This is a genomic window from Bifidobacterium margollesii (genome assembly GCF_002860355.1).
Classification (GTDB): domain Bacteria; phylum Actinomycetota; class Actinomycetes; order Actinomycetales; family Bifidobacteriaceae; genus Galliscardovia; species Galliscardovia margollesii.
Genome location: NZ_NMWU01000024.1, coordinates 57672 through 99088 on the forward strand (window position 1 = coordinate 57672; position 41417 = coordinate 99088).

General features: G+C 62.8%; 34 protein-coding genes and 2 rRNA genes (1 of these 36 only partly in view). 15 read left to right on the plus strand and 21 right to left on the minus strand.

The features are described 5' to 3' along the window. Positions 1–3048 carry the 5' portion of a UPF0182 family membrane protein gene (locus Uis1B_RS07095; RefSeq protein ID WP_101616894.1) on the minus strand. The gene continues 177 nt to the left of window position 1, outside the view, so the window shows 3048 of its 3225 coding nt (coding positions 1–3048); the start codon lies at positions 3046–3048; its stop codon lies off the left edge, out of view. Positions 3049–3269: 221 nt separating this feature from the next. Beyond that, a complete protein-coding gene (locus Uis1B_RS07100; protein WP_243390298.1) occupies positions 3270–4019 on the minus strand; it encodes a L,D-transpeptidase in 750 nt (249 codons plus the stop codon). Positions 4020–4168: 149 nt separating this feature from the next. Between Uis1B_RS07100 and Uis1B_RS07105 the strand changes: the two genes are divergently transcribed. From Uis1B_RS07105 to Uis1B_RS07125, 5 genes are all read left to right on the plus strand, one after another. After that, positions 4169–5467, plus strand: coding sequence for a glycoside hydrolase family 3 protein (locus Uis1B_RS07105; RefSeq protein WP_207763394.1), 1299 nt, complete (start codon positions 4169–4171; stop codon positions 5465–5467). 193 nt (positions 5468–5660) lie between these two features. Continuing rightward, the gene (locus tag Uis1B_RS07110) at positions 5661–5933 is read left to right on the plus strand and encodes a hypothetical protein (protein WP_101616896.1); all 273 of its coding nucleotides are present in this window, start codon (positions 5661–5663) and stop codon (positions 5931–5933) included. Positions 5934–6116: 183 nt separating this feature from the next. After that, complete coding sequence (locus Uis1B_RS07115; RefSeq protein WP_243390300.1) at positions 6117–6854, plus strand: Fic/DOC family protein; 738 nt, start codon at positions 6117–6119, stop codon at positions 6852–6854. Positions 6855–6996: 142 nt separating this feature from the next. Then, positions 6997–8268, plus strand: coding sequence for an alpha-amylase family protein (locus Uis1B_RS07120; RefSeq protein WP_243390306.1), 1272 nt, complete (start codon positions 6997–6999; stop codon positions 8266–8268). A 109-nt stretch (positions 8269–8377) separates the two neighbouring features. Continuing rightward, positions 8378–8899 (plus strand): NAD(P)H-dependent oxidoreductase, encoded by a 522-nt coding sequence (locus tag Uis1B_RS07125; RefSeq protein ID WP_101616900.1) that lies wholly within the window; start codon positions 8378–8380, stop codon positions 8897–8899. An 83-nt stretch (positions 8900–8982) separates the two neighbouring features. Here Uis1B_RS07125 and Uis1B_RS07130 read toward each other — a convergent pair whose 3' ends face one another. The 3 genes from Uis1B_RS07130 to Uis1B_RS07140 all read right to left on the minus strand — a co-directional run bounded on the left by Uis1B_RS07130 (position 8983) and on the right by Uis1B_RS07140 (position 12783). Then, positions 8983–10587 carry a DEAD/DEAH box helicase gene (locus Uis1B_RS07130; RefSeq protein ID WP_423734873.1) on the minus strand — a complete coding sequence of 535 codons (1605 nt, stop codon included), beginning with the start codon at positions 10585–10587 and terminating at the stop codon, positions 8983–8985. A 216-nt stretch (positions 10588–10803) separates the two neighbouring features. After that, positions 10804–11631, minus strand: a complete 828-nt coding sequence (locus Uis1B_RS07135; protein ID WP_101616904.1) for a histidine phosphatase family protein — start codon at positions 11629–11631, stop codon at positions 10804–10806. A 174-nt stretch (positions 11632–11805) separates the two neighbouring features. Next, positions 11806–12783: an AEC family transporter gene (locus Uis1B_RS07140; RefSeq protein ID WP_101616906.1), complete on the minus strand. Its 978-nt coding sequence runs from the start codon at positions 12781–12783 to the stop codon at positions 11806–11808. 132 nt (positions 12784–12915) lie between these two features. Between Uis1B_RS07140 and Uis1B_RS07145 the strand changes: the two genes are divergently transcribed. After that, the gene (locus tag Uis1B_RS07145; RefSeq protein WP_101616908.1) at positions 12916–13362 is read left to right on the plus strand and encodes a hypothetical protein; all 447 of its coding nucleotides are present in this window, start codon (positions 12916–12918) and stop codon (positions 13360–13362) included. On the opposite strand, the gene Uis1B_RS07150 is transcribed toward Uis1B_RS07145, so the two are convergent. Continuing rightward, positions 13340–14272 (minus strand): DMT family transporter, encoded by a 933-nt coding sequence (locus Uis1B_RS07150; RefSeq protein WP_243390301.1) that lies wholly within the window; start codon positions 14270–14272, stop codon positions 13340–13342. The two genes, Uis1B_RS07145 and Uis1B_RS07150, sit on opposite strands and share 23 nt — an antisense overlap. A gap of 99 nt (positions 14273–14371) precedes the next feature. Between Uis1B_RS07150 and Uis1B_RS07155 the strand changes: the two genes are divergently transcribed. Then, positions 14372–15163 (plus strand): SDR family NAD(P)-dependent oxidoreductase, encoded by a 792-nt coding sequence (locus tag Uis1B_RS07155; RefSeq protein ID WP_101616912.1) that lies wholly within the window; start codon positions 14372–14374, stop codon positions 15161–15163. On the opposite strand, the gene Uis1B_RS07160 is transcribed toward Uis1B_RS07155, so the two are convergent. The 4 genes from Uis1B_RS07160 to Uis1B_RS07175 form a co-directional block, all read right to left on the minus strand. Then, the gene (locus Uis1B_RS07160; protein ID WP_101616914.1) at positions 15160–18618 is read right to left on the minus strand and encodes an ATP-binding protein; all 3459 of its coding nucleotides are present in this window, start codon (positions 18616–18618) and stop codon (positions 15160–15162) included. The two genes, Uis1B_RS07155 and Uis1B_RS07160, sit on opposite strands and share 4 nt — an antisense overlap. Next, a complete protein-coding gene (locus Uis1B_RS07165; protein ID WP_243390302.1) occupies positions 18615–19265 on the minus strand; it encodes a DUF4194 domain-containing protein in 651 nt (216 codons plus the stop codon). The genes Uis1B_RS07160 and Uis1B_RS07165 overlap by 4 nt, the downstream gene beginning before the upstream one ends. A gap of 1 nt (position 19266) precedes the next feature. Further along, entirely contained in the window at positions 19267–20841 is a 1575-nt protein-coding gene (locus tag Uis1B_RS07170; RefSeq protein ID WP_207763393.1) for a DUF3375 domain-containing protein, read from the minus strand. 204 nt (positions 20842–21045) lie between these two features. Continuing rightward, positions 21046–21348 carry a DUF2316 family protein gene (locus Uis1B_RS07175; protein ID WP_101616968.1) on the minus strand — a complete coding sequence of 101 codons (303 nt, stop codon included), beginning with the start codon at positions 21346–21348 and terminating at the stop codon, positions 21046–21048. Between the two features lie 148 nt (positions 21349–21496). Between Uis1B_RS07175 and Uis1B_RS07180 the strand changes: the two genes are divergently transcribed. The 3 genes from Uis1B_RS07180 (at position 21497) to mmuM (ending at position 24021) form a co-directional block, all read left to right on the plus strand. Further along, entirely contained in the window at positions 21497–21862 is a 366-nt protein-coding gene (locus Uis1B_RS07180) for a phage holin family protein (RefSeq protein ID WP_101616920.1), read from the plus strand. Between the two features lie 36 nt (positions 21863–21898). Next, positions 21899–22606: an SOS response-associated peptidase gene (locus Uis1B_RS07185; RefSeq protein ID WP_101616922.1), complete on the plus strand. Its 708-nt coding sequence runs from the start codon at positions 21899–21901 to the stop codon at positions 22604–22606. Between the two features lie 308 nt (positions 22607–22914). Then, positions 22915–24021: a homocysteine S-methyltransferase gene (mmuM, locus tag Uis1B_RS07190; RefSeq protein ID WP_165782784.1), complete on the plus strand. Its 1107-nt coding sequence runs from the start codon at positions 22915–22917 to the stop codon at positions 24019–24021. Between the two features lie 16 nt (positions 24022–24037). On the opposite strand, the gene Uis1B_RS07195 is transcribed toward mmuM, so the two are convergent. The 3 genes from Uis1B_RS07195 to Uis1B_RS07205 all read right to left on the minus strand — a co-directional run bounded on the left by Uis1B_RS07195 (position 24038) and on the right by Uis1B_RS07205 (position 26462). Then, positions 24038–25054, minus strand: coding sequence for a glycosyltransferase family 2 protein (locus Uis1B_RS07195; RefSeq protein ID WP_165782785.1), 1017 nt, complete (start codon positions 25052–25054; stop codon positions 24038–24040). A 40-nt stretch (positions 25055–25094) separates the two neighbouring features. Next, positions 25095–25916 (minus strand): nucleoside triphosphate pyrophosphohydrolase, encoded by an 822-nt coding sequence (locus Uis1B_RS07200; RefSeq protein ID WP_101616972.1) that lies wholly within the window; start codon positions 25914–25916, stop codon positions 25095–25097. Positions 25917–26045: 129 nt separating this feature from the next. Continuing rightward, a complete protein-coding gene (locus Uis1B_RS07205) occupies positions 26046–26462 on the minus strand; it encodes a peptide deformylase (protein WP_101616974.1) in 417 nt (138 codons plus the stop codon). Positions 26463–26707: 245 nt separating this feature from the next. Here Uis1B_RS07205 and Uis1B_RS07210 point away from each other — a divergent pair, with 245 nt between their 5' ends. Together Uis1B_RS07210 and Uis1B_RS07215 are read left to right on the plus strand one after the other, a co-directional pair. After that, positions 26708–27253: a DUF3592 domain-containing protein gene (locus tag Uis1B_RS07210; RefSeq protein WP_165782786.1), complete on the plus strand. Its 546-nt coding sequence runs from the start codon at positions 26708–26710 to the stop codon at positions 27251–27253. A 105-nt stretch (positions 27254–27358) separates the two neighbouring features. Beyond that, positions 27359–27634: a hypothetical protein gene (locus tag Uis1B_RS07215; protein ID WP_101616928.1), complete on the plus strand. Its 276-nt coding sequence runs from the start codon at positions 27359–27361 to the stop codon at positions 27632–27634. 192 nt (positions 27635–27826) lie between these two features. Here Uis1B_RS07215 and Uis1B_RS07220 read toward each other — a convergent pair whose 3' ends face one another. The 3 genes from Uis1B_RS07220 to Uis1B_RS07230 form a co-directional block, all read right to left on the minus strand. Then, positions 27827–29086 carry a HipA family kinase gene (locus Uis1B_RS07220; protein WP_243390303.1) on the minus strand — a complete coding sequence of 420 codons (1260 nt, stop codon included), beginning with the start codon at positions 29084–29086 and terminating at the stop codon, positions 27827–27829. Between the two features lie 125 nt (positions 29087–29211). Further along, on the minus strand, positions 29212–30312 hold the full coding sequence (ychF, locus tag Uis1B_RS07225) for a redox-regulated ATPase YchF (RefSeq protein ID WP_101616932.1): 1101 nt from the start codon (positions 30310–30312) through the stop codon (positions 29212–29214). Positions 30313–30377: 65 nt separating this feature from the next. Continuing rightward, complete coding sequence (locus Uis1B_RS07230) at positions 30378–31808, minus strand: alpha/beta fold hydrolase (protein ID WP_101616934.1); 1431 nt, start codon at positions 31806–31808, stop codon at positions 30378–30380. 263 nt (positions 31809–32071) lie between these two features. On the opposite strand from Uis1B_RS07230, the gene Uis1B_RS07235 reads away from it, so the two are divergent. Both Uis1B_RS07235 and Uis1B_RS07240 read left to right on the plus strand, forming a co-directional pair. Next, entirely contained in the window at positions 32072–34624 is a 2553-nt protein-coding gene (locus Uis1B_RS07235; RefSeq protein WP_165782787.1) for a sensor histidine kinase, read from the plus strand. A gap of 88 nt (positions 34625–34712) precedes the next feature. Further along, complete coding sequence (locus Uis1B_RS07240) at positions 34713–35369, plus strand: response regulator (RefSeq protein ID WP_423734874.1); 657 nt, start codon at positions 34713–34715, stop codon at positions 35367–35369. A gap of 119 nt (positions 35370–35488) precedes the next feature. On the opposite strand, the gene Uis1B_RS07245 is transcribed toward Uis1B_RS07240, so the two are convergent. The 3 genes from Uis1B_RS07245 to Uis1B_RS07255 all read right to left on the minus strand — a co-directional run bounded on the left by Uis1B_RS07245 (position 35489) and on the right by Uis1B_RS07255 (position 40152). Continuing rightward, positions 35489–38122 carry an ABC transporter permease gene (locus Uis1B_RS07245; RefSeq protein WP_101616940.1) on the minus strand — a complete coding sequence of 878 codons (2634 nt, stop codon included), beginning with the start codon at positions 38120–38122 and terminating at the stop codon, positions 35489–35491. Positions 38123–38153: 31 nt separating this feature from the next. Further along, a complete protein-coding gene (locus Uis1B_RS07250) occupies positions 38154–38921 on the minus strand; it encodes an ABC transporter ATP-binding protein (protein WP_243390304.1) in 768 nt (255 codons plus the stop codon). Positions 38922–39255: 334 nt separating this feature from the next. Then, complete coding sequence (locus tag Uis1B_RS07255) at positions 39256–40152, minus strand: aldo/keto reductase (RefSeq protein ID WP_101616944.1); 897 nt, start codon at positions 40150–40152, stop codon at positions 39256–39258. A 147-nt stretch (positions 40153–40299) separates the two neighbouring features. Here Uis1B_RS07255 and Uis1B_RS07260 point away from each other — a divergent pair, with 147 nt between their 5' ends. Next, the gene (locus Uis1B_RS07260) at positions 40300–40602 is read left to right on the plus strand and encodes a YhbY family RNA-binding protein (RefSeq protein WP_101616946.1); all 303 of its coding nucleotides are present in this window, start codon (positions 40300–40302) and stop codon (positions 40600–40602) included. Positions 40603–40847: 245 nt separating this feature from the next. Here Uis1B_RS07260 and rrf read toward each other — a convergent pair. Beyond that, positions 40848–40964: ribosomal RNA gene (rrf, locus tag Uis1B_RS07265) — 5S ribosomal RNA — on the minus strand. 197 nt (positions 40965–41161) lie between these two features. Further along, positions 41162–41417 (minus strand): 23S ribosomal RNA (locus Uis1B_RS07270); the annotation flags it as partial.

Sequence of the window (41417 nt, forward strand, 5' to 3'; positions counted from 1 at the left end):
TGACTGCGTCTTGCCGTCGGCCTTCGACTCTCCTGAATCCTCGGCCGCCCCGGTGCCGCCGGCCTGCTGCGACGAACCGTCGGCAGCATCTCCGGCGGAGGCGCCGGAATCACCGCCGAACACCTGATCCAGCGCCTCGTCGAGCGTATCCGCGAATCCGACCTGATCGCCGAACGCCACGAGAACCTTCTTGAGCAGCGGATAGCTGGTGGCGCCGGAGGACTTCACGTACACCGGCTGCACGTACACCAGACCGCCGCCGATCGGCAGGGTGAGCAGGTTGCCGCGCTCGACGTTGGTGCTTCCGGATTCAAGAAGGTTGAGTTCCTTGGACACGTCGGCGTTGGCGTTGAAGTTGTTCTGTGCCTGACCGGGACCGGGCACGTTGGTGTTCTTGGGCAGTTCCAGAAGCCGTATCGTGCCGTAGTTGGGACCGATCTTGCCTTTTTCGCTGCCGGCGTCGGAATCAACCGACAGGAAGCCGGTGAGGATCTCTCGGGTCACCGAGCCTGCGGGGATGTACGAGGAGGTGAGCGAGAAGGTGGGCTCCTCGGTTCCCGGGGTCTGCATGGTCAGATAGTACGGGGGCTGCTTGATGCCCTGCTCCTTCTGGGAGCTGGACTCGGTGGGGTCGGTCGGGGTCTGCCAGAAGTCCTCGCCCGAGAAGAACTGGTTCGCCTTGGTCACATGGTACTGACCGAGCAGCGAACGCTGCACCTTGAACAGGCTTTCGGGGTAACGCATGTGGCTCATCAGATCACCGGAGATCTCGGAGATCGGCTTGTACTGGTTCGGGAAGATCTGCTGCCACGCCTTGAGCACCGGGTCGTTCGGATCCCAAGCGTAGAGATCCACGGAACCGTCGTAGGCGTCGACGGTGGCCTTCACCGAATTGCGGATGTAGTTGGCCTCCTGGCTGCCCAGCCCCTTGACCGTGTTGGAGCTGACGGTCAGGGAATCGGTGGTGGCCGATCCGAGGTCGGTCTTCTGCGAGTAGGGGTAGGCGTCGGACGTGGTGTAGCCGTCGACGATCCACTTCACCCTTCCGTCCACCACGGCGGGATACACGCGGCCGTCCAGGGTCAGATACGGGGCGACCTTGCTCACGCGGGTCTGCGGATCACGGTCGTAGAGGATCTGCGATTCGCCGTTGACTCGGTCGGAGAACAGGATCTGGTCTGATGCGAAGCGGATGGCGTAGAGGATGCGGGTGAACAGGTTGCCCAGTCGCGGGCCGCCATCGCCGTTGAACGTGTTGGTCGCGCCCTGGGAGCCGGTCGGATAGTCGAACTCCCATGCCGCAGTGCCCTCGGGCGCGCCGACGATGGAGTAGTCGGGCGAGTTCGGCGAGAAGTAGATGCGAGGCTCGTAGTGCTGGGAGTCGGTAAGAGCCCCGGAGGTGGGGATGTCCTTCTCGAAGAACTGCGGCTGGCCGTCCGCGGTCACCTTGTTGCCGTAGGCCGCGACCACACCGTAGCCATGGGTGTACACCGTATGGTCGTTCACCCAGTTGCGGTTGTCGTTGCCGGCGAGGTTGATGTCGCGCACGCCGATCACCGTATCCTGGCTGACGCCGTTGATCTCGTACTTGTCGACGGCGAGCGTGTCGGAGAAGGTGTAGTACTGCTTGGACTGCTGCAGCTGCTTGAACGTGGGAGAGACCACCTGCGGGTCGAGCAGACGGATCTGCGCGGTGGTTTCGGCATCGGATTCCAGCGCGCCGGACTTGGCCGCGGTGGTGGCGTCATACTCCTCAGTCTTGACCTTGTCCAGACCGTAGGCGGCCGTTGTGGCGTCGATGTTGCGCTGGATGTAGGTGGATTCCAGCTCCTGGGCGTTCGGATTGACCTTGAACCGCTGCAGCAGCGCCGGGTAGATGATGGTGAGCAGCATGGAGGCGACCACGACCACGGCGACGGCGACCACCGGGGTGCGCCATGCGCGCAGGGCCTCGGCCGCCGACGAGGCCGGCGTGCCGGAGTCGAGGGCCTTGCTGGTCATGATCCACACGCCAAGCACGAGACCCAGCACGGCGACGAGCACGGCCATCGCGAAGGTCACGGGAATGGTGGCGTGCACCGAAGAGTATGCGGCGCCGGTGATGCGGTCGCCGGTCTCGGTGAGCGTGGCGAACACGCCCAGTCCGATGCGTACCGCCCAGATAAGGAAGAACAGGATCAGCCATACGGCGATCTGCCTGCGGGCTGGCTTGGTCATGTCGAACAGAGACCGGCCTCGCACCGGCATGGTGAGTCGGATGCCTCCCATCAGGAAGTGGGTGATGACGGAGAACGCGAGTCCCATGGCCAGCAGGGTGAACAGCGCCGCGACGACGAGCCTGAGGCCGGGCAGAACGAACACGTAGAAACCGGTATCGATGCCGAACTGGGGATCCTTCGTGCCGAACGACTGGTTGTTGAACAGCAGCAGCACCTCGGACCAGTTGGCGTTGAACTGGAATCCGAACACGAGTCCGACCAGCAGGGAGATGATCAGCGCGGCACGACGTGCGATCTTGGAGCTCACACCGGAATCGATCTCCATCACCCCGTCCTTGATGCGGATCTTGGAGCCGTCGGCGAAATCGGGCCTCTTGCGAATGGCGAGAATCGCGGCCACATAGGCCACCAGCGCCACGACGATCGCATAGGCGGCCCACAGACCGATGCGCACGCCCACCGTGGTCCAGATCACCTTGGAGAAACCGAGCTGGGCGTACCACATGACTTCGGTGATGAAGTTGGACAGGCCGAAGATCACGGCAGCCACGATCACCAGCGCCACGACGAGGCCGATGAAGATCTTGTTGCCCCTTCCCATGGGGGCGCCGCCCTGTGCGGCCGCTCTCGGAATGCGGGGGAAGTTCGGAGGCACGCGGCCACTGCCGTTGGACGGCTTCGGCCCGCTGCCATGATCATCGCCGTCGGTGGTCACGTTGAGGATCACGGGATCGTCATCATTGCCGGTACCGTGGGCGCGAGCGCCCCTGTTGCGGGGGTCCCGCGGATCACCGTCGGGAAATATGCTGAATATATCGAAGAAAGACATGCCTCCAGCCTACAGTACGAGGTCTCGCTCCCGGCGGAGGCTCATACGCGGTGATTCTCCGAACACCCTGATGACCACCTTGCGATACGGTACGAAACCGCTGCGAATGCAATGCGGAACAGGGGCACAATCGAATCAGCCCGGAGCGAAACACCCGGTTCGCAACGCCTTTGCAGCGCTTGGACCGCTTGGACATCGATGTGGCTCGGATCGCGGTGCGGTCACGCGATGGTGACGTGGGTGCCGGACGGCAGCTGCTCGTACAGCCATCTGGCGTCGGCCACGGTGAGTCGCACGCAGCCGTGGGATGCGGGCCTGCCCAGTTTCTCGGCCTCCGGAACGATGTATCGGCCCGCGCGATCGGTGGGCACCGAATGGAACAGGTATTCGCCGTAGTTGGCCCACGACACCCAGTAGTTCGCGCCCATGTTCTCGGACTCGTTGAAGAAGTCCTCGCCGCGGTTCTGCACGGTGAACTCGCCGCGCGGGGTGGAATCGCTCATGCCGGTCGAGCAGATCATCGTATAGACGACATCGTTCGAACTCATCACGTAGACCTTCTGATCGGCGATCGACACGCGGATATGCAGATTACGCACCTTGGAAAGGTCGATGTGCGTTCCTCCGCTCGCCTGCCGCCATGATCGGAATGCGAACGCCGCGGGAGCCGGAACCGCGGACTTCGAGATCCGTCGGATCCGCTCGGCCCCGTCCGCCTTCGGATCGGATGTGGCTCCGGACGCGGCATAGGCGTTCGTCTCGGGCCCAGAAACGGACCACATCAGCTCGTCGGGACCCTTCGGCACAATCACGCACAGCGACACCGCGATCACCACCGCGCATGCAATGAACAGTATGCGGGTGGGCTTGTCGAACAGTCTGAGAAACGATCCGACCAGCGAAAGTCCCGTCCTCATCTTTTTGGAGGCGGTTTCGGAGTCATGATCCTTCCGATCCTGTGATGACGCCATAACCGATGCCCTGCGTCCTTTCCATACTCCCCTGAATCCTCAACAAGGGTATCACCCCGATTCCCTTCAGCCTGCGGGATACGCCTTTCGGCGCAATGCGGAAGACCTTGCGGAACCGTGCTATCACGGAAACCATGAACATGCACATGATGCACAGGCCTTCGTATGGCCACGGTCGCCATGCGAGAACTCGGGCGCGGTTCGCGATCGCATTCGTCATCGCGATGTCGATGATGCTGACGACCGCGGGATGCGCGGGGCGATCCGCATCGTCGTCTGACACCGGATCCTCACGGTCTCCCGTAGCCTCACAGAACGCGACGACCTCCCAATCCCCCTCAGGCACCGGAAGCGCGAAGGCCTCGGACGAGTCCGGCGGCGATTCCGGCGACCGTACCGATTCCGCCGAATATCTGGCCGGCAGACTCGTCTCCGGCATGAGCGTCGAGGAGAAGGCGGGACAGCTGATGATGGTGCCGTTGTTCTCGGGGAACGCCCCCTCCACCCTCCGCGAGACGATCGTCCGCGATCACGTCGGTTCCGTGCTGCTGATCGGCAACTGGTCGAACGGCGTTTCCGCCACCGCCGATGCGACCTCCACGCTGCGGGGATACGCACCGAAGGACCGCGGACTGCTGATCTGCACGGATCAGGAGGGAGGGCAGGTGCAGCATCTGTCCGGACAAGGATTCAGCGAGATCCCCAGTGCGGTGGAGCAGGGGCGGATGAGCGGACCCGCCCTGCGTCGATCGGCAAGATCCTGGGGCGAACAGCTCGCGCAGGCCGGCGTGAACGTCGATCTGGCGCCCGTGGCGGATACCGTGACCACGCCGTCGAGAGCCGGCAACGCGCCGATCGGAGCGTTGAACCGAGACTTCGGGCTGAATCCGGCCGGTAACGGAGACCATGCCGCCGCCTTCGTGGACGGTATGCGTGACGCGGGGATCATGACCGCCGTCAAGCATTTCCCCGGCCTCGGCGGTGTGACCGGCAACACCGACTTCACCGCGAAGGGCATCGTGGATTCCTCCACCACGCTGCGCGGAGGCTCCGACGATCCGATCGAGGGATTCCGACGTGCGATCGCCGCGAAACCGGACATGGTGATGATGTCGTTGGCCACCTATGCCGCCATCGACGGTTCCTCGCCCGCGGCGTTCTCGTCGAGGATCATGAACGGATACCTGCGGAAAACGCTGGGATACGAAGGCGTGGTGACCTCGGACTCCATGTCCGCCGAAGCCCTTGGGACCATACCGGTCAGGGAGCTGGGCGTACGGTTCGTCTCGGCCGGCGGCGACCTGATCTGCATCGGCGATGAGGGCGACGTCACGCCCATCCTGCAGGGGCTTCTCGAACGGGCCCGGTCGGATGCGGGATTCGCGCGGCAGGTCGATCGGGCCGCGACTCGGGTGATGACGCTGAAGATCCGCGCGGGACTCGCCTGACTCCCGGTCGAGGCCGCGCGGGCGGTTGCGATCGTCATGCCTTCCATCGTCATGTCTTCCTGAGCGCGGCAACGCCCCGTTGTTGCACTCACCCGGTAAAGTAAGAAGAGTTTGATCATATGCCGGGGTTCAGCTTCGGCATCCGTTCCGCCCGTGGCATCGGGCTAAGGAAAAAGAGGAAAGGAGAGCCGTCATGGCATCTCAGGAGGAACTGTTTCTGGTCGTCAAGGTCGTGGACAAGGCCAGCGGCGCCAAGTCGTTGGTCGGCGTCACCTCGAACGTCGGCGACGCGGCCCTGCTGATCGGCAAGGATCACCCGGAGTTCAAGGACGCCGACATCAACTTCATCGGCGAGCGCGAGGAGTTCGGCGCCAAGCGTCAGCTGTTCAACCTGCCGTTCGACGACACGTATCTGATCTACAAGGTGGAAGCCGGCGCCGTGCTGGATCCACTGCTGACCAAGTAACGGCCGCATAGCGGCCGGCATGCGGCCGGATCGGCGGTCGGCTGTCCATTCCGTCCGGACGGTCTGGCGATGCGCGCAAAGGCTCATGGTGTTCCCTCGCGACACCATGAGCCTTTTTCGTCGTCGGTTCACGGTTCTGCCCGCGAACCGTCTATGATCGAAACTATGTTGCCAGCGGAACGGATGAGCGCAGTCGCCTTCGCCGCCAAGAACTGCGCGCTTGAATCAATGATGATCGGCGATCATGCCATCGGGCTCGCCCGGGAATACGAATCGGGGCGGATCCGCATCGATGATGTCGTAGCGGCGTGCTCCGGCGAAGGAGAGGGTCTGATGGACACCTCCGCGGATATGGTGTTCGTGCGGAGCATTCTGCTCGCGGAGCGTCCCGCACGCCCCACCGGTGATCTGCAGGAGCTACGCGAGATCCATCGGATTCTGTTCGAGGGGGTGTTTCCCAGGGCCGGCCAGTTGCGCGAACGTGATACCGCCAGCGAGGTGCAGGGCACGTCGATCGACGATCTTGCGGGCAATTCCCAGGCGTTCTTCCCCTCCTCCCTGTTGGAGACGGGTGCCGCGAACATCGCCGCCGAACTTGCCGACGAGCGGAATCTCAAATGTCTTGACAGGCCGGATTTCGTCCGTCGTCTCGCTCATTTCTACGATGAGCTGGGGTATCTGCATCCGTTCGGCCGGGGCAACGCGATGACGCTGCGCATATTCGCGTCCCGGCTCGCCCATGATGCCGGATGGGATCTCGACTGGGGCCCGGTGCAGGCCGACGAGTATCGCAGCGCGAAACGGCTCGCCTACCGGGGAGACACGTCCGGATTCGAAAAGCTGTTCGATCGCATCGTCCGTCCGGCGAATCCCACGCGAATCTTCCTGATCGCCGGATGGGATCAGGGGCCGGCGCACTGAACTGCGACCAGTTGCCGGCGATCAGTTGCCGCAACGATCACGATGATCATGAACGGGAGGGGCTGTCATGGATGCATCATCCGTCTCACCGATCGAGGCCGGTCATCCGGCCACCGAAAGTTCGGGTCTTCCGGCCGAAGGCCTGCCGTCATGGGTGCGCCACGGCATCTGGTGGCATGTCTACCCGCTTGGTTTCGTCGGCGCGGACATCCGCCCCTCCGGCCCGCGCCGATTCGGTGGCCGCGGTCTCGATTCGCTGATCGACTGGTTGGACTATGCGCGTGATCTGGGGGTCTCCGGCCTGCTGCTCGGCCCGATCTTCGAATCCGCCACGCATGGCTACGACACGCTCGACCATATGCATGTGGACGTGCGGCTGGGCGGGGATGCGGCGTTCGACCGTCTGGCGGAGGCCTGCGACAGCAAGGGGATGCATCTGATTCTCGACGGGGTGTTCAACCATGTGGGCAGGGATCATCCCGCTGTGAGAGCCGCCATCCATGAGATCGAAGGCACGCTCCGTCCCGATGACGAACCCTGGCGAGGACTGGTCCATGCCGAACGGGACGATCAGGGTCGTCCGACGTTCGCCGTGTTCGAAGGGCATGACGGTCTGGTCGATCTCGATCACGGAAATCCGAAAACCATGCGGTATGTGGCGGACGTGATGACCCATTGGCTCGATCGCGGGGCCTCGGGATGGCGGCTCGACGCGGCGTACAGCATACCCGTGGGGTTCTGGGCCGAAACGCTGCCGAAGGTACGGGACAAGCATCCGTGCACTTGGATATTCGGCGAAGTAATCCACGGCGACTATCCGGGGATCGTGACCGGTTCCACCATGGACTCGGTCACCCAGTACGAGCTATGGAAATCGATCCGGCACAGCATGCAGACCGCCAACTTCTTCGAACTCGACTGGAATCTGAACCGGCACAACGGGTTTCTCGACCAGTTCATCCCGCAGACCTTCATCGGCAACCACGACGTGACCCGAATCGCCTCCGAAATCGGGCCGGATATGGCGGTGCTCGCTCTTGCCGTGCTGATGACCGTGGGAGGCGTTCCCAGCATCTACTACGGCGACGAGCAGGGATACACCGGAATCAAACGCGAGTGTCTGGGCGGAGACGACGACATCCGACCGGAATTCCCCGACTTCCCCGCACAACTATCGTCGCTCGGCTCCGCAATGTATCGGGCCCACCAGGATCTCATCGGAATGCGCCGACGCCACCCCTGGCTGATCGCCGCGCACACCGAACACACGGTATTGGAGAACACGCGTTACAGCTACCGGTCGATCTCGACGGACGGCCTCCACGCGATCACCGTCGATCTGACGCTGACACCCGCACCGTCGGTCACGATCACCGATCGAAACGGCCGACGACTCTACTCGTTCCCCGGATGAACCGCACAACCGAGCCGCACAACGACGACGGGGCAGACAGATGATAAGACGGACAACAGAGCGATAGACTGTGCATGTCGTCAAACCGTTACGAGAAGAAAGGCTTACCATGTCGACTCTGGTTCTGGTGTTCCATCCCCATCTCGATGACGCCTCACGCGTCAATAAGCGTCTGGTCGAGGAGGCACGCCGACACGCCGACGAGATCACCGTGGTGGACGAATACGCCGCCTACCCCGATTTCCAAGTGGATCGCACGCACGAACAGCGACTGGTGGAAACCGCGGACCGACTCGTACTCGAATTCCCGTTTTACTGGTACTCCGCCCCCGCACTGCTCAAGCAGTGGGAGGACGCCGTGCTCACCAGCGACTGGGCGTACGGCAACGCCCATGCGCTCGCCGGCAAGGAGATCCAGGTGGTGACCACCACCGGCTCCCCCGCCGACACCTACACGCCCGAAGGTCGTCACCATCACACCATGGCCGAACTGCTCAGCCCGTTCGAAACGATGGTCGACCACATTCAGGCCAAGTGGGTGAAGCCCTTCATCGTCTCCGGCGTGAACGGACTCACCGATGAGGAACTGGATCAGGTGGCAGCCGACTATGTGAAGGCCATCACCGCCTGACGGGCCCACCTGACTATTACGGAGGAGGCCCGGCATCGTTCCGCATGGTTCGATGCCGGGCCTCCGTCGTCCTGCCGTCCGCTCTATCGTCCCATGCGGAACGGCGCCGAATGCCTACGGCTCTTGTTGCGCCGATGCTGCATGGGATTGCGCTCCGAACGCGAACGATCCACGCCGGCGTTCCGGCGGGCGTTCATCCTACGCTCGTGACGCTTGGCGTCCTCACCGCGTTCGTCGCGCACCACGCGGATCGGCTTGCGGTGAATGCGCTTGCCCGTCGATTCGCCATGCCTCTCGGAACGGCGATCGCGTTCGCCCGGCCTACCGGAATCACGACGACGGGAGCGATCGCCCCGCCCCTCGCCGGAGTTCCTCGTCTGGGAGCGTCTGGACGGGGAGCGTTTCGGCTTCAGCGGCGCCAGCTCCCAGTGGTCGACCTTCGCGGCGCGCTCCCCCACCAGGTCCAGCACCTCGGGGGAATCATGGGTCACCGCGATCGGCTTCACCTTGATCTGCGCACGGCGAAGCATGGTACGGGTCTCCCTGCGCTGCTCCGGCAGCACGAGCGTCACCACGTCGCCGGCGTGACCGGCACGGGCGGTACGACCGGAACGGTGCAGGAACGACTTGGGATCCGCCGGAGGCTCCACCTGCACCACGAGCTCCACGCCGCTCACGTCGATGCCTCGCGCGGCCACGTCGGTGGCCACCATCACACGCACCTCGCCGGATTCGAAGGCCGCGAGGTTGCGGTCACGCTGGTTCTGGCTGAGGTTGCCGTGCAGTTCGGCCGCCGGGATGCCGTTCTTCGTCAGGTTCGCGGCAAGCTTCTTCGCCTGGAACTTGGTGCGGGTGAACAGGATCCTCTTGCCGGTTCCGGAGGCCAGCGTCCGCACCAGCTCGTGCTTGTCGGCGCGGGTGGTTTCGAACACATGGTGGGTCATCTCGTCGACGCTGGCGGTGGCGGAATCGACGGCATGCTCCTTGGGATCGTCCAGGAACTTCTTCACCAGAGCGTCGATGCCGTGGTCGAGCGTGGCCGAGAACAGCATGCACTGCGATTCGAACGAGATCTGCGCCAGCAGACGGTCAACCGCCGGCAGGAATCCCATGTCGGCCATTTCGTCGGCCTCGTCAAGCACGGCGACCTCCACGGATTCCAGCGAAAGCACATGCTGGCCGAGCAGATCCTCCAAACGTCCGGGGCAGGCCACGATGATCTCCGCGCCGGCACGCAGCTCACGCTCCTGACGGCTTTGCTTCACGCCACCGTAGATGGTGGCGGTCGTCATGCCGTAGGCCTGGGCCAGAGGGGCGAGCACCTCGTTGATCTGATTCGCCAGTTCACGGGTGGGTGCCAGCACCATGCCGCGCGGATGCGGCGTCCTCTCGGCGCTCACTCGCCTGCGGGACTGGGCGAGGCGAGCCACCAGCGGAATCGAGAACGCCAGGGTCTTGCCGGAGCCGGTTCGTCCGCGACCAAGCACATCTCGGCCGGCCAGGGAATCGGGCAGCGTGTCTGCCTGAATAGGGAAAGCGGTTTTCTTGCCGTCGCGAGCCAAGGCACGGACCAGCGGTCCGGGCACGCCCAGCTGCGCGAACGTGGGGGCGTTGTCCTCCGCGCCATCGGAGGTGTTGACATCGTCATCGGCCGCGAATCCATCGGCGGCATGCAAAGAGGTATTCAAAGTTCTAGTTTTCTTTAGGGGCACAGTGATCTTTCATCTCATCGAATCGCGTAATCTACGCAAACTAAACCACTATACCCCATCAGGGAACAAACCACCATGCGGAGCAGACCGATGTCACCGGAACGCACCGCAAAGGCATTCGGATCATACGAGCTATGCGAACCGTCTGCATGGATCCGCATGGATCCGCATGGATTGGTGGATCCGGTTGGCTCATCTGGCGAACTGAGCCAGATGCGGGTCCACGGAATGCACCACGTCCACCAGATCCCCATTGCTCAGCAGCGGCTTCTGGAACTCCCTCCACTCGTCCACCTTGACCTCCCAGCGCCCGTTCTCCTGATTGAGCACGGGCCTTGCGGTCTGCTCCCAACGCACCCGGGACGAGGTGCGTCCGGTGTTCGGATCCCGCCTGGAGTAGTGGAAGCAGGTGCAGTTGGTGATTCGCCATTCATCCGAATCGGATCTGCGCAGGAACTCCTCGTCGGAGATGTCCTCCAGCGTGAGCATCAGCGCCAGCATGAAATCCCCATGGGAGACGGCCACCACCGATTCGGCCTCGGCCCTGCGGTTGAGGGAGGTGAGCAGATTATGCACGCGATCCTCCGCCACGTCGGCGATGGATTCACCTGCCGGGGGGCGCCAGTACAGCGGGTCGGTGCGCTTGAACATCCAGTTGCGCGGATAGTTGTCGCGGAACACCTGCTGGGTGACGGTGCTGATCTCACCCCATGAGCGTTCGCGCAGCACACGGGTCTCCTCCCACTTGGCCTTGGGCAGCGCCATCGTGGCCGCGGTCTCCCTGGTGCGCACGTAGGGCGACACGAGATACCTGTCGAACAGCTGCTGCTGCGACACCAGCCACCTGCCGATGCAGTCGGCCTGCTTGCGCCCGGTGGCAGTCAGCCGCCACGAACGGTCGGGCACGGTGACGTTGTCCTGCGTGTACAGCGAATCGTCGCCCTGCTGACCGGCCTCCACGATCACGTTCGCTTCCGATTCACCGTGTCGTATCACATACAGATCCAAAGGCATTCCCATGGATGACGCTCCTCGTTCCATCGATCATCGACCCGAAGGGTCCTTCCCGCGGCTCCGACGCCGCATGACTGTTCCCACGGTAACGGCAGTCGTACGGCGAAACCGAAGACATTGCGACGTTCCTGCGAAGAATTCACGCAACGGCAAGACCGGGTTCAGCCTCGAGTGACTGTTTCAGAACACCACGTACGACACCGCGGTGAGGGTGAACAGGCTGGCCAGCGTGGTGATCAGCACCAGGCCGATGGCGTATTCGGGCATGTTCCGCTCCCGTTCGGCGAACATCACCAGCGCGGTCATCGTCGGCAACCCGGATATCAGCGTCATCGTATGCACCATGTCGGGCGCGATGACGCCCAGTCCAAGCATCGGCGGCACCACGGTGAACAGGTTGTAGAACAGGATCGGGAACAGGAGCATCTTCACGGCGATGCCGACGTACAGCTCGTATCGCCGCAGGATGCCGGTCCAGTCGCGGAGCGCGAACAGACCGCCGATGTAGATCATCGACAGCGGCGTGGAAACCGCGCCGACCGTGTGCAGCGGACTGAGCACCTGCTCGGGAACGGGAACGCCCGCGATGATCAGCGCCAGCGCGGCGAACACCGCCACGAGCGCCGGACTGACGAAGCTCAGGAGTCTGCGCCCCCACGAGGCCGCCGGCCGTTCATCCGCGCGGCTGACACGGTTCGCCTTCGGCCTGGTGATCCACACGCCGTACGTCCACAGCAGACACTGGTCGACCACCGACATCAGCGCGAAGTACAATGCGCCCTTGCCGGGGAACAGCGCCAGCACCAGAGGCAGTCCGATGAAGCCCGCGTTGCCGAAGACGAAGCCGCCTTGAAAGATCCTCCCGCGTTCGCCCGGCAGTCGCATCACCTTCGCCAGCAGCCAGAACAGCGTGATGAGCAGCGCATACATGACGACGGTCATGATGATGACGGCGAAGGAGTCGATCAGATCGGCCCTGGTGGTGCCCGAAACCGCGTTGGCGAACACCAGCGTCGGAATGCCGACCTTGAGAATCAGCTGGCACATGCCCTCAAGCGCCTTCTCCCCGTAGACGCGGGTTTTGATGCAGATGAATCCGATCGCCAGCATGACGGCGAAACCGATGAGCTGATCGAGAACGATGAAGAACTGCTGCACGGGTATTTCCACCTTACCTTTCCGGTAGCACTTTACTCCGCGGGCATTCAGCCCCCGGCACATCGGGAGCGTACCGGCTTCGTCTTCCGGTAATGTGGACAGGAACAGCGACTACCAGCCAAGGGGGATGACATGGGATTGTTCGATTTTGCGAAGGGTGCGCTTTCCGACGTGCTGTCTGGAGCGACCGGCATGGCGCAGGATCATCTGTCGCAGGCCATGGACGCCGTACCGCAGGTGCAGGATCTGGTGGGTCAGGTGACCGGCAACGCTGCGGATTCCCTGCAGAACGTGCAGGATCTGGCGGCGAATGCCGTGCCTCAGGCAGCCGAGTCGCTGCAGGGTCTTGAAGGTCAGGCGATGGATGCCATTCCTCAGGCTTCCGACGCGGCGCAGCAGGCGGTTGAGGGCGTTTCCTCGGGATTGACGGATTCCGCGGCGCAGGCGACGGACGCGCTGAACGGTGCGGCTGGCGGATTGAGCGACGCGGTCACCGGTCTGACCGACACGGCCAGCGGTCTTGCGGACACCGGTCTGACCGATCTTGCCGGACACGTCAGGAATCTGTTCGGGAACTGACCTTCAGCCTGCGTTTCGGCAGTTGAAGCTCCGAAAGCAGAATCGCGGCGAAGATCAGGGCGAATCCGATGACGGTATGGGAGGTCAGCCGCTCCCCGTAGAACACCATGGACGCCAGCACGCCGAAGATGCATTCGGTGCTCAGGATGATCGACGCCTGCGAGGTGGGCACCTTCTGCACGGCGATGGTCTGGAACATCTGACCGATGATCGTGGAGCCGATCACCAGATAGGCGAAGCCGGCGATGATCTCAGGCGTGGCCCACGACGCCTGAGGAGCGCCTTCGGTGAGGAACGCGCCGCCGATGAACAGCACCGTGCAGAACACGAACTCCAGGAAGATCAGCCCCACGGCGTCGTGGCTCTTGCCCAGCATGCCGACGATCACCAGATTCGATGCGTAGAACACCGCGGAGAGAATGGTGATGCCGTCGGAGAAGCTGACCTGAAACAGCTCCGCCCCGCCAGTGCCGCTGAGCGACACGAAGCCCAGACCGACGATGCATACGAACGCCGCGACGATATGCTGCCATCCGGGACGACGTTTCGTGATGGCCCAGATCAGGAACGGCACCATCACGCAATACGTGTCGACGAGGAACGAGTTGCGCCCGGGGGGCATGCCTTCGAGACCCTTGAGCTGAAACATGAATCCCAACCAGTAGGTGATGGCCAGCGCGATGCAGGGAATGACGTATCGACGAAGATCGATGCGGCGAAGCTTCGGCAGGGAGATCAGGCCCAGCAGCAGGGCCGCGAACAACATGCGGATGCCCATCATCCACTGGGTGGTGATGGTCGCCTGAATGACCTTGAGGATCGTATAGCCGGAACCCCATACGGCCGCGTTCACCACCAGCATCGCACGCGCCACGCCAGGCGTGATCTGAAAGCCTTTCTTCTCACTCACAGCGCACTACGCTAGCGCAGTCGGGCGGGAAGCCACGCCGAAGAGCGATCATTTCATCCGTCGTACACATCCGCGGCGTGTCGTCGTACAGTGGAGATCATGGCATACGCATTGATCACCGGCGCATCCAGCGGCATCGGAAGGGAATTGGCGGAACTGTTCGCACGGCACGGGCGTGATCTGGTGATCACGGCGCGCAATCAGGATCGACTGACACGGATCGCACGGCGGCTCGAACACGACCACGGAGTCCGCGTGCTGACGGTAGCGATCGATCTGAGCGAGGACGACGCGCCCCGACGTCTGCACCGGTTCACCACGGACCGAGGAATCGACGTGCGGTATCTGGTCAACAACGCCGGGTTCGCCGAATGGTCGGACTTTCTGGATATGAGCCGGGAACGGTTCGATGAGATGCTGCGGCTCAACGTGGGCGCACTGACCGAACTGACGTACCGGTACGGCCGTGACATGCGTGGGGCCGGCGGCGGCCGCATTCTCAACATCTCATCGGTGGCCGCGATGATGGCCGGACCGCATATGGCCACCTATTTCGCCTCCAAGGCGTACGTGCGATCGTTCTCCGAAGCGGTGTCGCACGAGCTGCGCGGCTCCGGGGTGAGCGTCACCTGCGTGTGCCCGGGGCCGACGAGCACGGGGTTCGCCGCCGCGGCGCACATGTCGGGCGTCAATTTCTTCACGCTGACCAAACCCGCCACGGCCCGGCAGCTGGCCGAATACGCCTACCGTGCGATGATGCGCGGACGCACGCTCGCCTATCATGGTCCGACCACCGTGGCTGGCGCACTGGCCGAGCGGCTGCTCCCCCGGGCCGTGACTCGCCGTATCGCCGCATTCATGAATGGCGGGCGGCCGAGCCGTCGACGCTAGTCGCCGTCGACGGCATCCGTCCCATCCAGCGCCGCCTCCCGGAGGAAGGATCTGCCGGTGTCGAGATCGCGATAGGCCACGTAGGCCTTGGTCGCCACTTCGAGAATCTCGGCCGTCTTGCTTTCCGGCGCCGAGACGATGACCTGGAAGCCAAGCCTCGGCAGCACGGACAGCGCACGCTGCGTGTACCGCCCGTCGGCCTTGATCAGCGCCTCGTCGAGGAACAACGTGGCGTAGGTGGGCTGGCCGCTCATGCCACCGCCAAGCAGGTAGATCAACGCCGCGCCGTAGACGAACGAGGTGAGCTCCTGCAGGGCGCCGCCGGACTTGCCTCCCGTGGAGGAGATACGCTCGTCGGGGCCTTCGGCATGATGCACGATCGCATAGAACGACGAACGGCACCTCGGATCGAGGTTTCTGGCGCCGTAGCTTCTGATGCCGTTGGAATCGCGCACCTGGGCAAGCTCCTGCCTCAGCCGTTCGATCATGGGCGCGCAGGAGGAGAAGAGCCGACGCGCATCGTCCCGCGATCCGGATTCAGCGACACCACCCCATGCGCGCAGCCTCGTCATCATGCGCTTGAGCTGCCCCATGAACGCCGGTTCCGGCCTTCTCACGTCGGCGTGCAGCGAAAGACTGCCATGCCGAGGCCCGAACGTCTGCCCGCGAAGCATGGCATTGATGCGCTCCAATTGATCGTCGATGTCATGCGCATCGGTGTCGATCGCACGATTGAGCTGCGTGAAATCCATCAGCAGCTTGTCGAGACAATTGTCGTATTCGGCATCCGTGGCATCCGCGGCGGTCAGCTTCGACAATCCGTCCAGTTCATCACGATAGAAACCGTAGTCCCCGATCCCGGCCGTCAAGGCATCGTCGTAGCTCGCATACCGCTCCCGGTAGGAGGCCATGCGCAGTTCCACCGCGGCCTTCGCCTCATCGGAGCGTCGAGCCAGATCCGCGCAGCGAAGCCGCACCTCATCGCATACGACGTCGATGATCCTCGAAGCGAAAACACCCTCCGAAGCCCCGTTCACGCCAACTATGACGTGCGGCCTGTCCGAAGCGCGCATCACACCGGCGAAGCCACGCTCATACGCCTGCACCATCGACTCCGTCACGGATGCGGGAATCGACGGTGATCCATCCCCATCAGCTTCGGCACCGTCCCGGGCATGATCGTCCAACCATGACCGGAACGCGCCGGTCGCCCTGACGATACCGTCCAAAGCGGTCTCAAGCCGGTTCACCCGACGGTTCGCCTCATCCCGCTCGGCGACGAGATCATCCCTCATCCCGGAAAGGCGGGTCATCTCGGGATCGTTCCTCATGGCCTCCATCCGATCCTCGATCCCTCGCACCCGATCGCGAGCGCCGGCCTCGTTGATCTCCTCCCATGTCGTGTAGTCCAGTCTGTCGGCCAGTTCGTGTTCGGACTGCAGCCGACGGATGCGCTCGCGAATGAGGCGATACCGGCTGTTGCAGTCGTTCAGCCGGGTTTCGACCTTGTCGATGCGATGCTGGAGCTCGTCGAGGTACGTGTCGTTCACGAATCCGATGATCGCGCGCAGCCCTTTCGTGCCGTGGTATCCACGGTCCGCGGATTTGAGCTGCCCGTCGCGCTGGACCTGCCGTCCGCGATCCGCGTCGTCGATGTGGTCCACGCACCGTGCGTCGAAGCGTTTCGACCGCGTCTGCTCCACCACCCAGTCGCGGAACGGGGAGTCTTCCCGGTATCTGAGCTTGTCGGAGAGCATTGCATCTCCGCCCTCCGTCGTGCCGCGCCGAGAACCCCCATCCGCATGGGTGAGGTCGGTGTCGACGAACGTCCACGTCCTGCGTGTCATGAGACCGGGATCGATGGCACTGACCTTCCGGGCGAATCCGTGTTCATGCCGACGGTCCACGAGAATCGTTCCGGCGATCTGACCGTAGGCCACGTTCATGGCGGTGCGCCACTGTTCGTCTTCCTCGCGGACATCCATCAGCTCGGCGACATACGGCAGCTCTTCGGGTTTCAGACCGGTGGCGCGGGCCAGCAGGGCGCGTGACTCGTCCATCGACTGCGAGATGCGGGTGTGCCGGGTCCGCTGGCGTTCACTATCCCGCTTCAGCAGGGCGAGGGTTTTTTCGGTTTCTCCTCGCTCGCCGACGATGGCGTCGCGTTCGTGTTCGAGTTCCTCGAGTCGTGCCGCGTAGTTCCGTTCGTCCGCGGCGGCCTGCCGTCGAACGTCGTCCCAGTCGGATTCGCTGTTCGGCATGTCCTTGCCGATGGAGTCGAACCGTTCCTGCAGTCGCCGGCGGCGCTGGCGGATTTCGTCGACGTCGCGTTTCGCTTGGGCGAGGCTGGTTTCGAGGCGTGTCAGGTCGCCGCCGTCGAGCCCTTGCAGCTGCATGCCGATCTCGTCGATGCGACGTTGGACCTCCTCGGCCCTGAGCTTCGCCTGGTCGAGTTGCTGTGCGGTGTTCTTCCGTTCGTTTTCCTCCGCCGGCAATGCTTCGCGCACTTCGGCCGTCAGCCGGTTCATCGTCCATGCGCGGATGGCGGCGATGCCCGGTTCGGTATCCGGGTTCACCGGGTCGAGGCTTCGGACGAGGCTCCGTGCTTTCTTGAAGCGTTCGTAGGCGTTCCGCACGTCGGTGAGCAGTTCGATCTTCCGGGCCTTCTCCTCCATGCTTCGGAAGTTTTCGTCGTACCGCTCGTAGTCGTCCACCGTGGCTTGGGCCAGTTCGAGTGCTTCGGGGACGCCGAGCACGCCCTGTTTGAAGATGTCGTCCAGTTTCGAGGGCGCGTCGGCGGATTGGATTCGGTGAAGCAGTCGGCAGGCTTCGGCGCTCAGTCCCATGACGTTCCAGATGTGCGCGTGGAACGCTTCGGCGTTGGGGAAGGTCTGGCATCCCGGATACGCGTCCTTCAGCTGGGATGCGGTGAAGGGTGCGCCGCGGTGGACGTCCATGATTCTGGGGTCGATCGGCTGGTTCCATGCGACGTACTGGCGTTTCAGCTCGCCGCGCTGGTCGCCCGCGCCGCAGTACAGGAACTTGCCACAGGAGAGTCGTTCACCGCCGTTGCGGTTCATATAAGTGTCCACGATCGCACCCCACACGGCCTGCGGGGTGCCGTCCGCATCGCGACCGCGCAGATACAGTGGTTCGTCGCCGTCTCCGATGTCGCTCACGCCCAGCATGCCGCGCAGATACGTGTAGTCGTTGCGTTCGGATCGACCGGCGTTCGACGCTTTGTTGAACGGCGTACCGGTGGGGTACAGCAGCGAGATCTGCGCGTCCACCAGCGTGGATTTGCCTGATTCGCTGGCGCCGGCGAGCAGGGTGACCGGCATTCGGGCGTCTACGGATGGCTTGAATTCGTGGTATCCGTCGTAGGTTCCCCAGTTGACGATTCGTCGGCTTTCCAGCATCCACCGGTCGGCGACGATCTGCATCTCCTGTCTCATCGGTCGGTATCCTCCAGCTTCCGTTCGGCCTGTTCCACGGCATTGGTTGTTCGCTCATCGTCCACGGCCTGCGTTCCCAGCCATGAGTCGGCCAGTTCGCGGCCGAGCACCACGGGCACGAGCGCGGTGATGCGGTACATGCCTTCGTTCTCGTCGATTTTTTCGAGGTATCCGTAGGTCATGATGGAGGACACCGTGATCGAGAGCTTCCTCATCACGCCTTCCTCGTCGTTCCTGCCGGCGAGGTATCCGGCTCCGGTGGTCATCGCGGCGCGGATCTCCTCGAAGCTCACCAGCCAGTGGCCGCGTTCGACGTGCACGTTCTCGTATTCGAGCACGCGGATGCGCAGGAACGCCAGCAGTGCGGCCTCCTCGCGCGTGAGGCTGACCCGGGTTTTCAGCGAGCGCAGGCTCATGCCGGGCTCTCCCACCGGCGTGGCGTACATGATGCGGTATCGCGTGTCGGTCACGGGGCGCAGCAGGTCGTTGTTCAGCGAACGGGTGACGGCCTCGAGATTGTCCTGAGCGATGTCGTAGAGATCCCCGTTGATGTATCGGTCGCGTTTGAGGGCGATGGCGACCATGCGCGCGTCGGCGGTCATGTCGCTCAGATCACCCTCGAACAGGGCGTTCGTGTCGTCGGTCATGTCATCCTTCCTGTTCGATGGCGTCGAGTTCCTCCATGGTGGCGAGCAGCGGCGCGGTGCGCCAGATGCGCGCGGTGCCGTCCAGCGACGTGCAGTGCCATGCGACGGTTTCGGCATCGGATTCGGTTTCGTCGTTGGTTCCACGGTCGACGTTTGGCCTTGTTTCGCTTGATTGCGTCGGTTCGGCGTGCAGGGCGCCGAGGAACCCGATGATCTCGCTTTCGCGGCGCTCCCCTGCCGGCAGACGGTTGAAGCTGGCGGCCATGTCCACCCGGTTTCCGCTCATGCATGGACGGCGGCGAATCAGCGAGACCATGCGTCGCAGTCGCGGCCCGCCCACTTCGATCATGGAGTGCAGGTCCGGGGTTTCGACGCGATTTGCATCGTCATGGTCGGGCAGTTCGGGAGGCGTGGCGCGCACCATGGTCTTCGCCGGCCTGGTCGGCAGTCCCGACAGGCGTACCGCTCCCACATCGGTGCCGTATGGCGTGGCGGGGTCGTCGGGGTTTTCCTTCGCTTCGGCGTTGAGCTTGACGAACAGACGGTTGAGCCGTCCGAGCATCGTACGGTACCGGGTGTCGGTCTGCTGCCGGACGAGTCGGCTGACCGCCTCGTCGGAGATGCGCATCTGCCGTCGAACGTCTTCGATGCCGTCATAAATGCGGGCCAGTTCGGCTTTGACCTGATTGAGCAGCGCGTTCGGCTCAGCGGTGAGATACGGGGTTCTGGCGATGTCTCGGATCGCCTCGTCGATCTGCTGCCGCCCCTCGTCGGTCACGATCACCTGGAATGCGTCTTCGAATCGTCGGCCACTGTCCGATTCCTTGAACGATCGGCGGTATTCGTCGTGGTAGGCGGTGAGGATCTCGTCCACCGTCATGGAACCGGACTGCATGCGCCGACGCAGCATGTCGCCGTTGTCCCGCTCGGTCAACGCGAGTTCACGCAGATCGATGGGCACGCCGCGTAGGGTGTTGTGCACCACGGCGATGATGTCCTCCACCTGCTGTTCGCCGAGTTGACGATGGTCTTCACCGCTGCGGATGCGGTCGATCTCCCGCTGTCGCGCGTCGATCTCCCGGGTGAGCAGGTCGATGCGTTCGGCCGGGTCTGCGGTCAGTCTCATCCGCGCGTGCTCGATCTCCATGATGATGCTGTTGGCCTGTGCGCCGGACAGCGTTCTGGTGTCGTCTTCAAGACGGTTCAGCGCTTCGATGGCCCGATGCGCCCTCGCGGTGAGACGGTACAGGAATCGGTGGGAGGAGGCGTCCAGCGAGTTCGCCAGCCACGCGTAATCGCCGTCGCCCTCGCGGGAAAGCTCGACGAGGATCCGATGCGCGGCGTCCGTCACCGTCTCGTCGTCCCTGAGCACGTAGTCGCCGGAGTCGATCAGTCCGACCAGACTTTGAGCGAACCGCTCCTCGAGCGTCTCCCTCGGCATTTCGCCGGTCAGCGGATCGAATGATGATTTCAGCAGCGCCACGTAGATCATCGAGTTCTGCCGAAGCAGCAGACGGAGCACTCCCGTCTCGTAGACCGGTCTGAGCCGCTCCATCTCCCGTCTCACGTCAGCCAACGGCCCGTCCTCTTTCTCGAAAATCCCATGTCGTACGGTTCGGCTGCCGAACCGGCGTATCCGCATGATCGTCATATCCGTACGAAACCGTCATAACCGTACAAAGTATAGAAGAAACCCGTGTGCGGCCGTGGATTGCCGAATTCGATTCGCGGACGACCGGATACGGTTCACCGTCGCGGCTCTGATCTTACGGCCGGCCGATCAGTCGTGCAGCACGTTGGCGTCGATCACGGCTCCGTCAAGGAACCAGTAGTCGTGCGGATCGCCTTTGAGCGCGGTGAACGGCGTGAGTTCGACTCCGCGCTCACGGGCGACGTCGATCAGGTAGCCGCGGACGATCCACGGGTATTCAAGCACACCGGATTTCAGGTCGATGATGGTTTCGATGGTGGAGCCGTCAACGCCGAACGCACGGCCGATGTCGTCGGCATCCAATCCGAGGCGCCGCATGTTCTCCCTGAATTCGCGTTTGGTGGCGATACGCTGTCCAAGACTCAGTGACATGACCGATCGATTCCTTTCCGCATGCTCCATGACGGCATGCATGGATCATTCTATGCTTGCGGATCCGGATCAGGCGACGCGTTCACGCTGCGTTTGCCGCCCACCGGTCTCACGGATGAGACCTACCGTTGGTGGCATAATCGGAAGCATGAGTCGTTTTCTTTCCCGATGGCTGGTATTGACGATCGCGGCTGGCGTGATGGTGGCGCTGCTGCCCGGCATGGAGGCGGTTGGAGAGCCACCGATTCTCGGCATCGCCGCGTTCGCCCTGTTTCTGGCGCTGTTCAACGCCTCCATCAAGCCGATCGTCCAGCTCATCGCCTTGCCGATCTCCCTGCTGAGCTTCGGCCTGTTCGCACTGGTGCTCAACTGGCTGTTCATGGAGCTCGCCTCCTGGCTGGCCATGTCGCTGTTCGACGTGGGCGTGATCATCCATGGCTTCCTGTGGGCGGTGCTCGGCTCGCTCATCATGTCCATCGTCTCCGGCATCGTCAACGCCGTCACCGGCGATTGACGTCGCAGGAATCCTCGACAGGCGACCATCGTCATCATGTGCAGAAGATTCGCGCTCGATCTGGATTGGAACGCCATCGCCGACCAATTCGGCGTAGACGACGAGGATGTGAACGTCGACGCGCTGCCGCAACCGTCCTATAATATCGCGCCGAACCACACCATTGCCCTTGTGGCTCAGGGCCAAGACGGGCGGAAGCGTCTGACCGGCGCACGATGGTCGCTCGTCCCCCGGTGGAGCGCCACCGCCGATCTGACGTACCCTACCTACAATGCCCGAGTGGAGTCGGCGGGCGTCAAACCCACGTTCGCGGATTCCACGATATCGATGCGGGCGATCATCCCCGCCTCCGGATACTACGAGTGGCATGGTCGACGTCCGTTCTACTTCCATGCCGCCGATGATGCACCATTGTCGATGGCCGGCCTGTACTCATGGTGGAGGCCGAACGCCGGATCCCCGTGGCTGCTGACCGCCACGATCATCACCTGCGAGGCCGTGGACGGTCCGGCCACCATACACGACCGCATGCCCATGCTGATACCGGCGGACATGGACTCCGCATGGCTGGACCCCGGGATCGACGGCAACACCCTGCTGGAACCGGTTTGCGAGCGCGGCACCGACCTCTCCCGACGACTGCGCTTCCACGAGGTCGCCCCGCTGCCGACAGCCGAATCCCCTGAAACCGGCCGCCGACTGACGGCCCCTCTCCGCCACGACACCCCGCTGCGTCTGTTCTGAGGCGCACGGTTAATGCCGTGCGTCCGCCGCTGTAAGCTCACAGCCCGCCTTCAATGGACTAGACCGCATTTCATGCGAAACGCAGGCTGGTCCATCGTAGACGAAACCTATGAAACTCAGAAACCGCATGATTGCAATGGTTTCAATATCGCGGAAGCCGGAATCCGATGGATTAGACCGCATTTCGGGGTTTTCTCACCGTAATCCATCGCAATCGGATGAATCTCGGCTCAACCCTGATCTCCCTCATCGAAAAACAGACTACAGTCGGAATCGATCCGCCCCGCAATGAAAGCAATGATCGAGATATGACCATGAACCATACTCCCTACAATGATGCGATCGGCGTCGCCCTCGCCGCGCAGTCTCCGCTGATCGTGGACGGGGCGATGGCCACCGAACTGGAGAAGCGCGGCGTGAACACGGCGAACGCACTCTGGTCGGCCACCGCGCTGATCGACCATCCGCAGGCCATCCACGATGTGCACCTGAGCTACTTCGAAGCGGGAGCGAACATCGCGACCACCGACACGTATCAGGCCAACGTCCCGGCATTCGAACGACTGGGCCTGAGCCAAGCCGACGCCGAACGACTCGTCGCGCGGGCCGCCGAGGAGGCGACCGCCGCACGGGACGAATACCGGCGGGCGCAGCGCCTACGGACGCACTGCGACAAGACTGCCGAACCGTGCGGCCGCAAACCGACCGAGGAACGCACGGCACCACCATCGCCCCCACTGCCGCCCGCGCCGCCAACCTCACCGCCAACCTCGATGCCATCCGCGACGCCGGCCGCGGATCGACCGCTGCTGATCGCGGGCAGCATCGGCCCATACGGCGCGTTTCTGGCGGACGGCAGCGAATACACGGGCGACTACGAGCTCACCGACAGCGAATACCGGGACTTCCACCGGCCGCGCATGCGAGCGCTCGCCGACGCGGGCGTGGATCTGTTCGCGTTCGAAACCATGCCGAACATCTCCGAGATTCGCGCGTTGACTGGTCTGCTGGCCGAGGAGTTTCCCGACATGCAGGCGTGGATGTCGTTCAGTCTGCGTGACGCCGAGCACCTGTGCGACGGCACGGATCTGGGCGTTGCCGCCGAAATCGCGCAGGCATCGCAGATCGGCGCGGTCGGCATCAACTGCGTGCCGCTGGACATGGCCGAGGATGCGGTTCACCGGCTTCACGAGTCGACGGACAAGCCGATCATCGTCTATCCGAACAACGGTGACGTCTATCATCCCGAGACGAAAACATGGACACCGCATCCCACCGGGCTGAGTCTCGCCGGTCTCGCCCCGCGATGGGTGGAGGCCGGCGCCTCGCTGATCGGCGGATGCTGCCGCACCACACCCGACGACATTCGCGCTGTTGCGCTCGCCGTGAGCGGCCCAGCCGCCAAGCATGAGTGAGCTGCGGGCCAGACGCTCAGGAGGTCGGCCATTTGGTGAACTCCGGAACGGCTGATGTCCGCTCGGCCTCGTAGAAGGGAGCGGAGCAGCGGGCCCGGTTGATTCGACCGGCCGCTTCCATGCCGCCGTCGCCATACGTCGGGTGCTCCAGGAACTCACGGGTGGGTATTGAATGCTGCCGCAGTTCGGGATGGGTCTGCACGGCGTTCTCCCAGAGGCGTAGTCGTTCGCCCGCCAGCGAGTCGAGTGCCAATACGGCGTGTTCCATGTTCTCGACGTATGCCGTACGATGCCGTTCGAGGATCTGTCCCAGCATATGCGAACGCTTCTTCAGAGCGACGACACCGGAGTCGGACGAGGTCGTGAAATGGTTGACCAACGGCTTACTGACCACGACGATTCGCGGATCACACTCACAGTCTTCCAACGGATCGTTCTTCAACTGCCCGTTCTCCAGCAGTCTGAGGAAGAAATCCCAGTCCGCAGCTTCACCGGTCAGGGTTTCGGCGGTTAGGGTTTCATCGTAGCCGCCGCAGCCACGCCATGATTCACGTCGGAACAGGCAGGTGGCCGGGCAGCAGTTGCGCGGCAGGAAGTCAGGCAGTGTTCCCCCGGTCGGCCGTACCACGCAGTCGAGCACGCCGAAGCATTTGAGCCATCCGGAGACGGCGATGACGGTGCCGTCTGAGCGTAGCAACGGCAGGGTTTCGGCGAGGAAATCGGGAAGCAGCCGATCGGCATCGTCGAGCATCAGCACGTATGGCGTATCGGCTGAGGCGATCGCCTTGTTCCGTGCAGCGGATATGCCGGCGCGATCACGCTTGATCACGTTGATTTCCGGCCGCGGCAACGATTCTGCGTCATATGATTCGGACTCATGCGCCTCGCCGTCATACGGTTCGTCGCCGACCACGATGATCTTCGCAGGCCGTACCGTTTGCCGCAATACCGATTCCACTGCGGCGACCAGCGTCTCACGTCGGTCGGCGCCGACGATCACCGCAGTTACGTCATCGGCCATGTCTTCAGCCATGATTCCAACCTTTCCACACCGACCCCATCGGTTCGCGGGACTATCTCCCACCGGTCCGTTCGTTTGTGTCGGACGATATCGTCTCCTCCCGTGCGGCGACCGCAGCCTCGACCTCGCGCAGTCGATTGCGCAATGCGGATTCGATGTCGATGCCATCCGATTGGGCACGCCGGACGATGGCGAGGATTCCGTCCGCATAGACATCGGCCTCGGTGTTGTCGTCACGATCGGACGTCGCGGCGTCGAACGCTTCGAAGAGTTCCTGCGCGTGAGCCGATTTCTCGATGCGCGACGCCACCTTCGCCGCCCGGGGAAGCGCACCCTGCGCATGCGATATGCCGTCGAGCACGGAATGGCGATGCTTCTCCCGCTGCTTCATCCGCTCCCACAGGGTGAGCACCTCCTGGGGCGAATCGTCGTCCGATGCGCCGGCTTCGGCGTCGTCCGGCGCGAATACATGCGGATGCCGGGTGATGAACTTGTCGACCAGCCGATCGGCCACTTCATCGATGTCAAAGGGATCAGCGTCATCGGCCTCACACAAGCGCGCCTGGAACACGGTTTGCAGAAGCACGTCGCCCAGCTCCTCGCGCATGTTGTCCCGGTCGCCCGTCTCCACCGCGTCGACGTACTCGTAGGTCTCCTCCAACAGATGCTTAAGTAGCGACCGGTTCGTCTGTCTGCCATCCCACGGGCATCCGCCCGGCGAATAGAGGATGTCCACGATGACCTTGACCCGGTCGAGCGCGGTCTTCGCCTCGATCACCGGGCGGAGTTTCGAACAGCGCTCGAATCCTTCCGGAAGCCGATACGTCCGCCGTCCCGTCGTGCCGTTCGCCGTATCACTCGTCACATCGTTCATCGCAAGCCGTCCATCGCATTCGTTGCCTTCCATAACGGTCATGGTAAACCCTCCCCCCGCGTCCGTCGAATCGAATGTTCTGCCGGACCGAATGTTCCACCGTATCCGCCCGTGCCACCGTATCCGCCATCAGATCAGCCGGCCGTCGCAATGATCGATCTCATGCTGGATGATCTGCGCGGTGAAACCGTCGAACCGTGCGGTGCGTTCACGCCAACGCCGGTCGCGGTACGTGACCGTGACGCGACGATACCGGGTCGCAGGCCTCTCCCCCTTCAATGACAGGCATCCCTCGCTCGCCGCATACGGTTCCGCCTTGGCCACGATTTCGGGGTTGAACATCACCATGCTGCGGCCGGTCAGCTCGTCAGCGAAGACGATGATCCGTTTGGAAACGCCGATCATGTTCGCCGCCATGCCCACGCATTCATGCGCATGGGCCCCAAGCGTATCCCTCAGATCATCGGCCACCGGCAGATCATCCTGCGTGGCCGGTACGGAAGGCCTGCGCAGGAACGGTTCGTCGGTCATGATCGGCTGCTCCATGATCACGGCTCCCTTCTCCGTAAACGTCCGGCCCGGCTGGGCGGATCACCCTCCAATGTATCAATCATCCGCACCAACCACCTATGTCAGCCATCTGCGCCAACCATATGCGCCAACAATCTTTCGGAAATGCGCGGCGCGCAATACCGTATGGCAATCCTTTGATACGCTTGAAATCATAATGCTCCGCAACGTCAGCGGTCGCCTGCATGCGGTATCGCAGAAGCCCGCGGAAGGCAGGAATCATGGCATCGGATATTCACGGAACTCCCGAATCACCCTACGGCATCGAATCGTCCTATGGCACCGATCAGCGACCCATCCGTAACATCGGAAACAACCGCGGGTTCTGGAGCAGATGGTCGTGGGCTGTATTCTGCGGATTGTTCACCATCGTCGGAGCGGCCCTGCTGGTGCCGAGCGCCGGAGCCCTGATCAGCGAAATAAACTTGCTAAGGGACTGCACCGAAATCACCGACGGTACGGTGACGCAGCTGATCTTCAATCCGGCCGACCCGTCCGATGATGATTCCTCGGACAGCTGGACACCGGTGTTCCGATACGGCGCATCCGGGAAGATCTACGAGCAGCGATACTCGGTGGCGTCGTCCCCTCCGCAGTACGAGGAGGGAGAGGCCGTAACGATCCGGTATGATCCGGCCGACCCAAACCGGTACGTGGTGGAGGGCAATTATTCCCCGCTGATTCTATACGGCGTCATCACGATCATGTGTCTCGCATTCGCATCCGTACTGCCCGTCGCCATCGTCATCGCCGTAAGAAGCCGGTGATCCGCCGAGGAGACCGGCCATGGCGTCAGCAGGCCATGAGCGGCCCAGCCGAGACGTCGACGGAGGCAGGCCACGCAGGAAACCAACAGACAAGGATGAATCATCATGACCGGATTCGACGACGACCCGTTCCCCGATCCCGACGCCGTGCTGCTCGACGGCGGCACGTTCCGCCTGTACTCGAACCGTATCGAAGAGGATCGCGGCCTGTTCCTCCGCAGCACCGACGTGACCTACTACTCGGACGTCACCTCGGCCCAGCTGTCCGGCAGACTCCTGACCGTCTCGCGCAACGGGACGAGACGAGTCGTCGTCCTCCAGTTCCGACGCAAGGAACAGGCCCGGATCGCCCTGCACATCATCAACCTCTGCAAGCAGTAGCCAAACGACGACCGCGCCCCTATCCGTGTCGCAAACGGCCAGACACCAAGCGCAATCGGTTATTCCCCAAACATCGGAAAACGGCGGATTCCACACGCTTCGGAAAGTCGGAAACGTTGGAAACCCGCCGTTTTACGCGGCTGTTGCCCTCTATTTCGTGACGTTGAACTTGTGAACTCAACCCGACTTGCCTTACCGCAGCAGTTGTTCGTTGAGGATGACGGGGGCGTTCTTGATTGCCGGTCGCAATGCATCAAGCTGATCGGACAATCGCGATTCGTCGACCACCGGCAGGTCGAGCAGAGAACGCGCGGCCGCGTGCAGGTAGTCATTCAGCGCTTCGATGCGACCATGCTCCATTGGATGCGCCGGGTCGTTCTCCAACGTGACGTCCAATGCCCTACGCAGCATCTCATGCTGGCTGGCGCCCATGATGGCCGCGCACTGGTCGCGGAACGTCATGCGCGAGTTCGACGGCTGACGCTCCTCCAGCACCTTCGGCGTCCATGCGCCATGCTCCCAGTCGGAACGCATGTCGTTCTTGAACAGGGACATGTTGTGGTCGAACAACGGGGCCGGGCCGAGAATCCGGCCGGTATGGTTGTCGCGCAGGAACCCGTGGTTGTTGGCGTGGCGGTCCTGATTGACGATGAGCGCGTCGAACGCGAGCATCGTGCGCATCGCCGCGAACGACTCCTCGGACACGGCGCGCGCGGCGGCGAGAATCTCCGGGAACGACGCCAGCTGCGTCGCCGCATAGAACGGCACGAACGACACGTCCTTCGTGTTCATCGAGCCGCACACCGAAGCCAGTTTGCCCTTCCACCGGGCGATGCGGTACTCGACCGCGTTCACGCTGAGCCTGCGCGCGAGCTGCGAGGCGAGGTACTCGGAGTACGGCTCCAGCCCGGCGTTCGCATACCCTTCGGAACCGGCCTTCCACAATTCCAGTCCGCGTTCCGCATGCCGCCACGCCTTCGGAAACTGGCCATCCGTCGTCCACTCGCTCGACAGACCTATCGCATGTTTCTCGCTCGACGTGTACCCGGTGTAGGCCACGACGGCGAGCGCCTCGTCCAATGGATTGTCATACAGGTTGATGTCCGCGAACTTCAGGTTCTCGTCGTCATGTTCCACCCAGAACGAATCGTTGACCGACAACCCCTTGCACAGGTCGATGATGCCCAGCGTATCCGAGATGTTCAATCCGGCCTGCGCGAGGATCTGCGCGGCGAACTCGCGGTTCTTCGGAATCGTGCGCCGCTCCAGCCACGTCGTCAACTTCGCGTCATCCGGCTGAGGGGCCAACGGGAACGGCAGCAACGTCCGCTTCGACTCATCGAACCAACGGATACGTGCCTCAATCTTGCCCGCCAACAGACCCTCGCCGTATGCAGCGTCGAATTGCATCAGCGGATCATCGTACAGACGCAACACGTAACTCGTCATCATCACTCCTCCGACGATCTCGACCAAACCGGGTCTGCCGCCACGCCCTTCGCGCGAACAACTGCCATCAGTATAGACAAGGGCCTTGGAACCATAATGATCCCAAGGCCCTCAGCGCTACCCGACAATCACTTCTTAGACGTTGGGGAGAACTTGAACTCGACGATGTCGCCGTCCTGCATCACGTAGTCGCGGCCCTCCTGACGGAGCTTGCCCTCCTCCTTGATGGTGGCCATGGAGCCGTCGGCCGCGACGAAATCGTCGTAGGAGACGATATCGGCCTTGATGAACCCCTTTTCGAAGTCCGTGTGGATCACGCCGGCTGCCTGCGGGGCGGTGTAGCCCTTGTGGATCTGCCAGGCTCGCACCTCCTTCTCGCCGGCGGTGAGGAACGTCTGCAGTCCGAGAATGTCGAATCCGACGCGGGCCAGCTGGTCCAGACCGGATTCGGAAAGCCCGGCATCGGCGAGCATCTCGCGGGCGTCCGCCTCGTCAAGCTCGGTGAGATCGGCCTCGAACTGGGCGTTGAGGAACACGGCGGGCGCCGGGGCCACGGAGTCGGCGAGCTTCTTCTTCAGATCCTCGTTGGCAAGCTCGTCGTCGTCCACGTTGAACACGTAGATGAACGGCTTGGCCGTCATCAGATGCAGATCGTAGATGTCCGCCTTGTCGATCCTGCCGGCTGCGGCCGCATGGTCGATGGTCTCCCCGCCTTCGAGGATCTCCTTGGCCTTCTTCACAGCCTCGAGATACGCCGGCTCGATCTTCTTGCCTCGCAGATCCTTCTCCAGCTTCGGCAGCGCGTTCTCGATGGTCTGCATGTCGGCGAGAATCAGCTCGGTGTTGATGGTGTCGATGTCGTCGGCCGGATCCACCCTGCCGTTGACATGCACGATGTCATCGTCCTCGAAGGCGCGCACGACCTCGCAGATCGCGTCGGCCTCACGAATGTTGGCGAGGAACTTGTTGCCCAGACCTTCGCCCTCCGAAGCGCCCTTGACGATGCCGGCGATGTCCACGAAGGTGACGGTGGCGGGCACGATCTTCTCGGTGTGCACGAGCTTGGCGAGCACGGGAAGACGGTTGTCCGGCAGCGGCACGATGCCGGTGTTCGGCTCAATGGTGGCGAACGGGTAGTTTTCGGCGAGCACGTTGTTGCGGGTCAGTGCGTTGAACATGGTGGACTTGCCGACGTTCGGCAGTCCGACGATTCCGATAGTTAAAGACATGCCTTACAGCCTACAATCCCGGCACGTCATTACCGTTTCGCCGTTCCTGCCATCGGCCCGCGCCGTCACCGCGGTCCGGCCAGATCACCCCGCTCCAGCGCCTCGCGATACAGCCGCCCGAACACCACGGACCCGTGCACGCCGTCATGCTCGAACTCGTTGGTCACCCACGCATGCGAGCGCCCGATACGGGATAGGGTGTCGAGCTGCATGCCGGAGTCCACGTACATGTCGTCGAAGTACACGGCCGCCTGCAGGGGCACTTCGTTGCGGGCCAGCTGGTCCTCGTCGTAGATTCTTCCGAACCGCGTATCCTGCATCATCAGTTCCACTGCCGGAAGGAACGGTTTCAATGACGAATCCTCCTCGAACATCCAGCGCAGCGCCGCCTCGCCGGTGAACATCAGAGGCCGGGCGTCAACCGCGAATTCCGGGTGCCGGTCCAGTTCGTGCTGCGCGGCCCAGTCGATCGGCGCATCCAGCTCGCCGTCCGCGTAGATGAACTCCTGCAGGGGCCAGTACAGCGGGCGTTCGTATGACGCGGTGCGCGCCAGCACGTTCATGCCGAAGCCGGTGGACAGCGTCACCGGGGCGGCCGACGCTCCCCGCTCCCCGACAGATTCCTCAACCGATTCCCCGGCAGATTTCTCAAGGGGAACCGTGCCGTCGCCGCCGGTGAACGCCTGGTCGATCAGCCAGTGAAGTCGTTCGAAGCTGGGTTTCATGCCGAAATCACTGCCGAGCATCTGCAACCGCCGTACGGAGAACGGGTCGCCGTTGGGCAACGTCACGTCGCCGGACGCCAGTCGGTCCGCGACCGCGGCCACCCGTTCCACGTCCTGCGGGTAGCGCGCGTAGTACTGCCGGGTTTTGGCCGCCATGCGCGGGAAGGTGCGCGCATACACCTCCACCGCGTCGGCCGGCACATGCGGGATTCCGCCCGTGGTGAAGCTCGCTGCGAGACCGCGAGGGAACAGCGACAGGTAGGTCAGGGTCAGGAAGCCGCCGTAGCTTTGGCCGAGCGACGTCCACCGCACGCCGTCGAACTCCTTCAGCCGCAGGTATTCGAAATCCCTGACGATGGAATCCGCCAGGAACAGCTTGAGATGGTCGGCGGCGGCACGCGCGTCGGAGCCGAATCGGGCGATCGTCTGTGCGTCGATACGGGAGGATCGTCCCGTACCACGCTGATCGGGCAGGATCACCCGGAAGTGTTTGACCGCCTCGGCTATCCACCCGTCGTCGGTGGGGCTCACCGGTCTTGGGCATTGGCCTCCTGGGCCTCCCTGCAGAAAGACCAGCAGAGGCAGTTCGTCATGGGCATGTTCGGGCGAGGTGACCACTCGGTAGAACAGGCTGATCGTATCGCCGTCCGATTCGGGCAGTCCATGTTCCATCACGTCGGCCGGATCAGCCCCCCGCCAGTCCAGCGGCACTCGAATGGAATGATCCTCCACGTATAGTCCGGGTACGTAGTTGCGGGCCAGTACACTCATGTCGTCTCCTTCCGACGGTCGCCACTCTACCGTGTCCATGTCGCCGCCGTGTATCGGGAAAAACGGCGTATCGGGAAAACAGCGTCTCGACGAATCGATGTATCGGCGAATCGCCATGGCGACGAAAACGTATCGCGGACCTATCATCCCTGCGATGGAATGCGGTTCGGCCGCGTCTCCACTAGGCTGTCCTTGTGCAACAACCCGGGAGACAATTCACGAGGCCGGTCGACGGAACCGGATTCGACGCCCTCATGGCGTGGATGAAACGCCACGTCATCGTCGGCGATGCGCTGCTGGCCCTGACCATCACATGGCTGTTCTCCGCATTGTCGGGCGGAACGGAGCCCGTCAACGGTCTGATCGTCTCCGCGGGCACCCCCTATCCCCTACTGATGACCTACGCCCAGTACCAATGGTTCTCGAACTTCTGGGTGTGGATCTTCGCGGTGCCGATGATCTTTCGCCGAACCTTTCCCCGGGCCTCGGCCATCGCCTTCGTGGCCCTGTGTCTGGTGCAGATGCTGTTCGGCCCGTCCCTCGCCTACGGTGACCTGTTCGCGCTGGCGCACCTACACACGGTCATCGTCACGGGAACCCGCAGGGACGCGCGGGCGTTCATCGCCGTCGCCGCCGGCATGAGCCTGATCGCGATATCGGTCAACGCCGTGGTGGAGGGATTCGGCCCGTTATCAGTCAAAGCCGTAGTGCGGGCCGGCTATGCGCCATGCGTGGCCTCCGGAGGCGTCATCGCATGGCAGGAATGCGAAACGTCCGTAACGCAGCAGCTGCTGGTCTTCACGGCGGCGATTCTGACGCCGACCCTGGCCACCATAGTCATGGCATACTGGCAGAAGGCCCGGCTCCGGACCGTTCGCCTGATGCGCGAACGCAACGCCGCATTGGAGGCTCGACGACAGGAGGAAACACGCATCGCCGCGCTGGCCGAACGGGCCCGCATCGCACGCGACATGCACGACGTGGTGGCGCATACGCTATCCACGATCATCGTGCAGGCGGACGGCGGCAGGTTCGCCGGTACGCACGACATCGATCTCGCGCGACGCACCATGACCACCATCAAGCAGGAGAGCACGCGCGCACTGCACGACATGCAGCATCTTCTGGACAGTTCCGACGGCGATGTCGCCCCGACCTACGACAACATCGATGGACTGGTCGAACAGGCTCGCGCCGCCTCACCGACCTGGCAACTGCATCGGACGATCGACGGAGACCCCACGCCGGACGATCTGGGAGGCAACGGCGTCGCAGCCGCATATCGCCTAGTCCAGGAGGCTTTGACCAACATACGCAAGTATGCCGGGCGGAACATCACCGTCCGGATCGATGAGATCTGGGACGACGAAGGTCTGCACATCATCATCGTCGATGACGGACGGGGGTCGACGGCCTCGGCGGATGGACACCAGCCCGGCTACGGTCTGATCGGTATGCGGGAACGAATCGAAGCGTTGGGAGGCTCGCTGCATACCGGTCCGCGTCTCGGAGGCGGGTTCGAAGTGAACGCCCGCATCCCGTTCGCCGGAACGCGGATCGATCGGCATGATTCAGAGTTCAGTGGCAATCGGATTCCGATTCTCCGCGAAACGCTCCGCAGCGATATCGGGAAGGCGGAGCCGGACGTCACCGCGACAAACGAGTCTCATTCCCGTCATGACGAAGCACCTCATGATGCGAAGGCGAGCATCGCGGCGTCGAGCGGCTTTCGTCAGATGCTGATCGAAACCTTGGGCAGGGCCCGTCGATCGTTCCGCCGCCAGTGGAGGGACGAGGACTCCTTCGCAGACGCCGGGTCCAATATCGTGGAGCGCATGTCCCGCTGGACCGAACGTCATTACCTGGTGATGGACGCCTTCTATGCGGCGCTGATGCTGTTCCTGGCCAATTCCGGTTTGGTTTCCTCGGAGCAATCCCCCGGAATGCAGATCCTCCTGCTGCTGAGCGATGTCATCGCGGTCCTTCCCCTGATCTGGCGGCGACGTTTCCCACAGGCCAGCGCATTCGCCTTCGGTGTGATCATCATCGTTCAGGCCTGGCTGCTGCCGTGGTTCACGCCGCTCTCGTTCGCCACCGTGCTTTCACTGTATTCAGTGACCCTGTATGGGCGGAACCGTTCGGTGATATGGGTGGCTCCGATGATCCTGGTCGGCTCACTGTCGTTCGCCTTCAAGGTGACGCTGATGACCGACGGCATCAACTACCCTCTGCTCGGAGTGGCCGCGATCGCCGGCCACAACCTCGGCACGGGAGCATCCCTGTCGATGTCCCGCATCGCGTTTCTGCTGGAGATCGGCGTGTACGCCGCGCTGACCGTGCTCACCTGTCTGGCGGCCGTCGCAGCGGGCAAATGGTCGAAGTCCCGCGAATCGAATCTGCTGGTGCTTCAGGCCCGGGAGGATGCGCTGCGTCAGGAGGAGGCCAAGCAGAAGATCCTGGCGGCCAACATGGAACGCAATCGCATCAGCACGAACATCCAGAGCGACGTGACCGACACGTTGCGAGCGGTGATCGCACGCGCGGAGCATGGGTTGAGCATGCTGGACGAAGACCCCTCCCCGGAACGCATATCGAAGGCATTCGAAACCATCGCCTCCGAAGGGCGTGCCGCGCTCAAACGCATGCGTCAGCTGCTGGGCGTGCTGAGGGAGACCGGGTTCAGCGACGAAACGACGCCGACCGCGGATCAGGTGATGCCGCTCTCCCCTGTCACGCCGTCGAATCGATCACAGACCGGACAGACGGAAAAATCAGGGAACAATCAGGGTGTTCCCCCACTGCCATCCTCACGATGATCATTACAGTGGAACCGTGAGTGAAAACAAGAAGAGCATTCAGGTCGGCATCGCCGATGATCAGGAGCTGGTTCGAGCGGGATTCGTGATGGTGATCGGATCCCAGCCGGATCTGGAGGTCGTCGGTCAGGCCGGAGACGGCAATCAGGCGGTGGAGATGGCCGAACGGGAGCATCCGGACGTGATGCTGATGGACGTGCGCATGCCCGGCATGGACGGCATCGAAGCCACCCGCCGCATCACGTCGCTGAAGGAGAACATGACGCGCGTGATCATCCTCACCACGTTCGACCTCGACGAATACGTGATGTCGGCCATCAACGCCGGCGCCTCCGGGTTCCTCCTCAAGGACACGGAGCCCGAAACCCTGCTCGGTTCGATCCGCACGGTGTATCAGGGCAATGCGATCATCGCCCCTTCGGCCACCAAGCGGCTGATCGAGAAGATGAGCCGGGAAAGCCGGGAAAACCGCGACGACGCGGTAAGGCAGTCGGCATCAGCACGGCATTCGTCCCCCGAGGAGACGCAATCGTTCTATCGTGATCCCGAGCTGGATCTGCTCACCGACCGCGAGCGCGAGGTGCTGGTGGAGATCGCCCACGGACTATCGAATCAGGAGATCGCCGACAAGCTGTTCATCGGCCTGCCTACGGTGAAGACCCATGTGGCGCATATTCTGGCGAAGATCAATGCCCGGGATCGAGTGCAGGCGGTGGTCTTCGCCTACGAAAACCGACTGGTGTAGCCATGGACGATGCCCGCCGTTTCACGTCCGAAGGCGTGTCGTGCGGGCATCACTTGATGGTGGTTATAGTCCCGTCTGCTGAATGTTCGCTGACGGAACGGTGGGTGCTGTTGTGATCGCTAGGCTTCTGCCAGCGCCTCGACCGGCGGCGTCTTCACGGCACGTCGAGCGGGGGCGACGGAGGCGAGCAGGGCCGCGATCGCCGCTATGCCGAGCGTCGCCCCGTTGACCGTCCAGTCGAACGGGAAGACCACCGTGCCATAGAGGCTGAACACCATGTAGGAGCCGAGCCACCCGAATCCGGCGCCGAGCACCACACCGGCCAGACCGGAGACGAGCGCGAGCAGCAACGCCTCGATGGCGAGGGAACGGCGCAGCTGGCCTTGCGTCATGCCAATGGCTCGCAGAGTGGCGGATTCCCGGGTGCGTTCGATGACGGACAACGACAGCGTGTTCGCCACGCCTACAAGCGCGATGAGCACGGCGACGGCGATGAGTCCGACGAGCAGCGCCATCATCGCATTGATCATCGTCTCCCATTGGGCCCGTTCGGCGATAGGCCCGATGACGGTGACGCCTGCGGAATCGGTGAATGCGGATTGCACGCCGGTGAACACGTCGTTGAGGGTGGTGCCGGCACCGTCGGCGTCAATGCGCATGAGCAGCATGTGACCGTCGGTCTTCAGGTCGCCGTCGGTGAAGTGCCTGACGTTCACGAAGGCGACAGCGGCGTAGTCGGCTGAGACGCGGCGGTAGTCGGCTTGTCGCACGTCAAGCGTCAGTGCGTCCTTGCCGCCTCCGGTGGCGCCAGCCGCGGTGAGTTCGACACGACCGTTCGTGAACGCGAAGTCCTTGCCGTCGAACGCGGAGCGCTCGGGCATGAGTATCGTGCCTTCTCCGATGGTCGTGCCGCCGAGGTCGGCGTGCATGACCTTGCGCAGGTCGTTCGAGCCGTCCACACCGACGACGAGCGTGGTGATGTTCGCGCCGTGCGCATCCTTCGCGTTCACCGTCGTGATGGGCGCATATATGGATGAGGCCACGCCCTTCACCTTGGCTGCCCGTGCGGCCTGGGCGTCGGTCATGTCGTCGCCGGAGGCGATCATATCGACGCTATATCGGGTGGTGAGCGCTTCGCTCATGGTCGCCTTGCCGCTGGCGGCGCCGGTGGCGATCGTGGAGACGAGGGTGACACCGATGAGCAGCGCAGCGCCGGTGGCTGCGACACGCCGCGGGTTCTTCTGGATGTTGGCGTGGGCGACCTTGGCGCTCGGACCGGCGAGGGATACGAGGGCACCGGCTCCATACAAGGCCCGAGGCAGCCAGTATACGGCGGAGATGATGAGGCCGAGGAAGACCAGCGCGCACCCGCCGATTGCCACGACGAGCACGGTCGAATAGTGGTCGGCGATCATCGAATCTCGTCCCATACCGTACCAGTGCATCTGCCATGCCGCATAGGCGCACATTGCCAGTCCCGCTGCGAGCATCAGCGCGGACAGAACGCCCCGCATGACGCCCGTGCGACGCGTTTCCGACAGTTCTATCGGTCTGAGAGCCTCCAGCGGTGTGACGGATGTGGCGGTGCGTGCGGAGGAGAGTGACGCGATGACCGTCATGACGACGCCGAATGCGATCGGCACGACGAATACGCGCCAATCGGGCACGAGCCGCATGGGCATGCCGATGGACGATGTCAGGCCGGATGCCGTCACCGCACCCATTAGCGCAAGACCGAGACCCACGCCCAATGCGGATGCGACGAGGCCGAGCAATCCCGCCTCGAACAGCACGGAGGCGTACAGCTGCCCCTTGCCGGCGCCGATGGTGCGCAGCAGGGCGAGGGTACGTCGCCGTTGAGCTACAAGTACTTGGAACGTGTTGGCGATGACGAGCGCGGCGACGAGCATGGCGAGCGCGCCGAAGCCGAGCAGGAATGTGGTGACGATGTCGGTGTCTCCGCCGGAAAGCGACTTGACGGCGTCCTCGGCCGCCTTGTCCCTGCTTTGCACGGCAAACCGTTTCGGCAGGATACGGTTGATCGTGTCGATGGTGGTCTTCATGGCGGCCGGCTCGCCGTCGATATCGAGATAGGCCGTGGTGGCGTTCACCCGCCCGAAATCGGCCACGCCGCTTATTGCGGCCATGAGATCGTCGGAGAGCAGCGAGGCGCCGCCGTAGTAGGGGTAGGCGCCGGCGTCGTCGCGGGTGAGTCCGACGACGCGCGCCTGTATATCAGACGATGCGCCCTTCGACGCCAACGTGATGGCGTCACCAATACCTACGCCCAGCTGTTTCGCCGTGGATTCCTGCAATGCGACCTGTCCACCGGCTGCCGGCTGGATGCCTTGCGTGACGGTCACGGGCAGCAGTCCCCTCTCCGCTGAGGTGGTCACGGCGAACATGTTGGCATGGCGGTCACCGTTGGCCGCGACCGCTTCGGCACGCGCCTCGAAGCGCAGCCCCTTCACGCCTTCGACCGCTCGCAGCCGTTCCGGATGGAAGTCCGAGATGGTCCGCGAATACAGGTAGTCCATGTCCGCGTCGTCCGCATCGGCAATGGACGTGTCGAATCCGATGGAGTAGTTGGCATCGCCGTACTGTGCGGTGGTCATGCGTTTCAGGGTGTCGTTCATCGCATTGCCGAACAGCAGTGTGGCGGCGATGAACGCCGTGCCGATGATGATGGCGATGCCCGCCGGTACGAGCATCTTCGCACCGCGTTTCATCATTCCGATGGTTATGGAGAACATTATCGTGCGTCTTTCCTGTGTATGGTCTCGTTCAGCGACTCGTCCGCGTATGCGCCGAGGCGTTCCGGCGCTCCTCCATGAGCAGTTCGTTCATGCGTTCGGGGGTGGGATTCCGCTCGTCGGCCACGATGGCGCCGTCCGCGAATACGATGGCCCGATCGGCGTAGGAGGCCGCCACCGCATCGTGCGTGACCATGATGATCGTCTGTCCCAGTTCGCGGACCGACCGCCTGAGGAAGTCCAGCACCTCGCCGCTGGACACCGAATCGAGATTGCCGGTGGGCTCGTCGGCGAACACCAGCTTCGGTTTGGTGATCAGCGCGCGGGCGATGGCCACGCGCTGCTGCTGTCCGCCGGACAGTTCGCTGGGACGATGGTTCAGGCGATGCTCGATGCCCAGCGTGCGTGCCAGCGTACGCAGCCAGACACGGTCCGGCTTGGATCCGGCCAGCGTCAGCGGCATCAGGATGTTCTGCTCGGCGGTGAACATGGGCAGCAGATTGAAGCTTTGGAAGATGAACCCGATCTTTCTGCGACGTAGCAGCGTGAGCTGTCGATCGTTCATCTCGGTGATGTCCGCGCCGTCGAACAGGATGTGTCCTCGTGTGGCGGAATCGAGACCGGCCATCGTATGCATCAGCGTGGATTTACCCGAGCCGGACGGCCCCATGATCGCGGTGAACATGCCACGTTCGAAGCTCACATTCACGCCTCGCAGCGCATGCACCACGTTCTCCCCCTCGCCATAGTCCTTCACCAGTCCGATGGCCTCGATGGCCACTGGGAGGCGTCCTCCCATAGGCTGGGAATCCATCAAGGTCGGTATCTCGGCCACGCCCCCGCGATGCCTCCCGACCGGATCCTGCCCGTGCGCTGCGAACGTTCGTCGTTCCCCGTTGCTCTTCGGTTCAACAGCAGTATGCCTACCCATCGGAAATCCTCCTCTGCTCTTTGATTCTCGCCATTCCTCGGCGGCATGATCAACGATACGGAAGAGCGACGGTGCTTCCCATCGTGCGCAGGGGTGAAAACATCAAAGGCGGCTGTGCACGAATGTCATCCCGAGGAATGACGTCGGCGCACAGCCGCCCCATAAGTCTCCCGGTGTCGAACCGGGATATCGAAAACGGAACTCACACGTTGCCGCGGGCCTTCTGGTCCGCCCACGACTGAGACTGCACGTATGTCACCGGATCGGCGCTCACACGGGCCGAATCGTCGTGCAGCGCGTCGATGGCGGCCAGCTCCTGCGCGGTGAGATCGAATCCGGCGCTGGCGAGGTTCTGCCTCATGCGTTCCACATGCTTCGACTTCGGAATCACGATGCGACCCTCCTGCGTATGCCAGCGCAGCACCACCTGAGCCGGCGTCACATCATGGGCCTTCGCCGCATCCAGTACAGGCTGCGCGTTCATGTCCGCACCGTGTCCGAGCGGACTGTATGCTTCCACGGCAATGCCGTGTTTTGCACAATACCGCAGGGTGTCCGGCCGGGAGAACCGCGGATGGACTTCGATCTGATTCACCGCGGGGGTCTCCCCCGAATCCGCGATCAGCGCATCGATGTGCTCGGGAAGGAAGTTGCTGACCGCCGGCACGCGAACCAGTCCTTCGTCGCGCAGTTTCAGCAGCGAACGCCATGTTTCCCGATACTTGTCGATTCGGGGCATCGGCCAGTGGATCAGATACATGTCGATCGCATCCACGCCCAGCTTGCGCAGCGATTCCTCGAAGGCGAATCTCGAAGCATCGTAGCCTTGATCGCAATTACGAAGTTTGGTGGTGACGAACACCTTGCCTGCCATGCCGGTGGCCTTCAATGCCGCGCCGACGCCTTCCTCATTGTAGTAGGCTGCGGCGGTATCGATATGCCGATATCCGATCTCCAGCGCCTCCTCCACGGCCCGCTGCGTATCCTGCGCGGGAATCTGGAAGGTGCCGAATCCTATCTGTGGAATCACCGTATGCTGCACATCATTCAATGTCAGTTCCGGTGATTGAAGCTTCTGCGTCCTACCCTCGTCAGCCATGTCAACGTCCTTTCATACGAGACGACATGCTTCACCGATCATGCTACCGTCTCTACACGATCTCATCCTTCCAAAGCGTACGGTAAGCTGTTCACCGTATTCAACGCGGGTATCCGCGAAATCGAAGAAAACGAGGTTGTCATCGGCATGACATTGAACAAGGCACAGATCAAGCAGCTGCGCACATTGGGCATGCAGCTCAATCCCCTGATCATGATCGGCAGGAACGATATCACCGACACGCTGATCAAGCAGGCTGACGAGACCATCGAGAAGCGGGAGATCATCAAGTGCGCGGTGCAGGATGGTTCGGGGCTGACCGCTAAGGAGGCTGGTACTCAGCTTGCCGATGCATTGCATGCCGAACTGGTGCAGGTGATCGGCAACCGGTTCGTGCTGTATCGCGAAACCAAGCGTGACGACGTCAAGAAGATTCGTCTGGTCCGCTAGCCACGGATTGATGCAACGGATCGATGCAAACAGATCTCGCACCTATGCAAAGGCCCTCGCCGAGTATTCGGCGAGGGCCTTCATGCTATGAGCCGTGCGGCGGACCATACTTAGCAGAACCGGTCGGGAGAAAGACGGTTTCAGACCGTAGATGACAGGTTCCGTCGGTGAGGAGCAAAACAAATGGAAATAAAAAAAAAAAATGGGGGTTGCTCCCGTAGGAACAACCCCCACCAAACAAGTGTATGCGGCGGCGTGTTACTCTCCCACACCCTACCGAGTGCAGTACCATCACCGTGCCAGGCCTTAGCTTCCGGGTTCGGAAAGGGACCGGGCGTCTCACCTGGGCCATGACCACCGCAAAACCAAACACACGACACCACCCCAACCAGGAGCGGCACCGGCAAAAACAGTGACCGGCCGGGAACCGGACAGCGGACGCAAGCAACAACACCATCAACCTGATCGCAGTCAACCATATCAGTGCTCCGTGTCACCCGGACAACCCACCGGACCGGCAAAACCAGCCCCGCCACCCGCCTGAAACGACGGGCAAGTCGTGTGATTGTCCTTCCCCCGTTAGTACCGGTCGGCTCCACCCCTCGCAGGGCTTCCACCTCCGGCCTATCAACCACGTGTTCTCCATGGGGGGTACACACACCCGAACGGGCATGAAGGAATCCTTATCTTGGAGAAGGCTTCCCGCTTAGATGCTTTCAGCGGTTATCCCACCCGAACGTAGCCAACCGGCCATGCCACTGGCGTGACAACCGGCAAACCAGAGGTTCGTCCACCCAGGTCCTCTCGTACTATGG

Coding starts and splice junctions, on each gene's coding strand:
- Uis1B_RS07100 (WP_243390298.1), bottom strand. CDS start 4,019: ATGGCGTCATCACAGGATCGGAAGGATCATGACTCCGAAACCGCCTCC.
- Uis1B_RS07105 (WP_207763394.1), top strand. CDS start 4,169: ATGCACAGGCCTTCGTATGGCCACGGTCGCCATGCGAGAACTCGGGCG.
- Uis1B_RS07110 (WP_101616896.1), top strand. CDS start 5,661: ATGGCATCTCAGGAGGAACTGTTTCTGGTCGTCAAGGTCGTGGACAAG.
- Uis1B_RS07115 (WP_243390300.1), top strand. CDS start 6,117: ATGAGCGCAGTCGCCTTCGCCGCCAAGAACTGCGCGCTTGAATCAATG.
- Uis1B_RS07125 (WP_101616900.1), top strand. CDS start 8,378: ATGTCGACTCTGGTTCTGGTGTTCCATCCCCATCTCGATGACGCCTCA.
- Uis1B_RS07135 (WP_101616904.1), bottom strand. CDS start 11,631: ATGGGAATGCCTTTGGATCTGTATGTGATACGACACGGTGAATCGGAA.
- Uis1B_RS07145 (WP_101616908.1), top strand. CDS start 12,916: ATGGGATTGTTCGATTTTGCGAAGGGTGCGCTTTCCGACGTGCTGTCT.
- Uis1B_RS07155 (WP_101616912.1), top strand. CDS start 14,372: ATGGCATACGCATTGATCACCGGCGCATCCAGCGGCATCGGAAGGGAA.
- Uis1B_RS07160 (WP_101616914.1), bottom strand. CDS start 18,618: ATGAGACAGGAGATGCAGATCGTCGCCGACCGGTGGATGCTGGAAAGC.
- Uis1B_RS07165 (WP_243390302.1), bottom strand. CDS start 19,265: ATGACCGACGACACGAACGCCCTGTTCGAGGGTGATCTGAGCGACATG.
- Uis1B_RS07175 (WP_101616968.1), bottom strand. CDS start 21,348: ATGTCACTGAGTCTTGGACAGCGTATCGCCACCAAACGCGAATTCAGG.
- Uis1B_RS07180 (WP_101616920.1), top strand. CDS start 21,497: ATGAGTCGTTTTCTTTCCCGATGGCTGGTATTGACGATCGCGGCTGGC.
- Uis1B_RS07185 (WP_101616922.1), top strand. CDS start 21,899: ATGTGCAGAAGATTCGCGCTCGATCTGGATTGGAACGCCATCGCCGAC.
- mmuM (WP_165782784.1), top strand. CDS start 22,915: ATGACCATGAACCATACTCCCTACAATGATGCGATCGGCGTCGCCCTC.
- Uis1B_RS07195 (WP_165782785.1), bottom strand. CDS start 25,054: ATGGCTGAAGACATGGCCGATGACGTAACTGCGGTGATCGTCGGCGCC.
- Uis1B_RS07200 (WP_101616972.1), bottom strand. CDS start 25,916: ATGAACGATGTGACGAGTGATACGGCGAACGGCACGACGGGACGGCGG.
- Uis1B_RS07205 (WP_101616974.1), bottom strand. CDS start 26,462: ATGGAGCAGCCGATCATGACCGACGAACCGTTCCTGCGCAGGCCTTCC.
- Uis1B_RS07210 (WP_165782786.1), top strand. CDS start 26,708: ATGGCATCGGATATTCACGGAACTCCCGAATCACCCTACGGCATCGAA.
- Uis1B_RS07215 (WP_101616928.1), top strand. CDS start 27,359: ATGACCGGATTCGACGACGACCCGTTCCCCGATCCCGACGCCGTGCTG.
- Uis1B_RS07220 (WP_243390303.1), bottom strand. CDS start 29,086: ATGATGACGAGTTACGTGTTGCGTCTGTACGATGATCCGCTGATGCAA.
- ychF (WP_101616932.1), bottom strand. CDS start 30,312: ATGTCTTTAACTATCGGAATCGTCGGACTGCCGAACGTCGGCAAGTCC.
- Uis1B_RS07230 (WP_101616934.1), bottom strand. CDS start 31,808: ATGAGTGTACTGGCCCGCAACTACGTACCCGGACTATACGTGGAGGAT.
- Uis1B_RS07235 (WP_165782787.1), top strand. CDS start 32,072: ATGAAACGCCACGTCATCGTCGGCGATGCGCTGCTGGCCCTGACCATC.
- Uis1B_RS07240 (WP_423734874.1), top strand. CDS start 34,713: ATGGTGATCGGATCCCAGCCGGATCTGGAGGTCGTCGGTCAGGCCGGA.
- Uis1B_RS07245 (WP_101616940.1), bottom strand. CDS start 38,122: ATGTTCTCCATAACCATCGGAATGATGAAACGCGGTGCGAAGATGCTC.
- Uis1B_RS07250 (WP_243390304.1), bottom strand. CDS start 38,921: ATGGGAGGACGCCTCCCAGTGGCCATCGAGGCCATCGGACTGGTGAAG.
- Uis1B_RS07255 (WP_101616944.1), bottom strand. CDS start 40,152: ATGGCTGACGAGGGTAGGACGCAGAAGCTTCAATCACCGGAACTGACA.
- Uis1B_RS07260 (WP_101616946.1), top strand. CDS start 40,300: ATGACATTGAACAAGGCACAGATCAAGCAGCTGCGCACATTGGGCATG.